This window comes from Candidatus Phytoplasma meliae (assembly GCF_016876135.2).
Genome location: NZ_JACAOD020000002.1, coordinates 1 through 57,671, shown reverse-complemented (window position 1 = coordinate 57,671; position 57,671 = coordinate 1). Strand labels below are relative to the sequence as shown.

General features: G+C 26.2%; 59 protein-coding genes and 4 tRNA genes (1 of these 63 running past the window's edge). 57 read left to right on the top strand and 6 right to left on the bottom strand.

All coding sequences use genetic code 11. The features are described 5' to 3' along the window. Nucleotides 1–2,019: the 3' portion of an AAA family ATPase gene (locus CHTY_RS01065; RefSeq protein WP_478219345.1), read on the top strand. Its footprint begins 726 nt before the window's first position; the window shows 2,019 of its 2,745 coding nt (coding positions 727–2,745); the start codon falls outside the window, past its left edge; it ends in the stop codon at nt 2,017–2,019. Between the two features lie 282 nt (nt 2,020–2,301). Here CHTY_RS01065 and CHTY_RS01060 read toward each other — a convergent pair whose 3' ends face one another. Continuing rightward, on the bottom strand, nt 2,302–3,018 hold the full coding sequence (locus CHTY_RS01060) for a hypothetical protein (RefSeq protein ID WP_203552081.1): 717 nt from the start codon (nt 3,016–3,018) through the stop codon (nt 2,302–2,304). Nucleotides 3,019–3,505: 487 nt separating this feature from the next. Here CHTY_RS01060 and CHTY_RS01055 point away from each other — a divergent pair, with 487 nt between their 5' ends. From CHTY_RS01055 to CHTY_RS00995, 13 genes are all read left to right on the top strand, one after another. After that, nucleotides 3,506–4,687 carry a glycosyltransferase gene (locus CHTY_RS01055; RefSeq protein WP_203552080.1) on the top strand — a complete coding sequence of 394 codons (1,182 nt, stop codon included), beginning with the start codon at nt 3,506–3,508 and terminating at the stop codon, nt 4,685–4,687. 222 nt (nt 4,688–4,909) lie between these two features. Beyond that, entirely contained in the window at nt 4,910–6,094 is a 1,185-nt protein-coding gene (locus CHTY_RS01050) for a glycosyltransferase (protein ID WP_203552079.1), read from the top strand. A gap of 445 nt (nt 6,095–6,539) precedes the next feature. Continuing rightward, complete coding sequence (gene infC, locus CHTY_RS01045) at nt 6,540–7,082, top strand: translation initiation factor IF-3 (RefSeq protein ID WP_203552085.1); 543 nt, start codon at nt 6,540–6,542, stop codon at nt 7,080–7,082. Nucleotides 7,083–7,143: 61 nt separating this feature from the next. After that, complete coding sequence (rpmI, locus tag CHTY_RS01040; RefSeq protein ID WP_203552078.1) at nt 7,144–7,341, top strand: 50S ribosomal protein L35; 198 nt, start codon at nt 7,144–7,146, stop codon at nt 7,339–7,341. Between the two features lie 14 nt (nt 7,342–7,355). Next, the gene (rplT, locus tag CHTY_RS01035) at nt 7,356–8,144 is read left to right on the top strand and encodes a 50S ribosomal protein L20 (RefSeq protein WP_203552077.1); all 789 of its coding nucleotides are present in this window, start codon (nt 7,356–7,358) and stop codon (nt 8,142–8,144) included. Between the two features lie 110 nt (nt 8,145–8,254). After that, nucleotides 8,255–8,884 carry a hypothetical protein gene (locus CHTY_RS01030; RefSeq protein WP_203552076.1) on the top strand — a complete coding sequence of 210 codons (630 nt, stop codon included), beginning with the start codon at nt 8,255–8,257 and terminating at the stop codon, nt 8,882–8,884. 3 nt (nt 8,885–8,887) lie between these two features. Continuing rightward, entirely contained in the window at nt 8,888–9,946 is a 1,059-nt protein-coding gene (locus tag CHTY_RS01025) for a M42 family metallopeptidase (RefSeq protein WP_203552075.1), read from the top strand. Nucleotides 9,947–10,131: 185 nt separating this feature from the next. Continuing rightward, the gene (gene acpP / locus CHTY_RS01020) at nt 10,132–10,362 is read left to right on the top strand and encodes an acyl carrier protein (protein WP_203552074.1); all 231 of its coding nucleotides are present in this window, start codon (nt 10,132–10,134) and stop codon (nt 10,360–10,362) included. Between the two features lie 128 nt (nt 10,363–10,490). Further along, nucleotides 10,491–12,953, top strand: a complete 2,463-nt coding sequence (gene leuS / locus CHTY_RS01015; RefSeq protein WP_203552073.1) for a leucine--tRNA ligase — start codon at nt 10,491–10,493, stop codon at nt 12,951–12,953. Nucleotides 12,954–13,153: 200 nt separating this feature from the next. Continuing rightward, complete coding sequence (gmk, locus tag CHTY_RS01010) at nt 13,154–13,792, top strand: guanylate kinase (protein ID WP_203552072.1); 639 nt, start codon at nt 13,154–13,156, stop codon at nt 13,790–13,792. Continuing rightward, nucleotides 13,779–14,003, top strand: a complete 225-nt coding sequence (rpoZ, locus tag CHTY_RS01005; RefSeq protein ID WP_203552071.1) for a DNA-directed RNA polymerase subunit omega — start codon at nt 13,779–13,781, stop codon at nt 14,001–14,003. The genes gmk and rpoZ overlap by 14 nt, the downstream gene beginning before the upstream one ends. Nucleotides 14,004–14,187: 184 nt before the next feature. Beyond that, a complete protein-coding gene (gene rsmH / locus CHTY_RS01000) occupies nt 14,188–15,108 on the top strand; it encodes a 16S rRNA (cytosine(1402)-N(4))-methyltransferase RsmH (RefSeq protein ID WP_203552070.1) in 921 nt (306 codons plus the stop codon). Nucleotides 15,109–15,530: 422 nt separating this feature from the next. Further along, on the top strand, nt 15,531–16,766 hold the full coding sequence (locus CHTY_RS00995; RefSeq protein WP_308705365.1) for an MATE family efflux transporter: 1,236 nt from the start codon (nt 15,531–15,533) through the stop codon (nt 16,764–16,766). A 148-nt stretch (nt 16,767–16,914) separates the two neighbouring features. On the opposite strand, the gene CHTY_RS00990 is transcribed toward CHTY_RS00995, so the two are convergent. After that, complete coding sequence (locus tag CHTY_RS00990) at nt 16,915–17,418, bottom strand: hypothetical protein (protein ID WP_203552069.1); 504 nt, start codon at nt 17,416–17,418, stop codon at nt 16,915–16,917. Between the two features lie 41 nt (nt 17,419–17,459). Then, nucleotides 17,460–17,630 (bottom strand): hypothetical protein, encoded by a 171-nt coding sequence (locus CHTY_RS00985; RefSeq protein ID WP_203552068.1) that lies wholly within the window; start codon nt 17,628–17,630, stop codon nt 17,460–17,462. A gap of 362 nt (nt 17,631–17,992) precedes the next feature. Here CHTY_RS00985 and CHTY_RS00980 point away from each other — a divergent pair, with 362 nt between their 5' ends. The 13 genes from CHTY_RS00980 to CHTY_RS00920 all read left to right on the top strand — a co-directional run bounded on the left by CHTY_RS00980 (nt 17,993) and on the right by CHTY_RS00920 (nt 27,555). Further along, nucleotides 17,993–18,670 (top strand): hypothetical protein, encoded by a 678-nt coding sequence (locus CHTY_RS00980; protein ID WP_246454056.1) that lies wholly within the window; start codon nt 17,993–17,995, stop codon nt 18,668–18,670. A gap of 131 nt (nt 18,671–18,801) precedes the next feature. After that, a complete protein-coding gene (locus CHTY_RS00975) occupies nt 18,802–19,224 on the top strand; it encodes an HIT family protein (protein WP_203552067.1) in 423 nt (140 codons plus the stop codon). 677 nt (nt 19,225–19,901) lie between these two features. Then, nucleotides 19,902–19,977 (top strand) — tRNA-His (locus tag CHTY_RS00970). Between the two features lie 20 nt (nt 19,978–19,997). Then, nucleotides 19,998–20,072: transfer RNA gene (locus CHTY_RS00965), tRNA-Gln, on the top strand. A gap of 36 nt (nt 20,073–20,108) precedes the next feature. Then, nucleotides 20,109–20,191 (top strand) — tRNA-Leu (locus tag CHTY_RS00960). 18 nt (nt 20,192–20,209) lie between these two features. Then, a tRNA-Trp gene (locus CHTY_RS00955) sits at nt 20,210–20,284 on the top strand. Between the two features lie 400 nt (nt 20,285–20,684). Then, a complete protein-coding gene (locus CHTY_RS00950; protein ID WP_246454054.1) occupies nt 20,685–21,365 on the top strand; it encodes a hypothetical protein in 681 nt (226 codons plus the stop codon). A gap of 320 nt (nt 21,366–21,685) precedes the next feature. Then, a complete protein-coding gene (gene thiI / locus CHTY_RS00945; protein WP_203552066.1) occupies nt 21,686–22,972 on the top strand; it encodes a tRNA uracil 4-sulfurtransferase ThiI in 1,287 nt (428 codons plus the stop codon). Nucleotides 22,973–23,075: 103 nt separating this feature from the next. Further along, nucleotides 23,076–23,807: a TrmH family RNA methyltransferase gene (locus tag CHTY_RS00940; RefSeq protein ID WP_203552065.1), complete on the top strand. Its 732-nt coding sequence runs from the start codon at nt 23,076–23,078 to the stop codon at nt 23,805–23,807. A gap of 98 nt (nt 23,808–23,905) precedes the next feature. Continuing rightward, nucleotides 23,906–24,451: an inorganic diphosphatase gene (locus tag CHTY_RS00935; protein ID WP_203552064.1), complete on the top strand. Its 546-nt coding sequence runs from the start codon at nt 23,906–23,908 to the stop codon at nt 24,449–24,451. Nucleotides 24,452–24,590: 139 nt separating this feature from the next. Beyond that, nucleotides 24,591–25,043: an SsrA-binding protein SmpB gene (gene smpB / locus CHTY_RS00930; RefSeq protein ID WP_203552063.1), complete on the top strand. Its 453-nt coding sequence runs from the start codon at nt 24,591–24,593 to the stop codon at nt 25,041–25,043. A 155-nt stretch (nt 25,044–25,198) separates the two neighbouring features. After that, nucleotides 25,199–27,043: a DUF2779 domain-containing protein gene (locus CHTY_RS00925; RefSeq protein ID WP_203552062.1), complete on the top strand. Its 1,845-nt coding sequence runs from the start codon at nt 25,199–25,201 to the stop codon at nt 27,041–27,043. Nucleotides 27,044–27,351: 308 nt separating this feature from the next. Beyond that, nucleotides 27,352–27,555: a hypothetical protein gene (locus CHTY_RS00920; protein ID WP_203552061.1), complete on the top strand. Its 204-nt coding sequence runs from the start codon at nt 27,352–27,354 to the stop codon at nt 27,553–27,555. 191 nt (nt 27,556–27,746) lie between these two features. Here CHTY_RS00920 and CHTY_RS00915 read toward each other — a convergent pair whose 3' ends face one another. Both CHTY_RS00915 and CHTY_RS00910 read right to left on the bottom strand, forming a co-directional pair. Beyond that, complete coding sequence (locus CHTY_RS00915; protein WP_203552060.1) at nt 27,747–28,193, bottom strand: hypothetical protein; 447 nt, start codon at nt 28,191–28,193, stop codon at nt 27,747–27,749. Continuing rightward, nucleotides 28,186–28,788: a hypothetical protein gene (locus CHTY_RS00910; RefSeq protein ID WP_203552059.1), complete on the bottom strand. Its 603-nt coding sequence runs from the start codon at nt 28,786–28,788 to the stop codon at nt 28,186–28,188. Before CHTY_RS00910 ends, CHTY_RS00915 begins: the two co-directional genes overlap by 8 nt. A gap of 559 nt (nt 28,789–29,347) precedes the next feature. Between CHTY_RS00910 and CHTY_RS00905 the strand changes: the two genes are divergently transcribed. The 24 genes from CHTY_RS00905 to CHTY_RS00790 all read left to right on the top strand — a co-directional run bounded on the left by CHTY_RS00905 (nt 29,348) and on the right by CHTY_RS00790 (nt 50,454). Beyond that, the gene (locus tag CHTY_RS00905) at nt 29,348–30,079 is read left to right on the top strand and encodes an amino acid ABC transporter ATP-binding protein (RefSeq protein ID WP_203552058.1); all 732 of its coding nucleotides are present in this window, start codon (nt 29,348–29,350) and stop codon (nt 30,077–30,079) included. A 1,192-nt stretch (nt 30,080–31,271) separates the two neighbouring features. Further along, nucleotides 31,272–31,442: a hypothetical protein gene (locus CHTY_RS00900; RefSeq protein ID WP_203552057.1), complete on the top strand. Its 171-nt coding sequence runs from the start codon at nt 31,272–31,274 to the stop codon at nt 31,440–31,442. A gap of 445 nt (nt 31,443–31,887) precedes the next feature. Further along, complete coding sequence (locus CHTY_RS00895; RefSeq protein ID WP_203552056.1) at nt 31,888–33,903, top strand: rolling circle replication-associated protein; 2,016 nt, start codon at nt 31,888–31,890, stop codon at nt 33,901–33,903. A gap of 346 nt (nt 33,904–34,249) precedes the next feature. Further along, the gene (locus CHTY_RS00890) at nt 34,250–34,477 is read left to right on the top strand and encodes a hypothetical protein (protein WP_203552055.1); all 228 of its coding nucleotides are present in this window, start codon (nt 34,250–34,252) and stop codon (nt 34,475–34,477) included. A 196-nt stretch (nt 34,478–34,673) separates the two neighbouring features. Continuing rightward, nucleotides 34,674–35,108 carry a hypothetical protein gene (locus CHTY_RS00885; RefSeq protein ID WP_203552054.1) on the top strand — a complete coding sequence of 145 codons (435 nt, stop codon included), beginning with the start codon at nt 34,674–34,676 and terminating at the stop codon, nt 35,106–35,108. A gap of 39 nt (nt 35,109–35,147) precedes the next feature. Beyond that, nucleotides 35,148–35,975, top strand: coding sequence for a hypothetical protein (locus tag CHTY_RS00880; protein WP_203552053.1), 828 nt, complete (start codon nt 35,148–35,150; stop codon nt 35,973–35,975). Between the two features lie 82 nt (nt 35,976–36,057). After that, nucleotides 36,058–36,348 (top strand): hypothetical protein, encoded by a 291-nt coding sequence (locus CHTY_RS00875; protein WP_203552052.1) that lies wholly within the window; start codon nt 36,058–36,060, stop codon nt 36,346–36,348. Between the two features lie 38 nt (nt 36,349–36,386). Then, complete coding sequence (locus tag CHTY_RS00870; protein WP_203552051.1) at nt 36,387–37,001, top strand: hypothetical protein; 615 nt, start codon at nt 36,387–36,389, stop codon at nt 36,999–37,001. Between the two features lie 74 nt (nt 37,002–37,075). Continuing rightward, entirely contained in the window at nt 37,076–37,615 is a 540-nt protein-coding gene (locus tag CHTY_RS00865) for a DUF2963 domain-containing protein (RefSeq protein WP_203552050.1), read from the top strand. A 38-nt stretch (nt 37,616–37,653) separates the two neighbouring features. Then, a complete protein-coding gene (locus CHTY_RS00860; RefSeq protein ID WP_203552049.1) occupies nt 37,654–38,454 on the top strand; it encodes a hypothetical protein in 801 nt (266 codons plus the stop codon). Nucleotides 38,455–38,540: 86 nt separating this feature from the next. Beyond that, entirely contained in the window at nt 38,541–38,999 is a 459-nt protein-coding gene (locus CHTY_RS00855; protein WP_203552048.1) for a DUF2963 domain-containing protein, read from the top strand. A gap of 13 nt (nt 39,000–39,012) precedes the next feature. Next, a complete protein-coding gene (locus tag CHTY_RS00850; protein ID WP_203552047.1) occupies nt 39,013–39,357 on the top strand; it encodes a hypothetical protein in 345 nt (114 codons plus the stop codon). A gap of 170 nt (nt 39,358–39,527) precedes the next feature. Next, nucleotides 39,528–39,890, top strand: a complete 363-nt coding sequence (locus CHTY_RS00845; protein ID WP_203552046.1) for a hypothetical protein — start codon at nt 39,528–39,530, stop codon at nt 39,888–39,890. A 438-nt stretch (nt 39,891–40,328) separates the two neighbouring features. Next, nucleotides 40,329–40,826 (top strand): hypothetical protein, encoded by a 498-nt coding sequence (locus tag CHTY_RS00840; RefSeq protein ID WP_203552045.1) that lies wholly within the window; start codon nt 40,329–40,331, stop codon nt 40,824–40,826. A gap of 47 nt (nt 40,827–40,873) precedes the next feature. Then, complete coding sequence (locus CHTY_RS00835) at nt 40,874–41,374, top strand: hypothetical protein (RefSeq protein WP_203552044.1); 501 nt, start codon at nt 40,874–40,876, stop codon at nt 41,372–41,374. 6 nt (nt 41,375–41,380) lie between these two features. Then, entirely contained in the window at nt 41,381–42,835 is a 1,455-nt protein-coding gene (locus CHTY_RS00830) for a hypothetical protein (RefSeq protein WP_203552043.1), read from the top strand. A gap of 15 nt (nt 42,836–42,850) precedes the next feature. Beyond that, nucleotides 42,851–43,006, top strand: a complete 156-nt coding sequence (locus CHTY_RS00825) for a hypothetical protein (protein WP_203552042.1) — start codon at nt 42,851–42,853, stop codon at nt 43,004–43,006. Nucleotides 43,007–43,219: 213 nt separating this feature from the next. Beyond that, complete coding sequence (locus CHTY_RS00820; RefSeq protein ID WP_203552041.1) at nt 43,220–43,420, top strand: hypothetical protein; 201 nt, start codon at nt 43,220–43,222, stop codon at nt 43,418–43,420. A gap of 412 nt (nt 43,421–43,832) precedes the next feature. Further along, on the top strand, nt 43,833–45,206 hold the full coding sequence (locus CHTY_RS00815; RefSeq protein WP_203552040.1) for a hypothetical protein: 1,374 nt from the start codon (nt 43,833–43,835) through the stop codon (nt 45,204–45,206). After that, entirely contained in the window at nt 45,200–45,697 is a 498-nt protein-coding gene (locus CHTY_RS00810; protein WP_210634601.1) for a hypothetical protein, read from the top strand. The genes CHTY_RS00815 and CHTY_RS00810 overlap by 7 nt, the downstream gene beginning before the upstream one ends. A 6-nt stretch (nt 45,698–45,703) precedes the next feature. Then, nucleotides 45,704–46,108, top strand: coding sequence for a hypothetical protein (locus CHTY_RS00805; protein ID WP_203552038.1), 405 nt, complete (start codon nt 45,704–45,706; stop codon nt 46,106–46,108). Nucleotides 46,109–46,114: 6 nt separating this feature from the next. Continuing rightward, the gene (locus CHTY_RS00800) at nt 46,115–47,398 is read left to right on the top strand and encodes a hypothetical protein (protein ID WP_203552037.1); all 1,284 of its coding nucleotides are present in this window, start codon (nt 46,115–46,117) and stop codon (nt 47,396–47,398) included. A 217-nt stretch (nt 47,399–47,615) separates the two neighbouring features. Further along, nucleotides 47,616–49,184 carry a coiled-coil domain-containing protein gene (locus CHTY_RS00795; protein WP_203552036.1) on the top strand — a complete coding sequence of 523 codons (1,569 nt, stop codon included), beginning with the start codon at nt 47,616–47,618 and terminating at the stop codon, nt 49,182–49,184. Nucleotides 49,185–49,284: 100 nt separating this feature from the next. Beyond that, entirely contained in the window at nt 49,285–50,454 is a 1,170-nt protein-coding gene (locus tag CHTY_RS00790; RefSeq protein WP_203552035.1) for an IS3 family transposase, read from the top strand. A 716-nt stretch (nt 50,455–51,170) separates the two neighbouring features. Here the strand turns inward: CHTY_RS00790 and CHTY_RS00785 are convergent. Further along, nucleotides 51,171–51,461: a hypothetical protein gene (locus tag CHTY_RS00785; protein ID WP_203552034.1), complete on the bottom strand. Its 291-nt coding sequence runs from the start codon at nt 51,459–51,461 to the stop codon at nt 51,171–51,173. A 609-nt stretch (nt 51,462–52,070) separates the two neighbouring features. Here CHTY_RS00785 and CHTY_RS00780 point away from each other — a divergent pair. From CHTY_RS00780 to CHTY_RS00755, 6 genes are all read left to right on the top strand, one after another. Further along, on the top strand, nt 52,071–53,273 hold the full coding sequence (locus tag CHTY_RS00780) for a glycosyltransferase (RefSeq protein ID WP_203552033.1): 1,203 nt from the start codon (nt 52,071–52,073) through the stop codon (nt 53,271–53,273). 130 nt (nt 53,274–53,403) lie between these two features. Beyond that, nucleotides 53,404–53,685 (top strand): 30S ribosomal protein S6, encoded by a 282-nt coding sequence (gene rpsF, locus CHTY_RS00775; RefSeq protein ID WP_203552032.1) that lies wholly within the window; start codon nt 53,404–53,406, stop codon nt 53,683–53,685. An 80-nt stretch (nt 53,686–53,765) separates the two neighbouring features. Further along, nucleotides 53,766–54,173: a single-stranded DNA-binding protein gene (locus CHTY_RS00770; protein WP_203552031.1), complete on the top strand. Its 408-nt coding sequence runs from the start codon at nt 53,766–53,768 to the stop codon at nt 54,171–54,173. A gap of 28 nt (nt 54,174–54,201) precedes the next feature. Continuing rightward, complete coding sequence (gene rpsR, locus CHTY_RS00765) at nt 54,202–54,438, top strand: 30S ribosomal protein S18 (protein ID WP_203552030.1); 237 nt, start codon at nt 54,202–54,204, stop codon at nt 54,436–54,438. A 770-nt stretch (nt 54,439–55,208) separates the two neighbouring features. Then, nucleotides 55,209–55,745 carry a hypothetical protein gene (locus CHTY_RS00760; protein ID WP_203552029.1) on the top strand — a complete coding sequence of 179 codons (537 nt, stop codon included), beginning with the start codon at nt 55,209–55,211 and terminating at the stop codon, nt 55,743–55,745. A gap of 11 nt (nt 55,746–55,756) precedes the next feature. Continuing rightward, nucleotides 55,757–57,671, top strand: a 1,915-nt coding sequence (locus tag CHTY_RS00755; RefSeq protein ID WP_203552028.1) for a type I restriction endonuclease subunit R, incomplete at its 3' end; no start/stop codon positions are given.

Genomic DNA, 57,671 nt, shown 5'->3' with positions numbered 1-57,671 from the left:
ATAAATGAAATTTTTAAACAAGCTCGCCAAGAATCTCCTAGTATCATTTTTATTGATGAATGTGAAAGTGTATTTCGAAGTCGTATTAGCAATAAAGCAGCGAATTCAGATCATGATAACATCATATCGGCTTTTTTATCTCAAACAGAAGGTTTTGAAGCTGATCCAAAACATCCAGTTTTTTTAATTGGGGCTACCAACTATAAAGATGAAATTGATACAGCTATTTTAAGTCGTTTTAACAGACAAATCAAAGTCAATTTATTGACTGCAGAAGATAGAAAAGTTTTTGCAAAAAAATTAGCTAAAAAATATAAAATAGATATTAGGGGTTATCAATATTTGGATAAAATGAATGATATTATAGAAGAACAGCCTGATATTGCTTTAAAATCACAAAGAAAATTAACAGATATCTTAGATCAAGCAGCTATTAAGGCCGCTAGTGCCCATAATCATTTAAGTATTTTGCCTGTTGATTTACAACTTACTTTAAATAGGCAAATGAATATTGATTTTAATTGGGAGAAACACGAACATAACCCTTACTCTTTGTCGGATTTAGAAAATTTAAAGGAATATAAAGGAGTTAAGATCAAACATCTTTATAAAGATCATAACAACTTTCATACACCGCAAGAAGCACAATATTTTAACACTATTTTTAATTATCCCAAAGAAGACAATCAAAAAGTATTTAATATTAATGATCGTGAAATCAAAAAAATAATTTTTTCTAAAGAACCAAATAAAATTCAAAATTTTTATGGTACACTAGCTTTTTTACCTCAAGAATTACTAGGATTTTATTTCCAGGATATGCCAAATAATGATCGCATTAGTATTCCTAACGTTAATACTTTAGAAGAGTTTTTAGATATAAGAAGTAAAAAATCCCAAAATATTTACTTTATATGGAATATTAATAAAATACAAAGAAATATTGGTTTTTTATATGATTTTAAGAATACTTACAATGTTGAATATCCATTTTTAATTTTTCAAGATATTTGGAAAAAACTGAATATTTTAATTTATCAAAAAGATATCAATCAAGAAATTATGCAACATGAAATAATAAAATATATCGTTGATACCAAAAAACAATTTATAGAAGAAATATTAAAAGAAAATATTATCAAAAATCATTGGTTCTCAGAACAAGAAATAATGAAACATATATTGTCAACAGTAGAAAAAGAATTCCAACCAAAAAAACCATATTCATCATTACTTGAAATGAAAAACTTTATTTTACAAGAAACTCAAAAACAAATTTATAATGATAAAAAATCATATATTAATAACTATATTCAAACACAAATAAATAATCTTCAAATTAAACATCCTATTTTTAACTCAAATGACATCATAAATACAAAAAGGAAAATTAAAAATAAAATTAATTATTTATATTCGTCTTCAAATCAAATAGAAAAAATTACTAAAGAACAATTTGAAAATTCAATAACAAAAATTAAAAATCAACAAATTACTGAAATGATTCAAAATCAATTAAATAATATAATTGATAATTTCCATTTTAATTATTCTGTAATTACTAAAAATAAAATTCAAAATATGATCGTTTCCCAAATAAAAAATGACTTATGTCAACCCGATCTTTCTTTTGAAAAATTCCATCAAAAAGCAACAAATATGATTAGCGAACAAGAAGGAAAACTTTTAAATGATTTAACAGAAGAAACAATAGGAAATATTATAAATAAGGCAGTATCTAAAAATAATTTAATTGAACCAATAAGCGCTCAAGAAATAGAAGCTATAAAAACAAAAACTATATTTTTCATTAAACAAGAAGCTAAAAAACCTGATATAAATCAAGAACAAATGCAAAAAAGTATTGAAAATTTTGTTAATAATTATGAATTTATAAAACCAAATGATGCATTTTCTTATTTCAAAAAACATATAACAACTATTTTATCATTTACAATACCCATATTATTTTTCACTATTTTATTATCAAATACAAAAAACAAAAATATGAAAAAATAATAAACATTTCTTGACCTGTTCCGAAATTTTAGACACTTTTTATTTTTTAAAAATTCTTTAAGGCTAACTATTAAGTTAGTCTTTTTTAATAAATTAAATTATTTATATTTGTATAAAAAATGATTTTAAAAAAGAGAGTGATTGCTGCTGCTTTTTTACACAAAAATAAATACTTAAATTATTTCAGAAATGTTGAAATAATATTTAAACTAAAGGTGAATGATATTTTAAATATAACCCTTTTTTAATTAAATATTTGATAAAATTTAAAAACTTTAAATATTAATTTCTAAAGGAAAAATATAGCTGCAATAGCGAGCATAAAAATATCATTAAAAAAATGGCTTGATAAAATTTGTTTTTATATTTTTGAATATACACAATATCGTATTTTTGTTGAATGATTTTTCTTTTTGCATTAACCATACAAAAAGATAAAAATAAAAATATTATTAAAACAATAAAAAAAATCACAGTTAACTCAAACACCTTTAGGGTGTCACTTTGAAATAAGTCTGGCATTTTTTCAAGATAAGGATATAAATATGGATTATAACAACCTATTAACAGGGAAATCAAAAAATATATTAAAGGATAAATTATGCCAATATAAAATTTTTTAATATTGATTACACTATCGTCAATAAAAAAATAATAAAACAAAAAAAACGAAGTTAAAATTTTGTGTTCCGCGAAATAAATATATTTTTGTTCAGGAATCAATAAACAAAAAAACATGACAACAAAACAATTCATTAAACATATAAAATTTAAATAAGGATAAATTTTTAATTTTTTAAATTGATGACACAAAGATAACAACAAAAAAACATTAATTAATAATGTATTTTGTTTGGTGAATAACCCTAAAGAGCAATATTTTCTACCATTATTAACGGCTTCATGCATACTAAAAAAAGCAATACAACATGAAATTAAAATACCCAAAGGAAAATTAATTACTTTTTTTGGATAATGTTTTAAATTATTTATTTTCATACAATCACAAAAACCTTTTTATTGTTTTTTTAATCCATATTGTTAAAAATTTAAAATATTTTATATGATTTTTTTAAAATCAAAATTTTTGAACTTGTTGCTTATTTATGTTTATGTATCTATAAAAATGAATTATATATTACTATTTTATCTTAAAAATGTCTTTTTATGAAAACTTTTGATTAAAAAAACTTTAATATGTTAAACTATTAATAGTAAATTCCAAGGTGTTATTTATGTTTTTTAATTTATTATTTGTTTTTTTATTTTTTTCGCTCTCTTTCTATTTTCTTTTTATAAATTTTTACAAATACAAAAATTAATATAATAACGCAAAATAATGCAAATGTTTTTTATATTTAAAATACATACAACAATCAAAAATTCTGATCCTCAAAACAACCAACGATTTGAAATCGTTTTTCGGTTTTTTGATAAAAATTTTATATAAACACCATTTAGTTGCCAAATAAGGAGTAAAAAAATAATGAAAATAGGTTTTTTTATTGATGGTTATGAACCTTTAGTTGGAGGCGTCATAGTTTCTGCTAAAGCTTTAAGAGAAGGTTTGGAAGAATTAGGTCATGAATTGTTTATTATCACTTTAGAAGCCTCTCCAAAGCAAGAAGAAAAAGATCCTTATATCATTAGATTTAAAGGAATTCCTATACCTTTTAATCCATCTTTTAAAGGTTATCGTTATATTTTTAGATATAAAAAACATTTACCAAAAATAAAATCACTAAATTTAGATATAATTCATATTCATACTGAAGTAGCTATGGGTAAATTAGGACTTTATGCTAAAAAAGAATTAAAAATACCTGCTGTTTATACAATGCATTCTTTTTATGAATTATCTATGCACAATATTTCGCCTTTTTTGGCTAAATATTTTAAAAATTTCTTACTACAAAAAATTATTAAACTTTATTATAAATTCATTTCACAAACAGATACCACTATTATCCCTTCAAAAAAAAATCTTGAATATGTTCAAAAAAAGTATCAAATAAAAGGTGATTACCATATTGTCCCCACACAACTTAATTTAGCTTCTTTTTATCCAGAAAATAATTCTAAAACCCAAATTGAAAATTTAAAAATTAGGTTAGGTTTAAAAAATTACTTCGTGTGTCTTTATGTTGGACGCCTTTCTCCCGAAAAAGAAATTAATTATTTAATTGATGCTTTTGCTGTATTTAATCAAAAAAATCCTCAGAGTAAATTTCTTTTAATAGGAGATGGTCCTATGATAGGCAACTTGCGTAAACAATCTCAAGTTCTAGGAATTTCCAATAATGTAATTTTTAATGGTTTTGTGGCTTATCAAAATTTAGGGTTATATTATCAATTAGGGGATGTTTTTATCAATGCTTCTTTATATGAAACTCAAGGATTAACTTATATTGAGGCTTTGGCTGCTGCTTTACCTTCAATTGTTAGATATGATATAGTTTTGGAAAAAGTAATTCAAAATAAGAAAAATGGGTTCTTTTTTCAAACTAAAGAAGAATTGATTCAAATATTGGATCAATTGTATCGCAATCCTCAAGAATGCCAAAAAATATCTCTTCAAGCTCAAAAATCTATTTTACATTATGACAGAAAACATTTTGCACAAAAAGTAGCCAATATATATCAACAAATAGTTGATAAATATAAATAATTTTTTGAAATCGATATCTATTGAGTTGTTGTTTCAAACTAAAGAACATATTGCGAGGTTTCATCAAAAGATTGATCAAAACAATTTCAAATACTGATTAAAATTTTTTATATAAAGTGTTTAATTTCGTGGTGCAGTTAGATAATGTATATAATTATTACTTGATTTTATTTATACAATTGAAATAAAAAAATTGATGAATCAAGAAAGGAAAATAAAATAATGTTAAAAATAGGGATTTTTACTGATTGTTATGATCCTGGAATTGGTGGCATCCAAACTTCTATTAAAATGTTAAAAAGTAGTTTAGAAAATTTAGGACATCAAGTATATATATTTACTTCAGAAACAACTAATACGCAAGTACCAAAAGAAAGTTTTGTAACTAGAATTCAAGGAATTAAATTATTTTATAATTTGGTACCAGATTATAAAATTATTTTTAATTTTTCCAAATATTTGTCACAAATAAAACTTTTAAAATTAGATATTATTCATATTCATACAGAATTTTCCATGAGTCAATTAGGTCTTTATGTGCATAAAAAATTACAAATACCTGCTGTTTATACAATGCATACAATGCATAAATGTTTTTTGCAAAAAAGTCATTTGCCAGTGTGGATTCAAAAACTATTGTTTATCTATATTAAAAAAAGAATTACAAAACTTGTTACAAAAACAAATATAACAATTGTCCCTACTAAAAAAATTCTTATTTTGATGCAAGAAAATTACCAAATTCCTGGAAATTACAAAATTATTCCTACAGGATTGAATTTAACTAATTTTTATCAAGAAAATTTAAATCCAAATCACATTAACACTTTAAAAAATAAATTAAATTTGCAAGATTTCTTTGTTTGCCTTTATGTTGGTAGACTTTCCCCTGAGAAAGAAATTAATTATTTAATTGATGCTTTTGCAACCCTTAATCGCGCCAATTCTCAAACTAAATTCCTTATTATTGGCGATGGTCCTGAAAAGAAAAATTTAAGCAAGCAAGCGAAAAAATTAGGCATTAGCGATAAAGTTATTTTTTTAGGTTTCATCCCTTATGAGCAATTAGGAGTATATTATCAATTAGGAGATGTTTTTATCAACGCTTCTTTATTTGAAACTCAAGGATTAACTTATATTGAGGCTTTGGCTGCTTCTTTGCCTTTGATAGTGCGTTATGATCAGGTTTTATCAGACATTGTTAAAGATGGTCAAAATGGTTTTTTTTATTACCAAAAGGATGAATTAGTGCAACATTTAATAAAGCTATCTCATTCCAAAGAACTATGTGTGAATTTATCTAATCAAGCAAGACAAGCAGTTATATTTTATTCCCAAGAAAACTTTGGAGCTAATATTTTAAAACTTTATCTTGATGTTGTAACAAAATATCAACAAAATAATTAAATATTAATAAAAGTAATAAAAATTCACAATATTCAGTTTTTTTGTATGATTTATAATTTTTTTTTGTATAATTGTAAATGGTATTGTTTTGTTTCCATCATTAAAAGTAAACAAAAGCAAACTTATAAATATCTTTTATGTTATTTTTGTATTTTAGTTATATATGAAATATGTGAAAAGAAGAGTTTTTTTCTCTCGCCTGATTAATCTTGTAATTGATTTTTGGGCAAATAGCACGCAAATATTTAATTTTTTTGAAATTAAATACATTTTTATTTTTAGTGCTATTATTTTTATTTTTAAGAGAAATGCTTTTTGAATAGGCATTTCTTTTTTTGTTTATTTCGCGATAATTTTTTGCAAAAAATGATTTCGATTAAAGCTTGCAATTTGTTAAGTTTTAGCAAAACACACACTTTATAAAAACAAAAAGGAGGATTTAAATATTAAATTTCCTAAACCAAAATTAAAAAAAAGACCTAATAACACAGATTTATATAATGAGAAAATTCCACAAGGAAAATATTTAATCATTGATGAAAAAGGAGAAAAATTAGGCATTTTGAACCAAAACGAAGCTTTAAAATTATCAGAACAAAAAGAAATTGATATTGTAGTAGTTAATGCTGATGCCGTTCCAATGGTGGCTCGTTTAATGAATTACCAAAAACATCGTTATAATCAACAGAAAAAAAATCGTGCAGCTAAAAAAAAGACTTCTATTAGTGTTTTAAAAGAAATTCGTTTAAACCCCACTATTGATACTCATGATTTAAATACTAAAGTAAAACAAATTCAAAAATTTTTAAAACAAGGTGATAAAGTGAAAATTAGCATGCGTTTTCGTGGTCGTATGATTAAAAATTACCAATTAGGAGAAACGATTTTACAAAAAATTATTAAAGATTTAACAAGTTTGAGTCAAATAGAAAGTCCTTTAAAATTACAAGGGAATCAATTTATAGTTACCTTGTCTCCTTTGAAATAAAAATTATTGAAATTGGATTAAATTATTACAACTTAATTAAGAAAGGTCAAGCGATTACCAAATGATTAAAAAAAAATCCCATAGTGGTTTAAAAAAACGTATTAAAATCACTAAAAAGAAAAAAATATTAAGAGGTCATGCTTATAAAAATCACCTTGCATCATCAAAAACTACTAAACAAAATAGACAATTAAGAGGCGTGGTATGTGTATCTGCTTCAGATTATAAAAGAATCAAGCCTCTTATTAGAGGTTTATAGAAAGGATTTAGATTATGGCTAAAATTAGTTTTACACCAGCAAGGCATCAACGTCGCAAAAAAGTTTTAAAAATGGCAAAAGGCTATTTTGGTTCTAAAAGCAATCTTTACAAAACAGCTCATGAACAAGTAATGCGTTCTTTACAGTATGCTTATAGAGATCGCAAACAAAGAAAAAGAGATTTTCGTAAATTATGGATTTCTCGTATTAATGCAGGTTCTATGTTGTTGGGAATGAAATACTCTCGTTTTATGCACGGTCTTGCTTTAGCTAAAGTAGATGTTAATCGTAAAATGTTAGCAGATTTAGCTTATCAACAACCAGATGTTTTTGCCCAATATGTTAAATTAGCGCAAGCATCTTTAGAACAATTAAAGCAAGAAACAAACATTACTAAAAATACTCCAACAGTAGAAAGCAATCCTAAACAAGAGCAAATATCACAATCAAAGAGTCAAATAGAAAAACCAGCTATTAAAACAGATGTTTTAAAAACTCAACAATCTACATCTCCTGTGCAAAATAAAGAATCTCAAAAGAGTGTAGTGTTGCCAAACCAAAATTCTGATGCAACCGTTAAATCGGATTCTAAAAAAGAAGCATCTACAGCAAAATCTAATCCATCTCACCCGATTTCTGCTAAGAAAAATAAACCTCTTGCTGCTAAATTGCCTTATGATAAATTATCTCAAATGATACTTCCTGATTTAAGACAATTGGCCAAGCAACATCAAGTTGCTCAAGTTTATAAACTTAAAAAAAATGAAATTATTGATATTTTAACAAAAAAACTTATTAAATAAAATTATTATACCCTTTCGTGTTATAAAAATAAATATTTTTGGGTTTTTTAAGGCAAATAATATTTATTTGTATTTTATTATTTTTTAAAAAAAAGTAAGGAGTAGATGACATGAATCAAACAAAAAAAAGAACAAAGTTTAATTTAGGCTCTATTTTATTAGCTATTTTATTTCTTGCAGTGGCATGTTTTTGTTATTTTGACAGTAATAATTTTAAGGTTCCAGGAACAACTAAGTCAATACGTTTAGGAGATGTTTTTTTAGGAATTTTTTTACTTTTATTTACTTATTTAATGGTTTTTCAAAAATATAAAAAAACTCTTGGAAGAACGCGTTTTATTTTTGCTTTTGAAACCTTGTTATTTGTGTTAATTATTTTAACAGGTTTTTTGCTTCCAGGATTATCTATTTTAAACGTTGATCAACTTCACCGCGATTATCGTTTAATGCGTTTTTTTACTGATTTCAATAAATGTTTGGCTATCCTTTTTTTATTACATGGTTTGATTAACTTATATGTTGAATATTTCAAAAAAGATAATATTTATTTGTTTACTTTATATCTTTTAATGTTTAGCCTTGGTTGTTATGGTCTAAATACTCCTATATTTCAAAACGCTAGAGCCATTATTTTAAAAACATTAGCTTTGTTATCTTTTATAAAATTTCTTTATTTAATTTTTATAGAAATCAAAAAAATGAAAAATCATGTTTCTTATGATAAACACAAGGGGTTTTAAAAAATGAGTGATTTAGTTACTTTGTTAAAAGATTTATCCATGTTAAACGGTATTCCTGGTCAAGAAAAAGAAGTTTCTAAATATGTTGTTAATCAAATTAAAAATAAAGTAGATGCTATTGAATATGATAATTTGGGTTCTGTAATTGCTAGCAAAGGAGCTTCAGGCCCTCGAATTATGTTTGCAGGTCATTTAGATGAAATTGGTTTAGTAGTGACTCAAATTACTCCTGAAGGATTTTTAAAATTCCAAACTCTTGGAGGTTGGTTTTCGCAAGTAATGTTAGCTCAAGTTTGGAACGTTCATGCTTCACAAGGGACTTTAAAAGCAGTTACTGGTTGCAAACCACCACATATTATGACTTTTCATGAAAGAAATCGTATGGTAGAAATTTCTTCAATGTATTTAGATATTGGCGTTGCAACTAAAGAAGAAGCTTTAAAATTAGGCGTTCGCATTGGAGATATGGTAACCCCTTATGTTGAATTTAACTCTTTAGCTAATTCAGATTATTTATTAGGAAAAGCTTTGGATAATCGTGTGGGAGTGGCAATTATTATGCAAATTTTGGCAAACATTAAACCGGTTAATAATCAGTTTTTTGGTGCTTTCACCGTTCAAGAAGAAGTGGGTTTACGTGGAGCAAAAACTAGCGCTCATAAAATCCATCCTCAAATTGCTATTGCTGTTGATACCGGTATTGCCAATGATGTTCCAGGTGGCGATAAAGAAGGCCACACCCTAGGTAAAGGACCGCAAGTTTTAGTTTATGATGGTGGGTTAATAGCGCACCGAGGGTTGCGTAAATTAGTTTTAGAAGTTGCTGAAAAAAATCAAATTCCTATCCAAGAAGTTGGCGGTAGTGGTGGAAGCACTGATGCTGCAACAATGCATTTAGTGCACGAAGGGGCAGCGGCTTTATCATTGTGTGTTCCTGTTCGCTATATTCATTCTCATGCTTCCATAGTACATAAGCAAGATATCCAAAATACTATTAAACTTTTAACTTTATTGGTTAATCAATTAGATGAAACAAAAATACAAGAAATTTTATTTCAATAAATCATTACCACCAAAATTAAATTAATTTTAATTAACAAACTAAATTATTGTCATTAATAATTTAGTTTGTTTCTTTTAAATATAAGATAATTTTATTTTAATTATAAATGTATTACCTAAAACATGTTTTTTAGAGTATAATATTATTAAGTGATTATTTCTTTTTGAAGGAGAAATGTAAAATAATGATTTTAGAAAAAATTAAAACTTTAATTGCTACTCAATTATCTTTGGAACCTAATATAATTACTTTAAAAACACGTTTTAAAGAAGATTTAGGACTTGATTCACTTGATGCTTTAGAATTAGCAATGGAAGTAGAAAAAATATTCAACATTAGCATTAGTGATGTTGTTTTACAAAATTTCAAAACAGTGGAAGATATAGTAGTCTATATCACTAACAATACTTCTTAATTTTGATAGCATTATTTCCATAAATATTTGATTTTTTCAGATTGAATTTTTGTGGCTATAATGAAATTTTTAACTTTTGCAATATTAATGATAAAATTAACAAAATAACAATTAGAAGGTTTTTAATAGTGACTAAGTTAAATTATGATTTTAAAAAAATAGAACATAAATGGCAACTCTATTGGCAACAAAATAAAGTTTTTAAAACTCAAAACGATTATAATAAAAAAAAATTTTATTGTTTAGATATGTTTCCTTATCCTTCTTCAGAAGGGTTGCATATTGGACATATCGAAGGTTACACCGCCACTGATATTATGAGTCGTTTTAAAAGGATGCAACAATATAATGTTTTTCATCCTTTTGGATGGGATTCTTTTGGTTTGCCAGCAGAACAATATGCTTTAAATACTGGTAAAAATCCTAGAACTTTTACTTATGACAATATCAGTAATTTCAAAAAACAAATTCAAAGTATGGGAAAAGCTGTTGATTGGGATAAAGAATTAGCAACTTCTGACTCTTATTTTTATAAGTGGACTCAATGGATTTTTAAAAAACTTTATGAAAATAAATTGGCTGTTTTAGAAAATATAGAAGTAAATTTTTGTCCTAAATTAGGTACTGTTTTGGCCAACGAAGAAGTGATTTCCAATGAACAAGGTCTTTTTTCAGAACGAGGGAATCACCCTATTATCAAAAAAAAGATGCAACAATGGGTTTTAAAAATTACTAATTATGCAGAAAGACTTTTAAATGATTTAGAATTAGTGGATTGGCCTGATAATCTTAAGGAAATGCAAATTAATTGGATTGGTAAAACTTCAGGAGTGCTTGTTTCTTTTACTTCTTCTCAACAAAATATTTGTTTAAAAGCTTTTACTACGCGCCCTGATACTCTTTTTGGTGTTACTTTTTTAGTTATTTCTCCTGAACATCCATTAGTGCCCCAACTTACTACTAAACAACAACAGCAACAAGTTAATGATTATTTAACATATGTGAAACAAAAAAAAGATTTAGAAAGAAGTGTCAATAAAGAAAAAACTGGTGTTTTTACTGGAAGTTACACTATCAACCCTTGCAATAATCAAAAAATCCCTATTTGGATTGCTGATTATGTTTTACCTCATTTTGGTACAGGGATTTTAATGGCAGTCCCTTGCCATGATCAAAGAGATTTTGAATTTGCTCAAAAATATAATTTAAAAATGATTCCAGTCATTCAAGCTCCTGCTACTTATTATCTTTCTTCTGAAGAAAATAACTCAAATAATCAAATGATTAAAGCTTTTGAAGGAGATGGCATACACATTAATAGTGTTTTTTTAAATGGTCTCGACAACAAACAAGCACAAACTAAAATGATTCAATTTCTTCAAAAACACCATCTTGGCGATCTACATCATACTTATAAATTACATGATTGGGTTTTTTCGCGTCAAAGATATTGGGGCGAACCGTTCCCTATTTTTTATGATAGCGCTAACAACATTCATACTATTGACGACTCCCTTTTGCCTTTAGAATTGCCTATTTTAGATAAAATCACTCCTTCAGGAACAGGAGAATCTCCTTTATCGAAAGCATATTTTTGGTTATATTTTGAAAAAAATGGTCAAAAATATCGTAGAGATTCTAACACTATGCCTCAATTAGCAGGTAGTTCTTGGTATTATATTGGTTATATTTTAAAAAACTATTTAGGAATGATTCCTTTAAATACCGTTAAAGCTAAAAAATTACTAGATTATTTTTTGCCAGTTGATTTATATGTTGGCGGCGCAGAACATGCTGTAGGTCATTTATTGTATGCTCGTTTTTGGCATAAATTTTTATATGATTTAGGATTAGTTTCTTTGAAAGAGCCGTTTCAAAAATTAGTCAATCAAGGTATTATTTTAGGACATGATCATACTAAAATGTCTAAATCTAAAGGCAATGGCGTTAGCGCTTCTGGTATGCTTGATAAATGTGGTGCTGATGTTTTAAGACTTTATGTGATGTTTATGGGACCTTTAGAAGAGATTAAAAGTTGGCATGAAAAAGGTTTAAAAGGCATCCAGCGTTTTTTAAACAGAGTTTATCATATGTTTTCTTTTGAAATAACTAATCAAAATCAAGCAAGTTTAGAACCTTTCTTACATCAAACAATTAAACAAGTGACTCAAGATTATGAGAAATTAAAGTTTAATAAAGTTATTAGTCAATTAATGATTTTCGTTAATCAGGTTTATCAAAGGCATCAAATAGGAAAAAAGCAAATTCAAATTTTTTTACAATTATTAAACCCCATTGCCCCTCATATTACTGAAGAAATGAATCAAGTTCTTTTAAAAAACGATCAACAATTAGTAAATATGGAATGGCCTTCATATGATCTTCGATATTTACAAACAAAAGAATGCAAAGTAGTAATTCAAGTAAATGGCAAAATAAGAACGGTTTTAGAAATATCTTGTAACACCCCTTTAGAACAAATTAAAGCTTTAGCTTTGAAAGAACCAAAAGTACATCAATTCATTTATCAAAAAAATATTGTTAAAATGATTTACATTTCTAATAAAGTGTTAAATATAATAGTTGCTTAATGAAAATTATTTGATAATTTTCTTTGTTAATTGCAATTTTAGCAATAATTTTATTTTTTTCTTAAATTTTTTTTGTAGTTCTTCAAAATAATTTATTTAATGGTTTGATTTTTTTATTTCTGAAATATCCTAAAAATCTAAAAAATAAAAAATATCAAAAGTTACATCAAAATTTTGAAGAAAGAAAAAGGTAATTTAACATGAAATTAAATAAAAAAGGACTTTTAATAGTACTTTCAGGACCTTCAGGAGTGGGGAAAGCCACTGTTAGAAAAGCTTTATTTGAAATGACTAATCATAACTTTGTTTATTCTATTTCAGCCACTACAAGGTCGCCTCGTTTAGGCGAACAAGAAGGCAAAGACTATTATTTTCTAACTAAAGAAGAATTTGAATTAGGCATCAAAAAGAATCAATTTTTAGAATGGGCCAAATTTATTGATTATTATTATGGCACTCCACGTCAACAAATTCAAGATTATTTAAAAGCAGGTAAAGAAGTTTTTTTAGAAATAGAAGTAGAAGGGGCCACTCAATTAAGAAAAAAAAGAATTCCTAATGCTGTTTTTATTTTTTTAGTGCCGCCAGAAAAAAAAGCTCTTTATGAACGTTTAAAAAAGAGAGGGACTGAAGCTCCAGAAAACATTAATAAAAGAATTATGAAGGCTAATAAAGAATTTCCATTGGCTTATAAATATGATTATATCGTGGTTAACGATGATGTTGCAAACGCTGCTGATCGCATTATTGCCATTATTAGGGCTGAACACGCCAAAACAAAACGTAGTATTCGCAATTATTTAAAAATTTTGGAGGATAACGGTTATGCCGAACAATAAAAAAATCAATAAGGATGGGTTAAGTTACCCTTCTATTGACAAATTATTAGATAAAATTAATTCTAAATATAAATTAGTACATGTTTCAAGTCAAATAGCACATATACTCGAAACTCAAAAAAAAACATTACCAGATTGTTTATGTCATAAAGAAGTTGGTAAAGCTTTAGAAGAAATCATTCACGACAAAGTAGAATTTGTCTTTAAATAAAAAAATATCATTAATTTACCAAATTAAATACATATTGTTTTTTTAAAAAATAGTTAAATTACAATGCTGATTTGTAATTTAACTATTATTATTTTATACCCTAATAAAATCAATCAATAACTAATTCTAAAAATTATTGATATATCAAAAAAATATTTTTATCATCTTTTCAAAGGAGCAAATAGTGATTTTTAAACATATTTCAGTTCTTAAAAAAGAAGCTATCGCTTTTTTAAACATCAATCCTAATGGTCTTTATGTAGATGCCACTTTAGGGCAAGGTGGTCATTCATTAGAAATTATTAAATATCTAAAAAATGGTTTTTTATATTCTTTTGATCAAGATTTAACAGCCTGCAAACAGGCTTATAAAAATATATCACCTCATTTTCCAATTAACATTATTCATAGTAATTTCTCTTATTTAAAAGATAAACTAGCTGAAAAAAATGTTTTTCAAATAGATGGTATTTTATTAGATTTAGGACTGTCTTCTTGTCAAATTGATAATCCCCAAAGAGGTTTTAGTTACTTATATGATGTCCCTTTGGATATGAGAATGAACCAACAACAAAAACTAACAGCCAAAGATATTGTTAACAATTATTCTTTTCAAAAATTAAAAAATATTTTTTGGTTTTATGGCGAAGAACCCAAAGCATCTTATATTGCTAAAGAAATCATTAAAAGAAGGCCTTTACATACATCTTATGATGTAGTAGCTATTACTGATCTTTTTTATCGTTATCACAAAGGACATAGTGCTAAAAAAATTTTTCAAGCTTTACGCATTGAAGTTAATCAAGAATTAGAATCATTAAAAAAAGTTTTAACACAAAGCCTTGATTTACTTAAAAAACATGGTCGCATAGTGGTCATTAGTTTTCATTCTCTAGAAGATCGCATTGTAAAACGTTTTTTTAAAAAAAATAGTATTGTCGACTTGCCACAAAAACTTCCTATTGTTAATTTTCCTTGTTCTCCCTTGAAACTTATCACTAAAAAAGTTTTTGTGCCCAGTCAAAATGAAATGCAACAAAATCCACGCAGTATATCGGCTAAATTAAGAGTAGCTGAAAAAACATTTAATATTTTAGAAGATTAAATATTAAATCATCTTTAGAGGTGTATTTAGTTATGATACAATAATATTGTAGGTTATTATAATAACTTTTTTGTTTTTTTAAACAATTTTTATTTTTTTGATAATAGATAGTATCATTCCTTTCCTTTTGTCTTGTCATACAAATTAATTAAAAAAGTTTGTTAACCAATCAAGAATCATTAGATGGAGGTTTTAAATGGTTAAAACAGAAGGAATGACTAAATTTTTAATAACTGAAAAAAGAAATAGAAAATTTGTACTAGAAGGGAATCTATGGCAAGTTATTTTTTATTTCACTTTCCCTATTATTATTTATTGGGTTTTTCAAAATATATCTGATGTTATTGATATTTTGATTTTAAAAAGAAAATCTTTTCTCGATGCAACTATAACTTTTATTAGTCGGGTGCATTTATTCAAAGGTGTATTTTATCCCTTTTGGCATTTCAATAGCCACAGGAGGAGTTATTTTAGTAGGTCGCGCTTATGGAGAAAATAATATTACCAAGATGCGTCTTTATTTAGCTAAAACTTTTCTTTTATCTATTTTAACAGCATTATTAGTTTCTTTTTTATGTATTTTTGTTTTTCAAAACCCTATTTTAAAATTTATTTTAAAAATTAGTGCCATCCCACAAGAATATGCACAACAAAAACAATATTATAATTTGATTATTCTTTCTTTTGTTTGCATCATCATTAATACTGTATTTTTAAGTTTGGAACGCGCTAAGGGAAACAACAAAATTCCTCTTTTTTTAAATTTATTAAATGCTTTTAGTAAAATTATTTTATCTTTTGTGTTATTTAAATATTCCCCTTTTATCTCCTCTTTAGCTTGGGCAACTTTTATTTCTAATTTTATCATTACTTTATTCGCTCTTTGGTTTTTGTTTTTTGATCATCACAATCCTTTTAAAATTATTTTTAAAAACTTACGCTTTGATAAAGAGTTTATGAAAAAAATCTCTAAACTAGCTATTCCTGTTTGTGCTAGCATTAGTATTTATGGTTTAGGAAAATTGATTGTAAGTATTGTAGTTAGAGAGTTATATAACGGTGGGCCCGAAAGCCTTACTAGTAGTCAAATTGGGGCTAATTTAGCCTTAGCTGTTGCAATCAATAATATATTTTATAATTTATTAAATTCTTTTTCTGATTCCCAAAACGCTATTATTTCTCAAAATTTAGGTCATAATAATCTTAATCGGGTTTTTGAAGCTTTTAAAAAAATTATTTTATGTATGTGTTTTTTTGCTTTAATAGGAACTTTGGTTAACTATTTTGGCTATAAATTCTTTTTACCATTTTTTTATAATAAAGTTTGGGAGCAAATTCCTAATTTAGAAAGAGAAGCTTTCCGTAAATTGTTATTTTTTGAAACTACTAGTTTATGGTTATCTTGTGGCTCTATTATTTTATTTAATTTTTTAGTATCTTTTAAAAAAATCGCCCCTTCTTTTTATTTGAATTTTTTAAGATCTTTCTTTCGTATATGTTTTATCATCCTTTTTTCTTCTATTTGTTTAAATTGGGGTGTTACAGGTGTAGGATTAAGTATTTTACTTAGTAATTTACTATGTTTTATCATCACTTTTACTATTTTTATTTCTTTTTATCTAAAATTAAAACGTGAAAAATCATTTGAACGAGATTGATTTATTGATAAAATGTTAAAAAAGAGACTTTTGCAAGTCTCTTTTTATTTTTATTGTTTTTTAGTGTTGATCAAAGTAATTTAATTAAACTAATTTTTATAATCGTTAATAAAATGATTCATTTACAATAAAATCTTTTTTATTTCGTTTATTTTATTTCGCTTTCTTCTTGCCAATAGGTTAAACGAATCATTTTTAATCTAGGTTCCAACATTATCGTGCTAAAAAATAAGAAAAAATTTACAGTAACTGTAGGAATAAAATTTAAAACACCAATAATTAAAAACCACTTTATATTGCTTAAATCATTAAAACTATAGTCTCGTTTGCATAAGAGTTTCTCAATCCCTGGTCGAAAAATTATAAAACCATTTAAGGTTTGGGTTAAAGTTTGGATTAAAATAATAATTAATATAATCATTAATAAATGTAAATGGTTTTTGTTGCGTTTAAATGAATGATATTTGTTAGGATATAAAAAACCTGATAAAGAATAAGACAAAGAAGGGATTACAATCCCCAAAAAACAATGTATTAAAAGAAACATAAATGGTTCAAAATTATTTTGAGGATATATTGATTTGTAATGCTCAAAAGTACTAAAATGAAACCCTGTTATACATAATTCTATTAAAACATATATCAGTAACATAATGAAACTGAAACGGTATCCAAATAAAATCCCTATTAAAATCAAAGGTAAATAAGAAATTTAATAAAAGGTTTAAAAACTATAGGCATTGAAATTTTATTTAAATTAATAGTTTTTGCAATTTGTTCTAAAATAAAAGCTAAAGCAAGTAAATAAGAGGATAAAATAATTTTTCTTAAAATAATATTTTTTTGTTGTATATGTGTTTTCATAAACTAATTACCTTTATTTTTTTGAATGATTGAGTATTTAAACTAATTTAAATGATTAATTATAAAAATGTCATTACCAAAATAACTACTTATTTTGTTTATAAGTTATTTAGAAACCTATACTCTAGTATTATAACATTTTTTATAAAACTTGTTTTTATAATTGTTATTTTCTTGCCTTAAGCTTAACTATAATAGTTAATTGTAAATGTAATATTTAACTTAAATAGATGGAAATTTGATTTAAATAGTGTATTTATTACATTTTTTTATATTTTAATCTCCTAATATGTTTATTTATATTCACATTATGACTTGAAAATGTTATAATATGATCGAGTTGAGGTCATAATTATTAAAAAATGAAAAAAATATTTAAAAAAATTATTATTATTATTTGTTTGTTGTTGATGATATGTGGTTTTTTGCTTTATGCACAACAAAAACATTTTGTTTCAAAAACGCAAGAATTGCCAATTATTAAACAACCAATCTCAAAATTAGAATCAAGTCGAAAACCTAACAATTTTTTCATTTATAACGAAGAACCAAGTTCAAAATTAAGTAAAAAAAATTGGATGCTTGTTCAAAAATTAGCATATTTAGGATTAAAAAAATTCCAAAAAGGATTATTTGAAAAGAAAAAAGATTATCAAAATATTTTTGAAGGAGATCCCCAATTATTTCAAGAAAATGTTTTAAATGGGGGTTTATTAACAGCAAGCACTCCCTTGATTCAAGGAACTATAGACTTTTTATCTGAAAGGTTAAATCAAAAAATATGTTTAATAATTAATGATATTCCTTTATTATGTTCTACAACCCAACTTATTAATCCGCAAGAAAAATATATTGATTTAAATTTAAAAAATAATGGGAATCATTTTTTCATTAACACTCCTAGTGATACGGCATCAGATGGATATTGTTTTTTTCATGCAATAACATTTTTATTAAATCAAAAAAAGATTAAATGGGAACATATAATCCATCAAAATTGGGATGATGGTAACTTGATTTCACCAAACAAAAATAAATAATATATATATTATTTATGCCATTTATAATTTCTCTTTTTCAATTTTTACAAATAAGATAAAAAAAACCTGTTTCAATTATCGCCATTATATCAAGTTATTTATATAAAAATCATTAATAAAAAGAGGTTTTTATGTCAACTATTTTTACAAAAATTATTCAAAAACAAATACCTAGTTATGTGATTTATGAAGATGATTTAGTAATAGCTTTTTTAGATGTTACTCAATTTACCAAAGGTCATACTTTAGTTATAACTAAAAAAGAATATCAAAATATTGCAGATGTTCCTGAGGCTATTTTTACACATTTATTTAAAATTGTTCATAAAATTAGTAAAGTGTTGATTAATTCTTTTCACGCTCAAGGAATTAATTTATTAAATAACAATGGTGAAATTGCAGGACAAACTGTTTTTCATTATCATGTTCATTTAATTCCTCGTTTTGATAAAAATGAAGTTAAAATTAAAACATCTAATAATATGAATAGCTTAACAGCAAGTGATTATGAAAACATTCAAAATACTATTCTTAAAAATTGGCATAAGAGATAAACAAATAACTTAACAAAAACACCAATAAAAATAAAAAAACTTTCAAAATTTTTTTTCGCTTTTTATATAGCGACGTAGAAAAATTTCAACAATGTTTTTTCTTTTCTTGTTTAGCATCGCAACAAAATCTCCGACGAAAATTTTTAAACAGACTAACAAAACAACGAAAATCGTCCGCAAATCAAACAAAATTTCTTCAAATTTTAAACTTTTAACTAAAAAAACAACCATTTTTCCATAAAAATCATCAATTTTAAAATTTTCCTTTCAAACAATACAATAATAAAAAAACATTTTTTGTAATAGCTCAAAAACTCAAAATTTTGCCCCATTTTGACGTTTTACAATAAAACTTAGCTAAATTTATATCAAACAGCTTTTCTATTTTTTAATTAACAAATTAAAAATTTACTAAATAAAACCGTTTTCCGTCATTTCCAAAAAAATCAAAAAACAAATTTTTATACACCTTTTTTTTAGAAAAAACGCTAATACATGTATATGAAGAACGAAAAAACAAAACTTCCTTATTTCTTCGTTCCAATTTCTATCATTTTTAAAAATCCAGCCTTTTGGTCTAACTGAGATTTTTTTGTATAAAATTCTTTTTTTAGACTTTACAAAAGGACAAATTCAAGGTATAATATTTTATGTTGTTGAAATATTAAAAAAAGTTGGCGGTTGTGGCGAAGTGGTTAACGCGGCGGCTTGTGGCGCCGATATGCGTGGGTTCGATTCCCATCAGCCGCCCCAAAACACAAAATATTATATTAAGGCCCATAGCCAAGTGGTAAGGCAACGGACTTTGACTCCGTGATTCGTTGGTTCAAATCCAGCTGGGTCTGCCATTTTTTTAATTTTATAATTAATAAAATCAAATTTAAGCGGGTGTGGCGGAATGGTAGACGCACTAGATTTAGGATCTAGCGCTTGTAGCGTGCAGGTTCAAATCCTGTCACCCGTACCACAAACCTCACTTGTTCAAAGGGATATGATGTCAACGGTAGCATAACGGTCTCCAAAACCGCTCGTTCGGGTTCGAATCCTGATATCCCTGCCACTAAAAGATATTATAATTTTATTTTTTTAATTATAAAATATTTATCAAACAATCATTATTAATTAAAATAAAAAGGTTTTTTATACGGGAAATCCTTTTTATTTTGGTTAACTATATTAAAATAAAACTTATTTAACTCCAACAAAAACTTATTGTTGGAGTTTTTTTAATTTCCAAATAACGCCAAAAGGGGGTAAAATAGACAAAAAAGAGGTAAAAGTTAAAAATATTGCATCAACTAATTGACAATTTTGTTTTTTTTTGATTAAATAAAGTTGTAAGTTTAAGAATTTATTTGGTTATTGAAACAAAATAATTAATTTTAATTGTATGTTATTGTGTTATTGTTTTATGGTAAAATTGCAAAGTATAACAAATACTTTTGAATAGGGGTAATTTTTTGCTACTTTTAATATCTGAAATTATTGATAAAATTCAAAATTATAATAAACATGAATTAGCGATTATGATTGGTTTGATTGTTGTTTTTTTTCCGGTTGTGATATTCCTTTTAGGGAAATTAGTTATTAAGATAATTACGCTTATTTATCGCATTAATTTTTCCCTTGCGGCAGCCTTTAGTCATTCTAAAAAAAACAAAGAATCACAAAGTAAAAGTGGTGGGGATAATTCAAGTCATTTACCAAATATTTTAATCAATAACAAAGATTTTGATCCCAATTGCTTAATTAATTTAAAATTATTAGAAATGATGGATAATAAAAAAAACGATACATCAAAAACTGATTTTTTAGAAATGAAACAAAAAATGATGGAAACGTATTTTAATCAAAAATTGTTTGAATTAGAAATGAAACAAAAAATGATGGAATTGGAAGAAAATCAAAAAAGACTTCATGCTAATTCGCCTAAAAATTTTTTGGATGAAATACCTCAAACTTTAAGACGAATTTTAGAAAAATTAACTAATGTCGAAGAAATGCAATTTGAAATTTTAAAAGACGATACAAAAAAAACTTATTATAGCTCAGATGATCGTATATTATATGTCAATCCAGAAGATTTTTTATACATTAACAAAGCCTTAGTACGGCAAAAGCATCAACAACTTAACAAATAAATATTTTTTAAATATTTATTAATATCGCCCATCACTTTTTTTGATAAAGTGGTGGTTTTTTGATTTTTATAATTGCAAAAATGTGCAGAAATATAATTCAAAAATAAGAAAAAAGTTATCTTGAAAAATATTATAATGTTATAATAAGAACGTGAAAAATTAATTTTTTATCTTTTATTTTTTAAAATATCTTATTAAAAAAGTTGATGTCATTTTAATGTCGTTTATTATTTTAAACTTAATTTTTAATTTTAAAAACACAAATATATTGTAAAAATGTTAATTTATTAACATAGCATACTAATGGTGAGGCTATTTGCGTGAATAACAAAAGAATTTTAATACGCTTTGGAGAATTGTTTTTAAAAGGTAAAAATAAAATATATTTTATTCAAAAATTAAAAAAAATTTTACAAAACAAAACAAAAGACTTAAATAATATCGATTTGCAAATTAAACATGATTATGCTTATATAGATTATCCTTTAAATTTAGAAAAACAAATTTTAACAAGATTATCTTATGTATCAGGTATTTCTTCATTTGTAATAGCTACTCAAGCTCAAAAAAATCTTGATGACATCGTAAAACAAGCTTGTTCTTTGCTAAAAGAAAAAATTAATAAACAGGTTTTGTTTAAAATTGAAGTTACTCGAAAAGATAAAAGCTTTTTTTTAACTAGCATGGAATTAACTCAAAAAATCGCTCCTTTGATTTTAGAACCTTTTACAAAATTATTGCATGTTGATGTTAAACAACCACAAGTGATTTTAAATATTGAAATTAGAAAAGAAACAGTTTATCTTTATTGCAATGATGACCAAAAAGAAGCTTTAGGAGGATTTCCTAACTCTTCTATTGGAAAAGGTTTAGTGCTTTTAAGCGGCGGAATTGATTCTCCAGTAGCGGCTTATTTAGCAATGAAAAAAGGAATTGTAGTAGAATTATTTCATTTTGAATCAACCCCTTTAACTCCTTTAGAATCGGTTCAAAAAGTTATTGATTTAACAAAAATTTTAAGTCGCTATTCTATTAACAATCAAATAAAATTGCATTTGGTCCCTTTTAGATCTTTGCAAGAGGTTATCAGCAAAAAGGTTTCTGACTCTTATATTATTAATATTATGCGTCGAATGATGTACCGTTTAGCCGCTAATTTCGCACATTCAAACAAGCATTTATGTTTAATTAATGGGGAATCAGTAGGACAAGTAGCTAGTCAAACTTTAGAAAGTATGCAAACTATTGAACAAGTTACCAATATCAATATTTTAAGACCTTTGATTACTATGGACAAAGGTGAAATCATTAGAATTGCTAAGCATATTGATACTTTTAACATTTCTGTTCGCCCTTTTCAAGATTGTTGTACCCTTTATTTACCTAAATCCCCTGCAACTAAACCTAATATTTTAAAAGCCGAACGAGAAGAGTGTTTTTTTGACTATCAAGATCTATTGAAGATTATTTTAGAAAAAACAATTACTTTAAAAATTAAAGAAAACTCATCATTTAATATTTTAGATTTTGGTTTTTTTGATGTTCAAGAAGCGGTTGCTAATTTTTGTCAACAAAATCCAAATCAAAAAATAGTTTTAAAAAAATAAACAAGAATACTTTAATGAAAAGCACAAATTGAGTTAATATGAATTTATTAACGCTAAAATTATTAGTTTCATTGAAATAAGAATTATTTAAAAGGGAAATTAAATGATTACTTCTAAACAAAATCCTACTTTTAGAAAGTTAAAAAAGTTAAAATTAAAAAAATATCGCGATTTATACCAACAATTTTTAATATATGGCGATCATTTAATTGAACAAGCTGAACAAGAACAAAAAAATAATAAAAACAACTTTTTTATAGAAATTTACACATCTTCTCATACCAAAAAAGGGATTTTTATTGCTCCTGAATTAATGAAAGAATTGTCTCAAACAAAAACAGTTTTTGATCAAATAGCCCTTTGTCAATTCGCTTTATCATCTGAATTGGATTTGATTCATAATAAAATTTTAGTATTAGAAGATATTCAAGATCCTGCAAATCTTGGCGCTTTAATGCGTAGCGCAGTTGCTTTTGGTTTTAATCAAATTTTTCTTAGTTTTAATAGCGCTGATTTTTATCATGAAAAAACCATCAGAGCTAGTCAAGGGGCTTTATTTAACCTTGTTTTGCAAAGAGGCAACATTAAAAAGTTTTTAGAACAAGCTAAACAAAAAGGATATCCAGTTTTTATCACTTTACCACATCAAAAAGCTAATATTTCTTTGGAAAAGGCTAAATCTTATTTAAAAAAAATTTTAATTTTAGGAAACGAAGGATCAGGCATTTCTCTTACAGTAACATCACTTGCTGATTATTGTTTAAATATTCAAACTCAACAAGTAGAAAGTTTGAATGTAGCAGTTGCTGGTAGTATTTTGATGTATCTTTTATAAGATTAATTTTTACTACATAATTAAAATATTTAAAAACAACAAACCCGAAACAAAAAAAAAGAAGCAAAGAAAAAAGAAAGAATAAAAAGGTTGAAACAATGAACATATTACACGACATTAATCCTAAAAGAATTACAAAAGACAAATTTATTGCAGTTATTGAAATTCCTCAAGGAAGTAAAAAAAAATATGAAATCGATAAGGAAACAGGAATGTTAATGATAGATCGTTTTTTAACTACTTCCTTCAGATACCCCGCTAATTATGGCTTTATCCCCTTAACTCATTGTGAAGACAATGATCCTTTAGATGTTTTAGTTCTATCTCAAGAAAACCTTGCTCCTATGACTTTAGTAGAATGCCGTCCTTTGGGTGTTATTAAAATGATTGATAATCATGAATTAGATGAAAAAATTATTGCAGTTCCAATAGCTGATGCTTTTTGGAAACATTGCCATGAATTAACAGATGTTCCTAATTCTTTATTAGATGAAATAAAGCATTTTTTTCAACATTACAAAGAATTAGAACATAAAAACGTAACTATTGAAAATATCAAAGGGAAAGAAGCAGCTTTGCTGGCAATTGAAAAAAGTATTCTTTGTTATCAACAAGTTATTAAACCAAATTTAAAAAAAGCGTAATTTCATTTTTTAATTGCAACAATCACTTTTAGTTATTTTATGTACCTTTAATTAAGTTTGTAACCACATAAGCATTAGCATTAAATGCTTCCTCTCTTTTAATTTTTGTAAGATTTTATAAGAAAGTGTATTTTTGATTATGAAAACAATAATTACTAATAAAAAAGCATTTTATGATTTTTATTTAGAGAAAAAAAAATATCATGCAGGGATTCAATTATTAGGAAGTGAAGTTAAATCAATTCGTTTAGGAAAAATCAATCTCACTAATTCTTATATTTATATCAAAAATCAAGAGATTTTTATAGTTAATATGGTTATTTTAAACTACCCTTTCAGTTGTTGCTTGCAATGCGATGAAAATAGAACCAAAAAACTTTTATTACTCAAAAAAGAAATTATCCAAATTCAAAATAAAATTAAAACTCAAGGATTTTCAGTGATTCCTTTAAAAGTTTATTTTAACAAAAATTTAGTAAAAATAGAAATTGTGTTGGCTAAAGGTAAAAAAAAACATGATAAACGAAATGCTTTAAAAAATAAAGATGCTAATTTATTAATTCAAAAAACTTTAAAAAAAATTAACCAATAACAAAGTTTATTGAATTAACTATTATTTCTTTTTTGTTAGCTGCCCTGTTCCGAAATTTTATAAAAGATCAAAAAAACAATTTTGAAAACATTTATCACTTGACTTAAAAATTTAAAAGTTTATCCAATCTAATTAGAAATTAACGGAAGTTGATTATGAACATTTCAAAAACTCGTTTTATTAAATTTTTAAAAATGCTTAAATATTTAAAATACAAAACACTTTATCAAAATAAAAAACAATTTTTGCTAGATTTTTCTAATGAATTAAAAGTTTTAATGAATGAAGAAACTTTAGATAAAAAAATAAGTTTTTTATTACAAACATATAATGATGAAGATCAAGAAACGACGAATTTAAATGAAAAACATTTAGAAATTATGCAACCTTATTATCAACAATTAGAAATACTTTTAGGCAAATATCTTAAAAATAATTTTCAAGGAAATATCGTTTATTCTTTGGAAACGCACAAACAAAAAAAGTTTCAAATGCAAAAAAAAGAACATCAATTATATTGTTTTTTAGATGGCTATCAAGAAGATGAAACAACTATTCGTATTTTTGAAGCTAAAGCAACCACTAGTCAAAAATTTTTACAATTGCAATTTAAACACAATAATGGTCAAAAGTATCCTTTTTTTCAAAAAACAAACCCCAATCTTTTAACTCCTTATCTTTTCGAAGATAATATCGCTAACCCTTTATATCAAGATAAAATAAAAACATTAATAAATCCTGATTCAAAAGAAGGGCGATATATATATGATTTAACTTATCAAAGATTAGTTATTGAAAATAGCCTTAAATTAGCACAAAAAAAGAAAAAAAGAAAATATTATTTAGTTGTATTTAATGCAGATTATGTGTTAAAAAAAAATAATTGTAATTCTTTTGATGATCCTAATATAATGGCTTTTATTGATTTAACTTTGATAACCGAACAAGGACAACAAATATTAGAACAAGATAGCGATGTTTTAACTTTTCATTTATCTAACAAAAACCAATCAAATTTAACTAAAACACATTTTTTACCTGAAAAAATTGCAACTTTTTATGAAAAAATACCTCCTAAAAACAGCCTTTTTACCTTTTTATTTAATCACCATGGTTTCTGTGATGGTCAAAAAAAATATCATTTAGAAGATTTAATTGAACAAAAGTATTATCATACGCTAGATGTACCTATTAATTATCTTCATCGCTTGGATAACCGAATTCAACAAAAAGTGATAGCAACCAAACTTCCTTATTATTGTTTTGATAAAATTGAATTAGGTCTTAAAACTTTAAAATACCCTCTTTATTATTTAGATTTCGAATCTTTTCCATGTCCTTTTCCTAGATTGTTTGGAGAAAAACCTTATAGTCATTCTCTTTTTCAATTTTCTTTACACATTGAAGCAACTCCCAATTCATGTCATCAAGAATTAAATCATGTTTCTTTTTTAGCTCCTAATCATCAAGATCATCGCAAAATATTAATTACAAAGTTAATCAACGCCATTAAAGATGATGGTGGCTCTATTATTGTTTATCATCAGTCTTTTGAAAAAAACCGTTTAAAAGAATTATCTTTGTTATTTCCAGAATATCGTTTACAATTAGAAAAATTAATTACCAGAATTTTTGATCTTAAAGATCTTTTAAAAGGGAATGCTAATTTTTATCAAAAATTAGGTTTATCAAAAGAAAAAGCAACAGGAATTAATTTTTATCACCATTGTTTACAAGGGTCTTTTTCCATTAAAAAAGTGGCTCCTTTATTTTGCAACCTTTCTTATGCTGATCTTGTTGTTCAAAATGGTATCGAAGCTTTTTTAACTTATATTCAATTACCTTTGATGTCTGAAAAACAATTTCAATTGCAATATCAAGCTTTACAACGTTATTGTCAACAAGATACTTGGGTCATGGTAGAAATTTTAAAAAATTTACAAATCAAAAACAAAAATCGTAATTTCCCTCACCTTACTTTTAAAGATATTGTTGTTTAATTTAATTATTAAACTTAAAATCAATTTAATTACTTAAAAAACAACCCCTCATTTAATTTTTTTATTAAGCGCGCTTAGACCAAAAAGTTGGACTTTGAAAAAGTGTTTTTTTGATTTAAGTTTAGTGTCTTTGAAAAGGACAAATTAAAATGTCAAGTAATGATATATCAAGTAAGTAAAAAAGACAATATTTGACAATAAAAGATTTTTTAGCTGTTTTAATTTGTGGTTCTTTAATAGGTCATGGTTTATTGTGTGCGGTTGATTATTATTTAATTAAATAAAAAAAGGATTGGTAAAAAAATAAAATGATAGAATTAACTTTTATTCATAAAATGTTGTTATTGCATTTAGTAGTATTTTTAATGAATACAATTGGTGCTATAAAGTTTTATATTAAATATTATGATAAAAACAAATCAATTTTAAGTTTTTTAATTTCAATGCTTTTAGGGAATGTAGTTAGTCATGGTTCTATATTTATGGCCTTTTATTTAACAATTAATAAATAGGAGAAAAGAAATGGAAAGTAAACAACAACCAAAAAACTTACTAAAAAAGGACTTTTAGTAGAGAAAGGACTTTTATTAAAATATAAAGTTCAGTCATTAAGAGAAAAACAAGAACGTGCACTGTTTTCTTAGTATTTATTAATTTTTTGAGCATAAAAAAAGAACTAATCTTGAAAGATTGGTTCTTGGGATTATGGGGTTAAGCTGAAGCCTGGCGCAACTGAGATTTCGCATTCGCCTTGAACGAAATAGTCGTTTTCGTCTCGGATGAGAATAGTTATTTTTTTTGGTATGAGGGGTGACTCGGAGCTGTTTCGCCAGTTGAGCCATGACACGAAGTTAAATCGCGGGTTAAATCGCGGGTTAAAAGGTTGTTCTGGATTTTTGAAAGAGACGAAATGTCGATTATCAAGGTTAATAATGCCGTAGTTAAGCAAAAGTTGGCAAATTTCTTCTTTGGTTTTGCATTCAAGAAGTTTTGCTTTTAGTTCATCATTATCGAGTTCGTTGGAGAGATTTTTCTTTTCGGGTTTTAGAGGTTGCATTTTTTGATTAGAATTAGTTGATTCATTTAATTGGAACTCTATGGTTGTGGAAGCGATATTATTATGATATGGGAAACTAGGTTCATTATTCAACAAGTTCAATTGGTATGTTAATTTTAACTGTATTTTTCTTCCAATTGGTACGAAAAGTGTTTAAGTCAGCTTCTGAGAAACCTGATAATTCTTCCTCCTTTAAGGTTATTTTGATAATTACGTCTTTAGCTTCTCCGGGGTTCATTTTTGGTTGTTTTGAATTGTTATATTCTGTCTCTGTTCCGTTTTGGTTGTAGTAATATTTAATGTTTAACAATTTGTTTACTTGTTCTTTTAAGATTGCGTTATCGTTTTTTATTTCGATTTCGTGATTACCTATTTTTAGGTGTAATTGTTCTGTTGGGGATAAGTTAGTGATTGTTGCTTGGTGTTTTATTTCTTTGGTTTCCTTTGTGTTGTCAAAGAGGATGGCATCTTTAGGGACTAATAATTTTTTAGAGTTTGTTTCACCATTATCTATTTTGATGATGTCTTGACGGGGTGCTAAGTTTACCGTGGTTTCGGTTACTGTTTTGGTTTTGTGATATTGACTGATGGCGAATATTCCACCGAATAATGCTCCTGTAGATAGGGTAATAATTGAAATGAAGATAATTGGGTTTTTTAACGTGTTTTTAATTTTAATAAAATTCATATTTTTATTTCTCCTTTGTTTAGTTTTAATCACACATTTTCTATTATACTCTTTTTTTTTTTTTTTTGCAAAAAAAACACTTAGTATCATTAATTTAAGGTTTAAAAATGGATTTATAATTAAAAAATATCGACATATTAAATTAATTGACATATAAATTATTAGATATACTAAGTTTGAAATATATTTATATATCTTATCTACTTATTATCTGCTTATCTGCTTAAAACAAAGACTAAAATATCACCAAAACTCATCTTTGGCAATTATTTTATGGTTTTTGTTAAAAAAATATCAAAAATGTCTTGACCAATGAAATAAAATAATGTATAATTATAATTAATATACTTTTATTTTTTTATTAAAAACAATCCTCAAAATTGAAAAAGTATATAATTTATATTAAAGTTATTTTTAAATTGTATTGCAATCATGACAATCATGATCACGTTTTTGATAAACTAAAAAATAATTTAAAAATAAAACAAAAATAAACTGTACTTTCATAATATTAGTTTTATCTTTAACAAAAAAACGGAAAAACGAAAGGAAGTAAAAAATGGAATATTTAATCGAAATCCAAAATTTACGAAAAAAATTTAATGATCAAGAAATATTGAAAAATGTGAATTTGAAAATTAAAGATAAGGAAATTATTACTATTATTGGGCATTCTGGTTCAGGTAAAACTACTTTATTAAAGTGTTTAAATCTTTTAGAAACCCCTGATTCAGGAGCAATTATAATAGATAAACAAAATATTTTAGATCCAGGTGTTCAATTATCAGAATTAAGAACTAAAGTGGGAATGGTGTTTCAAAGTTTTAATTTATTTGAAGGAAAAACTGTTTTAGAAAACTGTTGTTTGGCTCCTATGAAAGTTTTAAAAGCATCACAAGAAGACGCCGAAGCAATTGCTGTTGAAAAGTTAACTGAAATGGGCTTAGAAGATTATGTTAATTATGATGTTAGCTTATTATCAGGAGGACAAAAACAACGTGTGGCAATAGCTCGAGCTTTATGTATGAAACCTCAAATTCTTTTACTAGATGAACCTACTTCAGCTCTTGACCCTGATTCTACTCATGAAGTTTTACGAGTATTACAAAAACTATCTAATAACAAAAAAATTACTTTAGTCATCATTACTCATGAAATGAATTTCGCTAAAAAAGTTTCTCATACTATTTGTTTTTTAGAAAAAGGTGAAATCGTTGAAAAAGGAACTTCTAAAGAAATTTTTGAAACTAATAAATATCCTAAATCAAAAGCTTTTTTTGAAGAAGTTTAAATCAATTATTATCATAAATAAAAATATTTTAACCTTGTTTTATCCAAAAAATTTTATCCTTTTTGCTCCTTTTAATCTCTTTAAAAAAGTTTAATCACATACTTTCATTCAAATAATGCTTAAATATCTTATTGAATATAAAAAATTATGCTCTTAAACATAATTAACTGTATTATTAATTGCCTTGATAATACAGTGATAACTGGAACAGGACTTTTTTTTGATATAAAAAAAAATACCTAAATTAGGTATTAAAAGCAATTTTATTATAACATTAAAAAAAAAAAAGTAAAACAGTTTTTGCTGTCTTACTTTTTTTTTAGAGAACAAAGGACTTGTCAAAAAATAGTGAGTTTTTGGAAAAGGAAACTTACTATAAAGAATCATCAAATAAGAAAAAATATACTAAGAACAATGGAAAATCGTTGCTAATATTGTTCTAAGCAGTTTTATTATAACATAAAAACTGCTTTTTTAACCTTTTTTTTTTGTCTTTTTTATTATTTTATTTATAAAGATATTATTTTAATAAAAATACTATCTAAGATTAAAATATTATCTAAGATTATATATTAGAAATAATATATTCTATAAGGCCCTTTAAACGCGTTTAAATGCCCTTTAAACGCGTTTAAAGGGGAAAGAGGATAAAATGAACATATGAGAAAAAAAAAAGTAAGACAGGTTGTACTGCCTTACTTTTATGGATTATTCAAAGTTTAAATGCTTTGTGGTGTGTGAACTCCAAAAAGCCGAGGTTTGGCTTTTTCAAAGCAATTTTATTATAACATTAAAATTAATATTAAAATATATGAAAGAAAAAAAACACGTTTAAATGCCCCTTTAAACGTGTTTAAGATAGATATAGAAAAAGATACAAAACGAAATATTATGCTATCAAAAATAAACTCTTCCCAAGTTTAAATTTTCGATAGCGATTTTATTATAACATTAAAATTGATGTTTTAAAACTTTTAATAAAAATACTATCTAAGATTATATATTAAAAGTAATATATTCTACAATACCCTTTAAACGCGTTTAAATGGCCTTTAAACGCGTTTAAATGGGAAAGAGGTTAAAATATATGAAAGAGGGAAAAAATAGATGGAAAAAAAACTGTTTATTAAAAATTAAGGATTGTGTATAATATAGGGAAAGAGGTTAAAATATATGAAAGAGGGAAAAATAGATGGAAAAAAAAGACAAACCGCAAACACTAGCAGAGAAAAAATATTATGACAAGTTGGTTAGAGAATGCAAAAAATATTGTCATGAATATTTGGTTTGGAAATGTCGTAAAAGTGGTTTAATTACGCTAAAAAAAACAGTAAATATAAAAAGAAAAAAAAATAATTATTAAGGCAAGTTGGTTTTCTTTTTCTTTTTCTTTTTCTTTTCTTATAATGCAATTCTTTTTTAGACCTGTGTTTGTTGATTCCGTTTGGCTAATCCTCACACAATAGAGAGTGTCTTTTTTAAGAGAGCTTGGTCGTTTCATCCGCTTGTCAATCCTCACAATATATCAAACATTAAGCTTGACAAAATCGAACGTAAAAAAAGATTTTTTTATGTGAGATTTTGGGCTTAATGTTATATTGTGAGTTAGGATTGACAAGACGGATAAATGAAACGGCCAAGCTATTTTATATTGAAAAATATTTGCTTTTGTGAGAAACTATAAAAAGATATGAAAATTAAAAATGCTGTTTAAGATTATATATTAAAGCTAATATATTATCTACAATACCCTTTAAACGCGTTTAAAGGGCCTTTAAACGCGTTTAACAAGAGAGAGGATAAAATATATGAACATATGTAAAAAAAAATCTGTTGATGAAATATTAATGTCTAATCAAAGATTAGTTAATAATTTTTATTATGATAAATACACGAAAAATAGACAAATTAAAATGTCTTATAATGCTTTTAAAAACTATGATACTATTTTTAATAGAATTGATGTAAAAGATTTTTATAGTTGTTTAGATTTAGAAACGTTAAGTGCGTATCAAAGCGGCTTAGAAATGGTGGTAAAAGAATATGAAAAAAGATTATTTTACGCTAAAAGTGTTGATTATGGTTTAGGCCAAAAAGTAGCTTTTATGGACTATTCCAAGTTTAATATGATTTTGGATTTGGTTCAAAAAAGGAAAGAGGGAATTAGAAAACATCAAGAATATATTATATATTTTGTAGAAAGAAACTTTGGTGAACCATGGGTTCGAGGAGCAAATGGAAAAGTCTTAGATTATAGAAAAATGACTTTTGAACAAAAATATAGACATTGTAAAAATAAATTAAATGCTGAGGAAAATAGAGATAAATTAGACTATATTTTAGAGTATAAAAAGTTAACAATGGTAGAGCAAGATAATTTATTACAAAATGTTAGACGTTTAAACTATGAATATCAGGAGGCAATTATTTATAATTCACCTAAACGTTTTGCGTTAATTCAACAACAAGGAAAAGATACAAAACGAAATATTATGCTTTCAAAAATAAACGCTTTTCATAAAGCCGTATATAATTTTCATACGGAAAAAGTAGTTAGTTTTGTAACTTTAACCTTAGCTCATCATAATTCAAACGGCTGTTTGTCAAAAGAGGTAAAAGACTTAAAGGAAACTAAAAGCTATTTTAGATCGTTTTTACGTTTAGTTAAAAAGAATTATGCTAAATATTTAAAAACAACAAGGAATTACAACAAAGACCAAATCAAAGAGGAAATTAAAAAAATAAAGTACTTTGTGGTTTGTGAACTCCAAAAAGCTGAGGTTTGGCATTTTCATATTATGATAAATGTTGATTTAACAGTTTTAGGAATTGATGATAAAATGATGGTTCAAAACAAAGGACTTGTCAAAAATAGTGAGTTTTTGGAAAAGGAAACTTACTATAAAAAATCATCAAATAAAAAAAAATATACTAAAAACAACGGTTGGGAAATCGTTGCTAATGTTGTTGTGCCTAAGGTTTTTAAGATGTGGGCTGATACTGTCAAAAAAAATAATCCTAAACTTAAAAGATTAAATCCGATTTCTCAAAACTTACAAGTTTACCACAAACTATCAAATAATAAGACATCATGTAAAGAGGTTAGAAAATGTAAGTTAATAAGAAAAGAAACAACTATAAATATGGTTACTATTATTTCAAAATATATTAGTAAATATTTGAATAAAATTGGTGATGATAGTTTAAAATTGTTAATTAAACAAAGGCACAATTTTATTAATGGTTATAGGTTATTTCAATTTTCGATAAATTGTAAAAAACCACCTGTTGAAAAATATTTAAAATATTTGCCACAAGATTTAGCTATTGATGGTTATAGTATAACTAGTTTTTATGCTAAAAACATTTTAGACTATAACAAAGAACATCCTTTAAGAAAAATGTTAGTAGAACAAATGTTAAACGCTAAACTTAATTCGAAAGAAAATGAATTAGTTTTAAAAGATAGTTATACTGGGTACACTCAAAAAGTAAAGAAAAAATATTATGGTGAAAAAGATTTAGAAACTGACAAAAAACCATTTATTGAAGAATATTTAAAAAATAATTCTTATGCATCAATGTTTTATTTTAGTATTAATTATGAAAAACAAGCAAGACCGTTAAACAAGAAAATACATGATAAATTATGTAAAAAACTAAATAAAGTTTTTAAACTTTCAAAAATGAAAAAAAAACAAGTTCCAAGAACTTATTTAGAACAGGAGAAAATGTTTTTAGATTTCAACAACTATGTTGATCCGGTCGACGCCTATTTTGATGTTCTACGAGATAAACCAATGTCATACTATTTGGATGTCTAAAAATACTAAAAATACTTAGAAAGGGGAAATAATATATTATCTATAAGGCCCTTTAAACGCTTTAAAATGACTTTTAAAGGCGTTTACGGGAAATAATAATAAAATAATAAATCATCTATAAAAAAAAACTCTTAATTTTATTAAATAAAATTAAGGGTGTTTTGTGTTGATTTTTTTATTTTTTGTGTTGTAATATGAAAAAGATATGTTGTGGTATAAAAAAATAAATGAGTGCGGACTGAGAAAAAGTGGAATCATACAAAAAAAGCTAAATGGCTTTTTGTTAGATTATCTCTAATAAATATATACTTGACCTTTTCAAAAATACAAGGCAAATGGCAAAACAATGAAAAACCTACAACCAAAATTACAACTATTACAAAAAACAATATCCCAAATTCAAACAATAGACAAATTCATAGTTTTTAAATTAGTCTCCCAATTTCGAAAGGAATTAAATTTAACCACCATTTTGGAAACTCTCCAAATTAAACAGAGCGCTTATTATTACTGGTTATTACTGGTTAAAAACAAAAAAAGAATTAAATTTCAAAAAACAAACCACACCAAATAAAGGATGCGATTTTATGTTGTTTCATTATTTTAAAAAAAATAAATTTTTGTTATTTTTAAGTTTGATAAGTTCTGAAACGAACGACAAAAAACATACATTTAATCTTAAATTTAAAAAATAAGCTAAACTGCTAAAAACAGTTTGGCTTTTTTCATTTTTAAAGTCGAATTAAAAAATAGAAATGAGGAATAAAAAAATGGAAACAACAAATAAAATGAGTAAGAAACAACTTTTATTAGAAATAGCAGTTTTAACTAACAAGTGTAAAAAGATAGTACAATTTAAACCAACTAACAAAACAACATTTAGCAAAATGACTAAAGATCAACTTTTATTAGAAAAAGAGATTTTAGCTAACAAATATGAAAAATTCCAACAAGAACAAAAATTTGACAAACAATTAACCAAACTGGAACCTTTAGTAAAAAAAATGGATATGTTAGAAAGCGAAACGGAGGGTAGATGGTCCCAAATGTTAACAAGTGGAAGGATTTTTTTAAAAATGATATCTAAGGAAAGTGATGAAAACATGAAAGCACACGCTGCTGACATCAAACATTATTTAAGATGTTATAAAAGCATTTTTAAAGATATTAAGATGATTTTAGAAATTGAAAAAACACTTTTATAAATTATTTGTTATTTCAAAAAAGAAACGAGGAATAAAAAAATGAAATTAATAAAAACTAATACAGATGTAAAAAGAAGTAAATTTAACACTATGAAAGAAGTAAAAAAAGGCAGTGTTAGTTTTGTATCACCTCGCCAAATCCCTTTAAGTTATTTTTACCAGGACATAAATAATTTTTTATGTCGAAAGAATAAAGTTTTACCCCAAACCCTCCAAGATAAAATTTATACATATTATGAAATAATATTTGGCGATAAATCCAACGATTTATTTTTTAAAGCATCAATGCGTTCACGAGCTAATTTTTTTGAAAAGAGTTTAGTTAAATTAAAAAATATTTTAAATTTATATGGCACCTTAAATCGTTACCTTGCTTTAAAAGATTTTTTTATAACTTATTTAAAAAAAGATGGTGTTATAGAATTTATGAGTATTTTACGCCAAGGCGTTAGCTCTTGTGGTGTTGATTGTTCGATAATTTTGGAACATTGTTTAGTTACTCCAATAATCAAAGCAATTGGAACAAAACCCACCGAACCATCAAACGAACTTAACCAAATATTAAAATATTTAAACTTAAACATGAAAGAATTAACAAACATTCAATTATCTGATTTAATCAAAATAACTAAAAAAGCTATGGTAGCCCGTCATCCCGACCGTTTAGGGAATAACTCCCGTGTAAAAGAATTTATGCAATTACATAATTTTTATCGCATGATTTCAGATGCTGATTTTAAATTAACTAATGATTCGATTCAATCATTTAGTGAGGCTGATTTTGCAAGTGATGATTACACCGATTATTTCTATAATTTTTCTACTGCCGAAGAGTCAAGCCAATTTAACCAACAACAAACACACTAACACATTTTAAATAGTTAAAGGGTTTTTATCCTTTAACTGTTAGTAAATAATAAAAACAAATAGGAGAACAAAAACAAAAAAAATGAAAACAACAAAACAAAAACTTACTGAAAAAGAGCTTTTATTCGAAATAAACACTTTATCTGAAATAGTAATTTTAATCAACCAACGAAAAAAACTAACACAAAAACAAGAAACATCAAAACAACAATTAAACAAAGTTGAATGTTTAATAGAACAAACAACCATCAAAGAAAAAATAAAAGCTACAAATATTGAAAAATTAAAAATCCAAAGTCGAATTATCAAGAAAATATTTAAATTAAAAAATCAAGATTTTATCCAAAAATACTTAAAAAAAATGGAACATTAAATACTTTATTAAATAAACAGTAATAAGTGAGGGGAAAAATGAATTTAGAAAAGGTGAAATCGTTTTTTAACCATATGGAACAAGAAGCTTTAAAAGTGAAAACTAAAAAAGACTCAGAGCAGTTTTATAAAGATTTTGAAACAGCGATTAAAGAAAAAAGGGTTTTTATAATGGTAGAAGATAATGAATTTACGAAAGAAGAGAAACGCAAACTTCACCCCTATTTTGAAACAGCAAGAAAAGAAAAAAGAGCTTCTATATGGAGGGAAATAGAATATGTTGCGAAAAGCGGTGAGAAACGTAAATTTCAACTCTATGAATATGGAGTAAGCCCAAACATTATGAAACACAAACCTTTTGGCTCCTATAATATAAATAAAAAATATATTCAAGCTTTTTGTTTGATTGAAACAAAGACGGGGCGTTTATATTCTTTTTTAGAATATATAGCTTATTATGATAAAAAAAACGAAATAGGGGAGGAACTTTTTAGAGCGTCGTTGGATGATAGTGTGGAAGGCGCTTTGACAGGTTTTTATATACTTAGACGAGATTTAGGAATGAAAAAGATATTAGACTGGCAAAGGTTAAAAGACGAAGACAAGGAAAACCCAAACCACTTTTTAATTTTGGATGAACTTTTAAAACCCTAAAAGCATATAAACATATAAAACCAACAACAAATCACAAACCAACAACAAATTCCAAATCCAAAGGAGAACTAAAAATGATAAACGAGCCAAAAAAAGAATACAACAAAAACAACCAATTAACCAAACTCACAAATTACAACAAAGGCGGCACGGTTCACTCTACCATCGAATACAACCAAAACGGAACCGAAACCAAAGAAACATACTACCACGAAGACGGTACGGTACACTCTATCATCGAATACGAATACGACCAAAATGACCAATTAACCAAAGAAACAATTTACAACCAAGGTGGCACAATCGACTACATCACCGAATACAACCAAAATGGCGTAATCCACTACATTGATGAATACAACCAAAACGAAAAACTTATTAAATCAACTAATTACTACAAATGTGGTGCAATTCATTTCATCGTCGAATACAACCAAAATGGAGCCAAAACCAAAAGAACATTTTACTACAAAAATGGTACAATCGGTTTCATTGAAGAAAACAATCCAAAAACCAACAAACCGACCAAATACACAAAATACAATCAAGATGGCATAATTGAAGAATCCAACGACAAAAAAACACCAACAATCAAAACCACCAACACCCTTTAAAACGCATTTAAAGTAATATGAATTGATTGGGTAAAATAATGATAAATAAAAAAGATCGAATAAAAGAATATTATAAAAAATATTATCTTAAAAACAAAGATCGCATAAAAGAATATAGGGCTAAAAACAAAGAGAGACTAAAAGAATATTACCTTAAAAACCGAGATATCATAAGAAAGCAAAAACAAGAACATTACCTTAAAAACAAAGAGAGACTAAAAGAATATTACCTTAAAAACAAAGATAGGCTGATAAAACAAGTAAAAGAATATAAAGCTAAAAACAAAGAGAGACTAAAAGAATATCAAAGAAAATATAACCTTAAAAACCGAGATATCATAAGAAAGCAAAAACAAGAATATTACCTTAAAAACCGAGATATCATAAGAAAGCGAAAACAAGAATATAGAGCTAAAAACAAAGATAGGCTGATAAAGCAAGCAAAAGAATATAGGGCTAAAAACAAAGATCGCATAAAAGAATATCAAAGAAAATATGACCTTAAAAACCGAGATATCATAAGAAAACAAAGACAAGAATATAGGGCTAAAAACAAAGATAGGCTGATAAAGCAAGCAAAAGAATATCAAAAAGAACATTTTGCAAAAGAAAAATTAATTATAAATGTTTGTGATTTAATCGAAAAAAATTGTTTGGTTAGTTCATATCGCAAAAAGAAAATAATTGCGGAATTAAGAGATGTAGAAATATCACCAAAATTAAATCCTTTTGCAAAAGAAATATTAATTATAAATGTTTGTGATTTAATCGAAAAAAATTGTTTTGTTAGTTCATATCGCAAAAAGAAAATAATTGCAGGATTAAGAGATTTATTATAAAAGATCAATAGGAGTTATTAAATATGAAAGAATATTATCTTAAAAACAAAGAACGAATAATATAGATTAATAGGAAGGCAAATAAGATGACAACAAATAAAAAAAAGTTTTATGGTAATAATGGTAGCATATTAGTTAGTGAATATGACCCTAAAACCAATAAGAAAATTAAAAATCATTATTATAAACAAAATGATGGCTCTCTTAGTTATACTACTGAATACGACCTTAAAACAGGTCGTGCAATTAAAACCACTTTTTATTATAATGATGGCACCATTGATTGTATTAAGGAATTTGACCTTAAAACACAAAAGAAAATTAAAAAAATTGGTTATAAAAAAAATAATCATAATATTAAATATATTACTAATTACAACCCTCAAACAGGTCGTGCAATTAAAACCACTTTTTATTATGATAATGGCAATATTGATCATGTTAACGAATTCAACCTCAAAACAAACAAAAGAAAAACCACTTATTATCAATTAGACGGCAAAACCATTAACCATATTAAGGAATATGATTTAGTAGAAAAATAAAGAGGGAATACAAATGAATAGAATTTTTAATTTAAGCCAAATCATCAAACAATTACAAATTGATAATTCTTTTAAAATAATAATTTTTAATAAAAAAAATAATAATCTTGAATCACCTACCAATTATAATCGCGGTTTAAAAATATTATATTTAAATCCTAAATTAATATCAAAATTAAAAAATATGTTAGAAGAAATCAAACAACCTCCCTTCACAATTAAAATCGCCCCTAAACTTGACAAAGATTATAACTTTGATGAAGAACAAAAAATATTATTTGTGAAAGAATCAAAAGAACTACAAAATGTAAACGGCCCACTTTGGTTGCAAGATATGAAGCAAAAATGGCAAAATTAATATTTTTGATATTCTTTTAATTTTTATTATATTAAATACGACCCAATTTGTTAAGTCGTTTTATAGCTTTGAAAGCAATTAATATTTTTATTGTTATTATTGCTATATTTGCTCCTTTCAAAGCCTTAAAGGTAAACTGGCAAGAAAAATTATAAAGGAGTGATGAAAATATGAATAATCAAGTGAGACGTTATTTAATGGGCTGGGTTGTATTCTTTGTTTGTTTATTTGCTTTAATTTATACTGTTGATGGCCTTTTGGATAAAGGATTGAATAAACACTTTTTTTGGCAAAACAAAACTGCCGCAAAAGAAGTAAGCGAAGCACAAGTTGTCCGTTCATATGAAGTTGACTATGTCAAAGAAGATGTATACGGCAAATATCTTGCCGAGCAAATCGCCAAAGAACAAAACCCAACAGAAAAAACCAAACTTGAAACAGCTAAAAAAGCATCTGATACGAAAAAAGCTGAAATCAAAGGTTATATCAAATCTGTTAAAGCTTCTGTTGAAGATTACCACAAATCTAAATAATTTGTGGTAAACTCAAAAAAATAATTGAGTAAAAAGAAATAAGAACGATTTTAGACAATTAAATAATTTCATGACTGACTTATTACCTTGAGGAATAAGGAAATAGTAGTCAAACCTCGTTAAAAAAATTACTAGTTATCAAAAATTAGTTGCAAATAACAACTACCCTTTGAATTGGATGCGGTAAAATTATTATTTGTTTAATCCTCGTTTCGCAAATAATAAAGGGTTAATCCCTCATCCATTCAATTCAAGGCCCTTTTAAGAATCAACTATGTAGTTTCTTTTTGAGAGGGTTTAATTTAATTAAATATGTTTATTATTTGGCATTTGAATTTGTTTGATATCTCATTTTTTAAACCCTCTCAAAAACAAATTAATATATCTAATTTGTTTTAAAGATTAAAAATTAAAATTACAAGATAAGGAGAAATAAACATGAGTGAGCTTAAAAATACAAGCGAGATTAAAAAAACAAATGAGTTAAAGAAAACAAATGAGATTAAAAAAACTAGCGAGATTAAAAAAATTGTTTTTAATGGCTCCGAACCTCGGGCTAAAAGCCTTGAAAAAGCTTCTCATTATGTTAATGCACTGTTTAGAGTTAATATTTGGTTTAATAGTGTTCCCTCCGTTAACTTTGCTGATGGAGAAGCTCCACGTTGGCCTATTAAAAATCCCCCAAAAGATTTATTAGGTGTTTATATTAAAGGTGGCGAACGTGAACCGATAGATTATTTTTACACTTTAAGTAAATTGAAAAAATACGCTCAAGAAAGAGAAAGTGGAGTAGAAAAAATGTATATTTTCAGTGTTAAGAAAAAAAATAAAAGCAGTAAAGTAAGCAAAACTCCAACTGTCAAAAAAGGTCGCCGTACTGTTAAAGCTAAACGCAAAAAAACCACTAAAAAAGGTTTATTCGCTAAGTTATTTTAAAGACGATATTATAAAAAAATAAAATAGAAAAAGGAGACAAACAAAAAATGCCAATCGAACAAATTATTAATCATCCCTATTTTTCTTTATCTTTGGCCGGTGGTGCTTTCGTTGTTATCTTGTTTATTATTGGATTTATCGCAAGAAAAAACAAAAAAAGCATCTACCGTTATCAAGATTTACAAAAAGAGGGATACAAACAAATTAAAATAATTAAAAACTCAATTCAAGCGGTTTTTAAAGTTAAAGATGAATGTGAAAATATTAAAAAAATAATTATTGAAACTACCGGACTTAAACCAGATGACAACAAAGAACAAGCCCTTATTAAAACTCTTCGTGATACATTAAACTTCAAAGAACCTAAAAAAGAAGTAATAACGCCACCCAAAACTAAAAAAACATCTAAACCAAAAAAGCATTTCAAAGAAACTTTACAAGAGGAAAACAAAGACCTTTTCCAAGATGTTTTACAAGATGAATTACCCCAAAAAGAACAAAAAGACCAACCACAAAAACACGATGAAGCTATTTTTAAAAAGGAATAATCATACATGGAAATTGTAAATATTAATTTAGGACATAAAGCTACCACGCAAGACGTGGAATATTTTATTTATAAGAAATTTAAAGTTAATGTTGAAGTTTCTTTGAAATGTTTTAATGTTGATAAAAAGCGAGATTGTAGTTGCTCTATTAAAGACGCCCCAGAAGAATTGTTAGCGGTGTATTTTGAAGGGGGACGAATTGCAAACAAGGACGGATTTTTTACCTTGGATGATTTACAAGACCGCGAGGGAGCTCATAAGCCACCTAAAACGATGTACTGTTTTTATGCTAATAAAGAAGCTAATATGTGGCTATTATGGAGTGTGTTAGGTGTTATTAGTTTATCAATGGTTATTGTTGGTGTTGTAGTGTATTTATGTTTTTTTAAAGGCCAACAAAACACAAAGGAACCTAAAATAGATTTAAACAAAGAAAACAAAACTGCTGAAGTAGTAAAGGAACCAGGCAATACTACTGAAAAAATTATTTATGTGGATCAAATAGTTGAAAAACCGGTAGAGGTTATAAAATATGTTGAAGTACCCAAAGAGGTTATCAAATACGTTGATAAACCAATTGAAATTATAAAAGAGGTTGAAAAACCGGTAGAGATTGTCAAAGAGGTTGAGAAAGTAGTTTATCAAGATAGAGAAATTATTAAAGAGGTACCAAAAGAAATTATTAAAGAGGTTGAGAAAATAGTTTATCGTGATAAATTAGGTAAAAAAATAGAACCACAAATAATTTATCAAGATAGAGAAATTATAAAAGAGGTTGAAAAACCGGTAGAGATTGTCAAAGAGGTTGAAAAAATAGTTTATGTTGATAAACCAATTGAAATTATAAAAGAGGTTGAAGTACCCAAAGAGGTTATCAAATACGTTGATAAACCTTATGAAGTGATAAAAGAGGTTGAAGTACCCAAAGAGGTTATCAAATACGTTGATAAACCAATTGAAATTATAAAAGAGGTTGAAGTACCCAAAGAGGTTATCAAATACGTTGATAAACCAATTGAAATTATAAAAGAGGTTGAAAAAATCGTTTATGTTGATAAACCTTATGAAGTAATAAAAGAAATTATCAAATACGTTGATAAACCTTATGAAGTAATAAAAGAGGTTGAAGTGCCCAAAGAGGTTATCAAATACGTTGATAAACCAATTGAAATTATAAAAGAGGTTGAAAAACCGGTAGAGATTGTCAAAGAGGTTGAGAAAGTAGTTTATCAAGATAGAGAAATTATTAAAGAGGTACCAAAAGAAATTATAAAAGAGGTTGAGAAAATAGTAGAGGTTATCAAATATCGAGAAATTGATTTAACCTTAGAACAAAAAAAAGAATTAGTCAAACAATTAAGAGACCGTATAAACAACATGAGTGGTTCATATTATAGTGTTTATTCCTATAAACGCCAACTGAGAGATGAAATACAAGATTTTTTAGATTCTCTTGAATAAGAAAGATAAAAGATTATGAATAAGGAACAAAGACAGTTAAAAGCTGAAACAAGGGAAAGAAAGAGAAAAAAGAAAAAGCAACATGTTAAACATTCTTTCCCACTTGCAAGGCATAATAAAAACACTTATTCAAAAGCAATCTTAAAGCAATTAAAGAAAAATAGAAAATAAGAGATATTCAACATGATTATTTTAACAACACTCCAAATAATAATTTTTTTATTAAATATATTAGTATTTATATATTTTTATAAAACTGCAGGAAATCCCGAGTTTAAAATAGATTTTATTATATTATTTATTTTTACATCAATTGCTATGCACGGTAGTCTTTATGTTATACATTATTTAAAAATTATTTAAAGAAATAGGAGGGGGGATAAAATGGCTTTTTCACAATTAATGCTTTTAGTAGTAAGTATCTTCGGAATTAGTTTTGGAGTAATTGCGGGAGCGCTTCAACATTGTTATATAAATAGGGAATATCAATGTTCTAAAAAAACTATCATTATTGGGTATGTTTTAGATGCAATTTGTATAATTGTAGGTTCTTGTGGTCTATATTCAATTTTTATTAAGAAGTAAATAAAATAGCTATTTCTCATTACCCGACCTAAGTTATATAAGTAATTGTTGAGAGGTTTTTTTAGCCTTTCAGCGTCTATTTTGTTCCTCTTAACAATTAGGGTCGTTAAACTGACTTATTGTTTTCTTGTTTTCTTTGTATTTGTAATAGGTTATGGTCGGGGTAGTAATCAAGCAACACCACTTGATTACTACCTTTTATAAAATAATTAATTTTTTAAGCATTTATGTAAAAGGTGAAAAGCTATTAAGTTTTTTAGCTTTTGCATAAATGAAAACTAATATAAACACACGATACCCTTTAAACGCGTTATTTTGCCCCTATATGGCGTTTGTGAGAAATAACAACAAAATAACATGTAAAAATAAAAAACATTTCCAAGTTTACAAGATTTTATGAGGAGGATTTATGATGTACCAATTTAATAAAAAAATAAGATTACAATTAGGATTATTTATTAGTATTTTGATTTTCTTTTTTAATAGTTTGACAGTGTGGGGGTTGCCACCAAGAGATTTAGAAAAAGAACAAGAATTAAGGAAGAAAGATAAAGAAGAGCGAGAAGAAGTAGAGAGTGGAAGACGCCGTTATTATGATTACACTCATTATTTACGAACATATTTAAGAGACACATATACAGCTGAAGAACTACTAGACATTGGATATACAGTTGAAGAATTATGGAATATAGGATTTACGCCTCAGGACCACTTAAAAAAAATAAGAAATAAAATTAAAGATGAAGGAGCTGTACTTGAAGCATTAAAAGCATTACAAAAACGTGCTAGTCTTTACGCTTTAAACGAAATGGGGTTTACAGCCAAAGACTTAAAAAATGTAGGATTTATAATGTCCGAGTCCGATGGAAGTTTATTTTCTCAGTCTAATTTTCACCCTAAAAAACTAAGAGAAGCAGGATATACAATAGAAGAATTCAAAGCTTGTGAGGATATAAGATTTTATCATTTCAAAGAAGCAGGATATACACTTAAAGAAATAAAAGACGTAGGATTGACAGCTGGTGCCTTTCCCATTCCATACCTCAAAAATGCAGGATTTACATTTAAAGAAATAAAAGAAGTTTTAAAGAATGATTTTGGGGATATAGTCAAAAAACTAAAAGACATAGGATTTACACTTAAAGACTTAAAAGATGATGGATTTACACTTAGAGAAATAAAACATGCATATACACTTAAAGAAATAAAAGACGTAGGATATACAGCTGAAGAACTACTAAACGAAGGTTATAAACCTCAAGACTTAAAAAATGTAGGATTTACAGCTGAAAACTTAAAAAATGCAGGATATACACTTAAAGACTTAAAAGATGCAGGATTTACACTTAAAGACTTAAAAGATGCAGGCTTTTCTTTTAAAGAAAAAGAACCAAAAAAACTACAAGACACTCACATAATAATAAATAAACATAATGAAATAATAAATAATCTAGATAATAACGCCAAAGATATTATCGGCAAGAAAACAACCACTATTGAAGACTTATTAAACAATAATAATAAGGTTGACGCAGTAGTTGTTAAAGAAACATGGCTAATACAGATGTTAAAATGGTTTAAGTCTTATTGGTGGTTATTGGTTTCTTTTATTGTGATCCATCTTGGAATTAAGGTTATATTTGTGATTATGAAATTAGTTATTGCTAAAAATAAAAGACGTAAGACAACAAGCGATAAGACCGAGGAGAAAGGCGAACAAGAACAAGAGCATAAAGGAAATAAAAAGGACAAAGGAAATAAAGAGAAAGGAGGCGATTGGTGGTGATTCAAAAATTAAAACCATATTTATTTCTCTTTTACACTATTGCAGTATCAGTTGTGATTTACTTAGTGTTGCGGTTTTACTTCAAGATTGATTTTGGATTTACCAAAATACAAAAATACGACCACAAAGAAATAGAAGAGTATAAGAAGTTGCAAGAAGAGCATAAAAAAATAGTTAAAAATAATGTTGAATTAAAAATAAATAATATGTTTTCAATTCCTCAAACATCAAATCAACCATCCCAACAACAATTAATACCCAAAACGGAATTAGACGTCAACATAGATAAACTTAGGGATGAAATAGCTACCTTAGTCAAACAAGATGTGAAAGACCCAAAACATGGCGTAGTCATTTATGAATTGCAAATTAAATTAGAAAAGTTAATGTTCCAAAAAAGAGAGGAGTTAATGAAACCTCTTAATAATTTTATTGACGAATGGATAAAACATTACCCGGATGATGATATGAACGAGAAAGAGGAGAAGTGATATAAAATGTGGATTGTAGATGATATCGTAAACGCACTTGTCCCTTATGTAATTTCATATTTTGTTGCTGAATCCTTAAACCTTATTTTTGCTTTAATATTGGCTAATGTTTTTTTAATAGAGTTTAATTTACTTAACTATTTAACTTCATTAGTTGAGAATGCTTTATTTTGGAGCGTCGATGATTGGGGTTGGATTGGTTTTATGTTAAGCAAAATGACAATGTTATTAATTCGGATGTTTGCTGTTAGTAGTGCTTTTTTGCTTTTATTTAAAAACGCTGCTACTGTTGGGAGATTCTTATTAGAAGTTGTCAAAATAATTATTAGCGGTGTGGCAACTATTATTAATCTACATCAAAAAGGTTTAAAGTTTATATTTAAACACATTAGTAACAAGGAAAGTGGGTGATGACTGATGATAAAAAAAATACATCAGCAACAAAGTTTGAAATCTAGACTATTTTATTTATTGGTAGTGCTTTCGTTGTTCTCAATACATTTACATTTATCGCCTAATAACCAAACAGTCTATGGTGGTTTTGGGGGTTGGTGGGAAGATGTTGTCGAAGGAACACGCAAAGGATTAGAAAACACTGGTGATTTTTTAAAAGAAACCACCGAAACATTAGCAACTGCCACGAAAGATGTTGTGATGTTTGTGCCTAATGTAGTTACAGGAGTGGCTAAAATTGAAATAGAAAAAATGCAAGATCATATGCTCCTTACAACGGCGGAATTAACTATTGAGGTATTGAAGCTACAAGAACAACAAACTATCGACTTACAAAATCAAAAAATACAAGAAATACAAGAGAGAACCCAAAGAATACAAAAAGAAATGAAAGAAAAAGTGCAGAAGAAAAAAAAGGAATTATTGCAATATATCGACGATAAAATAAACGAGATCAAAGGATATTCCCAAAATATTAAATCTCAAAAAGATATCATAGAAATACAACAAAAAGTATCTAACATTTTTGCAGATGTGATAAAAGCAACTAATAGCTTACAACAAGATTTAATAATAAATATTAAAGCATCATCTACAAAGGAAATACAAAGTATCGAAGCTATCAAAATCCAAATGCAAGATAAGTTTAATGAGATAGCCCAAACAAGAGCAAAAGCGCAGGATTTAATTGATGAAATAAAAGCAAGAGAAAATAAATATATTTCTTTAGAAAATATTAATTTGACATCTCCAATAAAAATGTTGGAAGGTATAACAATCAACACAATAGTGCAAGCAATTGAAGTTTTTAAAACTATGGTTAAAAAAATTGCTGATGTCATCAATAATGTCATTAATAAGGTAGGAGAAATAATAGTTGTTGTTTGTAATTGGATTAAAGAAGCAATTATGAAAATAGTTGCAGTAATCCAAAAGATAATTGAAACTGTTTTTAAAGTGATTGCTTGGGTATGGCAACAAATTAAACAAGGAGTAAAATGGATTAGTGATAAAATAGTTGCATTTGTAAAATGGATGTCAGATAATTTGGCACAAAGAACAACGATAAATCATAGGAGAAACATCCTTAAAGCTTTTTTTACTTTGAAAAATATTTTAAAATGGGTATCTTGTTATCTTTTGGTTTGGTCAATAATAATTTGGTTAAGGTCGGTTTGGGTCTTAACTTATCATTTTAGTTATCGCAAAAAGAAAGAAAGGGACGTTATAGTGCTAAATGAATATTAAAGAATATTGGGATATTGGAATTAAATATTTAAGTCTTGGGATACAGTATTTTATTTTATTTTTTTTATTTATCATCTTTATTAGATTAGCATATATTGTTTGTTTTAATACTGATGAGAGTGGTTAAACAGTTATCTAAGCATAAAACTTGTTTTTTTTTTTTTTGAGGGTATAATAGTAATTGTTACAAACTATAAGAAAGGTAAAAAAATGTATCATGAAATTACCTAATATAAGGCGTTTGAAAAAGAAGCTTCCAGGAGTTAATATAATACCTACAATTATTATTTTTAGTATATTAATTACTTTCATAGTTTTAATATTTTGGGGTGTTATTAGCCAACATCAAGAAACTATCCAACAAGCAGAAATTAAAAATATTGATGTTGAAGCAGAAGCAACAAAATTGGTTAATGAACGTTTCGAAAAAATTCGTGAAATAGATACTAAAAGAGAAAAAATAGAACGTGAATCGGTAGAAGAGCTGACAGATGTTTTTCATAAAACCGATGATGAATTAAAAGCACAAAGAAAATTGATAACCGATAAGATCTTGAAATTAGAAGAATTAGGACGAGAAAAAGATAGTTTAATAAATGGTTTAAATACAACAATAGACCAATTACAAAAAAGTAAGTCTAAGGAAGCACAAGATGATATAAACAACCTTAGAAAACAATTACAAGAGTTGGAAACAACAAAAAACAAAGTAATTGATGATCTTAAAACACAATTAAATACCTTAGAACAAAACATAACAACTAAACAAAATGAAATAAATAGTTTAAATACAACAATACCTAAACCTTATAAAGAATATAAATTATCATTAGAACCATATTATACCTACAAGGATAAAGAGGGCAACACAATTAGAGAATACCGTTTATTTGATAAAATGCACCCAACTCAAAAAGATATTAAGGGTAACCCTAATTTCTTAGAACGCAAAGACTTTGAATCAATAATGAGTAAATATGGTCTTCAAGTATACCCTATCAAATGGACTAATGGTAAAGAAAACTTATATAATTGCGAATATGATAGTGATATGACAGTTAAAGAACATTATGGTTGGAGAGTATCAAAAGCCAATTATCAATTAATTCAAACTAATCAACCTAACAATACAACTGAATTATTGACAAAAGATAAATATGGTGATAATGGTTTTTGGAATAAAAGTAATTGTTTTTTGAATGGAATTACTAATATACAAATAGATCAAGTATTAAATAGTAATATAAAAAATAAGACTCCATATATAAGATTGATGACTAAAAACCTAGAATTAGAGTTTGATTGGTTAAACTTTATTTGTACTCATTTTAAAAATAAATTACCTAAAACAGCGGATGCACAAGAACGCATAGCGGATGCACAAGAACACGCAAGGTGGGTACAAGAATGGACAATGAGGGCACAAGAATGGACAACGGATAAATATTACACAGAGATGGCACAAGAATGCACAACGATGGTACGAAGACAGATAACCAAAGCCAACCAATTAATCCAACAAGCCAAAGCAAATAATGAACCAACCTTTAATATAATATCTAAACAAGTAACAAAAAGAGTATATGATTATAACAACCCTCAAACATTCACCGAATATGATACATCATACAACACCCAAGAATGGAATAATTGGTTAAAAGGGTTAAACCTTCAACCAAACGACCCATTATACACCATAAGAGAGTTCATATTATATCACACAGATAATGACCCACAAACGACCCATGTAGGACAAGTAAATTATGATCTACCAACAGGACATTAATTAATATAAATTCCTTAAAAGACTGTGGAAAGTCTTTTAAGGGCATCAATAAACGCTTAAAACAAAAAACAAGAAAGGTAAAAAGAAAAAGAAAAAGACCGTGAGACCAAAACATAATCAAACATATAGTGAAAAAGTAAAATGGGAAGCAATCTTAGCATGGAAAAGGGGAAGCGATGCGGAAGAGATTGCCAAACAATTAAACATTACCAATCATCACAATATTTATTATTGGTTTAACCTTAGTAAAAAAAATGATTTTAAAGGATTTAATGATAAAAGAAAAGTCAAAGGGATTAAAAGAAAAGCAATTAATTTTAATGATCCCAAAATAAAACAAATTATCAAGGACTATCATAATAACAAAAATAAAGATGTATTATTTAATGCTATTAAAAAATTAAAAGCTAAAATCAACATTACTCAATTGATGCAACATTTACAACTTGCAAGAAGTACTTTTTATTATTGCAAGAAAGAAAAAGCAACCCCGGAACAAGACCACAATTTAATTACTAATATCAAATTAATTGCTGATAAGTTTAGTTATACCAATAAAAGAGGTGATAAAATTTATACTTTGGGTTGGCGTTCTATTTTTAGAGAATTGAAATTAATGAATATTAATAAAACCTCATATCAAATTCAAAAAATTATGAAAGATCATAATTTATTTTGTAAGACAAAACAAAACACATCCCACTTAACGAAAAAGAAACGACAAGAAAAGAGAGAGAACTTATTACGAGGAAACAAAAAAACAACCAAAGAGGGGCAAATATATTGTACTGATATAACTGCTATCCCATACGGACGATGGAACAATATATTTTATTTATCTACGATCATGGATTTACACACTAAAAAAATTATTAATTATAATTTAGGGAGCAAACAAGATCAAGATTTTGTTTTAAAGACTTTAAACGGGATAAAAAAGGTAGAGAATGATTGCTTTTTACATTCTGATAGAGGCACACAATATCAAGCTAACCAATACGGAGAGGCTTTAAAAGCTAAAAACATCAAACAAAGCTTTTCACGTCCACGAACTCCAAGGGATAATCCCTATATTGAAAACTTTTTTAGCCAATTTAAATTAAATACAATCCATTTAGAACACAAAGAGGATTTAACAAAGTTAGAAATAATTAAAATAACTGATAATTTTATTAAACAGTACAACGATAAGCGCAATAGAATTATCCAAAGTGGTTACACTTGTCCGTTTAGTAATAAAAAAAAGAAAAAATATTTTAAAAATATATAAAAAAGCATCTAAAAAAGCAGTTTTAAAAAAAATATAAGCAAGATATAAGCTATATATAAGCATAATATAAGCTATATATAAGCATAATATAAGCATAATATAAGCTATATATGGTTAAAAATGTGAAAAATTGTAAAAACAAAGTAAAAACATTTAAAAACTGTTAAAAAATCATAAAAACATAAAAAATAATTTAATATTTAATTCACCTTCTTTTAAAAAAGAGGGTATTTAGTGTTGGTTTTTATTATATATAATAAACTATTTAAAAAAAATACATTTTTTTATGTATATGTGTTGACAAACAAAATAATTTGTAGTACCCTATATTTATACGTTAGTATAATAATAGTTTTTATATACTATATAATAAATAAACTAATATATAATTAATTATTAATATAATATTATAATAAAATACTGTCTAAGACAGTCTAAGACAGTCTAAGACAGTTATATAATATATAATAATTTCTTTTTCTTTTTATTCTTTTTTTCTTTTTTTTGGTTCTTTTTTTTCTTTTTTTCTTGTTTTTCTTTTTCTTTTAAGAAAATTGTTCTTTTTCTTTTAAGAAAATTGTTTTATGTGTTGACATTTGTTGTTAACGTGTTATAATATAAGTAATTGATAGTTACAAAAAATAATTTTGTAATTAGCAATTAATTTTTGATAAATAAAACATAGCAAAAGTTTAGCTTATAAGTTAACTCGAAAATTAATTGTATGTAAAAATCTTCTTTTCAATGATGACAAGCAAAGGATTCTCGAAGTCTGAGCTATTTACAATTTTTATTCCTAAATTTAATATTTTTTCGTTTTTTTCGTTATTATACATTTTTTCTTTGTGAGGATTGTTATGAAGTATTTGAATGGTTGTATTTGTTGCGAAATAATATGATAATATATGAATAATTACAAAAATCATACATAATATTGCATATGGTAATATCTTTATTTTTTTAGTATTAGTTTTGGTTAACATTTTCTTGGGGATTATTTTTTTCATTTTTTTCTCTTTTCAACAAGTTTTCTTTGTTTAATTTCTTAGAATGAAAAAATATATAACTTAAAAATTATCAAGAAATTAAAATATCTTAAATTTAACTATTTTATTGTCTTAAATTTGTATTATTTTGTATTAAATATAATTCTATGCTTTTTAGTTTTCATATTTTAAATTATTATAATACTATTTAATATTATATCATTTTTTAACTTTTATTTTATTTTAGATACTTGAGAATTCATTTTTTAACTTTATTAATAAAAAGTGTTAAGAGTTATTGTGGTGATGCGATATTGTTTGATTGCAACAAGAGAAAACATGGATTTAAATAAGTATTAAGGGGGTTAAGCAGTTAATTATTTTATTAATTATAATTTATCTATTTTGTTATAATATCTTAGGATTAGATATTTTTTATCTTTGAGAAATATTTAGGATATCGTTATTATATGTGTGCTATTTTTGTGATTAATCTCATTGATTTTTTGATTTTTGATTAATTTTTATTTTTTGTTAATAATTACGTAATTGTGTGACAACTTTATGATCTTAATTCCTCTTATAATGTGGTTTGATTGGTTGTTATTAAAAATACGGAGGGTATTTTTTTTGAAAATAGGAATTTTTACAGATGCTTATGAACCTTTAATTAGTGGGGTAGTTGTTTCAATTAAAGCTTTAAGGAAATCTTTGGAAAGTTTGGGGCATCAAGTTTATATTGTGACTACTAATTCCCCTCATGTTAAAAAAGAGGTTGATCCTTATGTGATTAGGATTAAAGGGGTTCCTTTGCCATTTAAAATTTTTAAAAATTATCGTTGGATTTTGAGATATAAACATCATTTGCCTCAAATTAAAGCTTTAAATTTAGACGTTATTCATATTCATACAGAATTTGGATTAGGTTTGTTTGGGATTTATGCTAAGCAAAAGTTAAATTTACCTTTAGTTTATACTATGCATACGCTCTATGTTTCTTTTTTTGAAATTAATAATTCTTTTTTGATTAAAATGTTTCGTCAAGCAATGTTAAATTATGCTGATAAAATTGTAAGAAGATCTTTGGTAAATGCTAATGCTATTATTTTTCCTACTCAAAAAGTGTTAGATTTTACTGTTAAACGTTTTCCTGTGGATACTAATCATCATACTTCTATTTCTTCTGTTACTTCAATTATTCCTACAGGATTGAATTTAACTAATTTTTATCAAGAAAATTTAAACCCAAATCACATTAACACTTTAAAAAATAAATTAAATTTGCAAGATTTCTTTGTTTGCCTTTATGTTGGTAGACTTTCCCCTGAGAAAGAAATTAATTATTTAATTGATGCTTTTGCAACCCTTAATCGCGCCAATTCTCAAACTAAATTCCTTATTATTGGCGATGGTCCTGAAAAGAAAAATTTAATCAAGCAAGCGAAAAAATTAGGCATTAGCGATAAAGTTATTTTTTTAGGTTTCATCCCTTATGAGCAATTAGGAGTATATTATCAATTAGGAGATGTTTTTATCAACGCTTCTTTATTTGAAACTCAAGGATTAACTTATATTGAGGCTTTGGCTGCTTCTTTGCCTTTGATAGTGCGTTATGATCAGGTTTTATCAGACATTGTTAAAGATGGTCAAAATGGTTTTTTTTATTACCAAAAGGATGAATTAATTCATAAATTAACTCAATTATCTTACAATAAAGTGCAATGCCGAAGTTTATCTGCTAAAGCGTTAGAATCAGTAAAGCAATATAATCAAGAAGTTTTTGGTCAAAAGATGTTAAGTGTTTATCAACAAGTGCTTAATAGTGATCAATAAAAATAAATAAAAAATTACAAAAACTAAAAAATTTGTTATAATATTAATGTCTTATAAATAGGTACTAGGTAGATGCTGATCCCTTGTCTTTATTATATTAAAGACCGCACAGACCGCAAGGAGCAAAAAAATGAAAACATATAAAATTATGTATATTTTACGTCCTAATTTAGAGAATAAGGAAGTTCAAAGAATTAGCAATATTTTATTAAATGTTTTTGGCAAAGAACCTAATCAAGTTTTAGAACAAAAAGAAATAGTTTTAAAAGATTTAACTTATGCCATTCATAATCATAAAAAAGGTTATTATGGTTCGTTTACGGTCAAGGCAGATAATGAAGCTGTTTTAGAATTTAATCGTATTGTTAAAATTACCGAAGAAATTATTCGTTTTATTATTATCAAAGAATAGTTAGTTGTTTTTTTAGTTGTTTTGATGTCGTTGCTTTTTTTCATCTTTTTAAAAAAAACTAATCAAGGAGTGATTGTAATATGATTAATAAAGTTATTTTGGTAGGTAGAATTACTAAAATTCCTGAATTAAAATTTCATAATGGTGATATTGGTTATGTTAAATTTACTTTAGCAGTTAATAGAAACTTTGGTACTTCTGATGAAGAGAAAAAAACGGATTTTATTAATTGCATAGTTTGGCGTAAGCAAGCTGAAAATTTAAATAGATATGTTTCTAAAGGAGCTTTATTAGGAATTGAAGGCAGTATTAGAGTAGAAAAATGGGAAAAAGATGGTCGTACTAATTGGTCAACTGAAGTTAGTTGTAGCAATATTCATTTTTTAGAACCTAAGAAAAGATCTGAAAATGAATATGATTCGCATGAAACATCATATCGCGAACACACACAACAAAATCAACCAACAGATGACAGCGCTCCTTTTTAACATTTAAGAAAGGAATAAAAATTTAAATATGAAACACGTTAAAAACAATACTTTTAAAAAACGTCGTAAAGTTTGTTATTTTACGGAAAATAATTTTACTAAAATTGATTTTCAGGACATAGAACTTTTACAACGATTTCTAACTGACCGCGGTAGAATTATTTCTCGAAGAATTACTAATACTTCGGCGAAATGGCAACGCCATTTAGCAATTGCTATTAAAAGAGCGCGTCATATGGCTTTAATCCCTTTTGTTCAACAATAAAAACAGGTATGATCCTGTTTTTTTTTATTAATGTTGACTCTTTTTAACTTTTCACACACTAACACCTATATTTTCAAATATTAATTTTTGATAATAAAATACAGCAAGAGTTTAGCTTATAAGTCAAAAATTAATTTTATGCAAAATCCCTCCTTTCAAAATTTAAATTTCATGCCCTCAATTAAGGAGGGTATTTTTTGTTGTTTTTTTATTCTTTATGGTTAAAAAATAGTTTACATTAAAAACTAAAATGCCGCCAATAATAAATTATTTTGCCCCTAAATAACGTTTATAAAAATTTCCCTGTTCCGAAAGGAATTAATTTAACCACCATTTTAGAAACTCTCCAAATTAAACGGAGTACTTATTATTACTGGTTAAAAACAAAAAAGAGTTAAATTTAAAAAAAATACCCTCAATAGCTAATTTATTAATGAAAAAAACTATTACCAAAGAAGAAGTTGAAAAAATTAGTTAATTGTTAAAATAATATTACAAATAAAAAGAGACTTGTAAAAGCCTCTTTTTATTTTAATGAAATGTGATCCAAAATATAAAAAAACAAGGTCATTGCTTTAGGCATTGTAGATATCTGAGTATAAAACTTGTTTTTTTTTTTTTTCGTGTATAATTATATTTAAATGGCTGTCTTATATTTGTTTATAATTTTAGCTATTGAAACTAATAATTTAATATACACAAATTTTTTTGGATTTCTTTATTCTTTATTATGATTATAAATTTTGGAAATAAAAATTTAGGAGAATTATATGTTAAATATTGTATCTAATCAAAAACCTTTGAAAGATTTTATTGAGCGCATTATTATTAGGAATAAAGATCAATCTGCTCCTGTTTATAGTGTGACAAAATCTGGATTGGTGCCGCAACAAGAACGTTTCGGAAAACAAATATCTTCTTCTAATGTTAGTAAATATTTGTGTGTTCCTCCTAATCATTTTACTTATAATCCTATGACGACTAATGGCGTTGATATTGCTGTATGTTTTAATAATAGTAATCATACGGTTTGTGTTAGTTCGCAATGTATAGTTTTCAAATCTAAAGAGGAGAGTATAAACTTTTATTTAGAAGCTTTTTTTAGTTCTTCTTATTTTTTTCATCAAGCTAATCAAAATATTTGTCCTCGAGTCATTCTTAATTTATCATGGGAAGATTTTGAGACAATTATGTTGCCAACAAATAATTTAGAAAAAAAGAATAATTTATGTTTATTTTTGAGAAAAAAAGAAAAAATATTAAATACCAAAATCCAAAAAATTAAACAACTTTTAAAATTTTTTTAAAGGGGTTTTTAATGTCTGAAAGAGATTTACAAGAAAAAATTTTCAAGCAATTTATATCTATGGGCTATGAAGGTATTCAAATTTCCAATGAAAAGGATTTGCAGAACAATTTATATACTAAGATTAAAAGATTAAATGAAAAAGAATTGAAGTATAAATCTTTTACCGAAGAAGATTTTCGAATTTTTTTAAATACCGAATTATTGAATCGTAATGTTGTAGAAAGTGCAAAAAAATTGGAAGATGTTATTTATTTCGTTAATCAAAAAGGAAAACCCTTAAAGTTAATATTATTTGATAAAAATGATTTTTCGAATAATAAATTAGAAATTGCTAAAGAAGTTAATAATAAAAATAATAGATATGATTTAGTTGTATTTTTGAATGGTTTGCCTGTGGTACTTTTAGAATTAAAAGATGGTGATTATTTGCCAGCTTTTGACCAAGTTAAAGATAAATATGCGGATAATATGCGAAAAACTATTTTTTCTTATATTCGTATTTTTGTCATCGGCAATAAGATGCAAACAAGATATTTTTCTAATACGGATCAAAAACTGAGTAAGAAAAACCTTTTTTCTTGGAGCGATGAAAATAATAATAAATATTCTAAATTAGAAGATTTTGTAAAGTTTTTTTTAGAACCTCAAAATTTATTCGATGTTATCACAGAGTACATGGTGATTAATGATGAAAGAAAAGGTTTAATTGTGATGCGACCTCACCAAATTCATGCAGTTAAAGCTTTGTTTTCTCAAGCTATGCAAGGTAAAAATGGTCATGTTCATCATGCTACAGGTTCAGGCAAAACACTTACGTCTTTTAAATTAGGGCAAAGGTTAAAAAGGAAAGGACAAGTCTTTTTGTTGATAGATCGTAAAGATCTAGATTTTCAAACATATCAAGAATTTGAACACTTTGAACCAGAAGCAGTAGATAATACAGACAGTGTACAAGACTTAAAAGTTAAAATTAAACAAACTTCTGGTTTCCTTATTACAACTATTCAAAAAATGTCTGAATTAACCAAAGAAGAGGCTGCTGATTTACAACAAAAAAAACAAGTTTTTTTCATTATTGATGAATGCCATCGTTCACAAAAAGGCACTATGCATAGTCAAATTAAAGAGATTTTTCCTGATGCAAGGTTTTTTGGTTTTACAGGAACACCTCTTAAAGAAGAGAATACTCAAAAAGGACTTACTACAAAAGCTATTTTTGGAGAATGTTGCCATAGCTACACAATGAAAACTGCTTTTTCAGATGGAATGATTGTAAAGTGGGATTTCAAACATTATAAAGCAACCAAAAATAAAGAAAAAAAAATTACGCGATTTTTGGATAATTATACACATCAATCTCATCAAGGAACTTTTAATGCTTTATTTGCAACCGATGGTATTCCTGAATTGATGGAATATTATCGTTTAATGAAAAAAATTATTAAAAAGGATTACTCCAACGATTTTAAAATTGCAGCTATTTTTCATCCTCAATCTGAAAATACCGACAAAAGACAAGACTTACAAAAAGACTTTCATGAATTAATCCAAGATTACAACAATACCTTTAAAACTCAAATTGACCCAACTTCTACCAAAAATTATATCGAAAATGTTTCGCAGAGAATGAAACAAACTAAAAAACCATGCATTGATATTTTGTTAGTAGTGGATATGTTTTTAACTGGTTTTGATGCTCCTTGTCTCAACACCTTATGCATAGATAAAGAATTAAAGTATCATCAATTAATCCAAGCGTTTTCAAGAGTTAATCGGACAGCGATTGATAAAGATTACGGTTATGTTATGTCTTTTAAAATTTCTCAAAAAACAGTAGATCAGGCTATACAATTGTTTGAAGGCGCAAATCACAATATGCTAGCTCCCGATTATCAAGAGAAAAAAACAGCATACAAGGAATGTG

What these genes read in the sequence shown, in the direction of transcription:
- CHTY_RS01060 (WP_203552081.1), bottom strand. Translation starts at nt 3,018, where the DNA reads ATGAAAATAAATAATTTAAAACATTATCCAAAAAAAGTAATTAATTTT.
- CHTY_RS01055 (WP_203552080.1), top strand. Translation starts at nt 3,506, where the DNA reads ATGAAAATAGGTTTTTTTATTGATGGTTATGAACCTTTAGTTGGAGGC.
- CHTY_RS01050 (WP_203552079.1), top strand. Translation starts at nt 4,910, where the DNA reads ATGTTAAAAATAGGGATTTTTACTGATTGTTATGATCCTGGAATTGGT.
- rpmI (WP_203552078.1), top strand. Translation starts at nt 7,144, where the DNA reads ATGATTAAAAAAAAATCCCATAGTGGTTTAAAAAAACGTATTAAAATC.
- rplT (WP_203552077.1), top strand. Translation starts at nt 7,356, where the DNA reads ATGGCTAAAATTAGTTTTACACCAGCAAGGCATCAACGTCGCAAAAAA.
- CHTY_RS01030 (WP_203552076.1), top strand. Translation starts at nt 8,255, where the DNA reads ATGAATCAAACAAAAAAAAGAACAAAGTTTAATTTAGGCTCTATTTTA.
- CHTY_RS01025 (WP_203552075.1), top strand. Translation starts at nt 8,888, where the DNA reads ATGAGTGATTTAGTTACTTTGTTAAAAGATTTATCCATGTTAAACGGT.
- acpP (WP_203552074.1), top strand. Translation starts at nt 10,132, where the DNA reads ATGATTTTAGAAAAAATTAAAACTTTAATTGCTACTCAATTATCTTTG.
- gmk (WP_203552072.1), top strand. Translation starts at nt 13,154, where the DNA reads ATGAAATTAAATAAAAAAGGACTTTTAATAGTACTTTCAGGACCTTCA.
- rpoZ (WP_203552071.1), top strand. Translation starts at nt 13,779, where the DNA reads ATGCCGAACAATAAAAAAATCAATAAGGATGGGTTAAGTTACCCTTCT.
- CHTY_RS00990 (WP_203552069.1), bottom strand. Translation starts at nt 17,418, where the DNA reads ATGTTACTGATATATGTTTTAATAGAATTATGTATAACAGGGTTTCAT.
- CHTY_RS00985 (WP_203552068.1), bottom strand. Translation starts at nt 17,630, where the DNA reads ATGAAAACACATATACAACAAAAAAATATTATTTTAAGAAAAATTATT.
- CHTY_RS00980 (WP_246454056.1), top strand. Translation starts at nt 17,993, where the DNA reads ATGAAAAAAATATTTAAAAAAATTATTATTATTATTTGTTTGTTGTTG.
- CHTY_RS00975 (WP_203552067.1), top strand. Translation starts at nt 18,802, where the DNA reads ATGTCAACTATTTTTACAAAAATTATTCAAAAACAAATACCTAGTTAT.
- CHTY_RS00940 (WP_203552065.1), top strand. Translation starts at nt 23,076, where the DNA reads ATGATTACTTCTAAACAAAATCCTACTTTTAGAAAGTTAAAAAAGTTA.
- CHTY_RS00935 (WP_203552064.1), top strand. Translation starts at nt 23,906, where the DNA reads ATGAACATATTACACGACATTAATCCTAAAAGAATTACAAAAGACAAA.
- smpB (WP_203552063.1), top strand. Translation starts at nt 24,591, where the DNA reads ATGAAAACAATAATTACTAATAAAAAAGCATTTTATGATTTTTATTTA.
- CHTY_RS00925 (WP_203552062.1), top strand. Translation starts at nt 25,199, where the DNA reads ATGAACATTTCAAAAACTCGTTTTATTAAATTTTTAAAAATGCTTAAA.
- CHTY_RS00920 (WP_203552061.1), top strand. Translation starts at nt 27,352, where the DNA reads ATGATAGAATTAACTTTTATTCATAAAATGTTGTTATTGCATTTAGTA.
- CHTY_RS00910 (WP_203552059.1), bottom strand. Translation starts at nt 28,788, where the DNA reads ATGAATTTTATTAAAATTAAAAACACGTTAAAAAACCCAATTATCTTC.
- CHTY_RS00905 (WP_203552058.1), top strand. Translation starts at nt 29,348, where the DNA reads ATGGAATATTTAATCGAAATCCAAAATTTACGAAAAAAATTTAATGAT.
- CHTY_RS00900 (WP_203552057.1), top strand. Translation starts at nt 31,272, where the DNA reads ATGGAAAAAAAAGACAAACCGCAAACACTAGCAGAGAAAAAATATTAT.
- CHTY_RS00895 (WP_203552056.1), top strand. Translation starts at nt 31,888, where the DNA reads ATGAACATATGTAAAAAAAAATCTGTTGATGAAATATTAATGTCTAAT.
- CHTY_RS00890 (WP_203552055.1), top strand. Translation starts at nt 34,250, where the DNA reads ATGAAAAACCTACAACCAAAATTACAACTATTACAAAAAACAATATCC.
- CHTY_RS00885 (WP_203552054.1), top strand. Translation starts at nt 34,674, where the DNA reads ATGGAAACAACAAATAAAATGAGTAAGAAACAACTTTTATTAGAAATA.
- CHTY_RS00880 (WP_203552053.1), top strand. Translation starts at nt 35,148, where the DNA reads ATGAAATTAATAAAAACTAATACAGATGTAAAAAGAAGTAAATTTAAC.
- CHTY_RS00875 (WP_203552052.1), top strand. Translation starts at nt 36,058, where the DNA reads ATGAAAACAACAAAACAAAAACTTACTGAAAAAGAGCTTTTATTCGAA.
- CHTY_RS00870 (WP_203552051.1), top strand. Translation starts at nt 36,387, where the DNA reads ATGAATTTAGAAAAGGTGAAATCGTTTTTTAACCATATGGAACAAGAA.
- CHTY_RS00865 (WP_203552050.1), top strand. Translation starts at nt 37,076, where the DNA reads ATGATAAACGAGCCAAAAAAAGAATACAACAAAAACAACCAATTAACC.
- CHTY_RS00860 (WP_203552049.1), top strand. Translation starts at nt 37,654, where the DNA reads ATGATAAATAAAAAAGATCGAATAAAAGAATATTATAAAAAATATTAT.
- CHTY_RS00855 (WP_203552048.1), top strand. Translation starts at nt 38,541, where the DNA reads ATGACAACAAATAAAAAAAAGTTTTATGGTAATAATGGTAGCATATTA.
- CHTY_RS00850 (WP_203552047.1), top strand. Translation starts at nt 39,013, where the DNA reads ATGAATAGAATTTTTAATTTAAGCCAAATCATCAAACAATTACAAATT.
- CHTY_RS00845 (WP_203552046.1), top strand. Translation starts at nt 39,528, where the DNA reads ATGAATAATCAAGTGAGACGTTATTTAATGGGCTGGGTTGTATTCTTT.
- CHTY_RS00840 (WP_203552045.1), top strand. Translation starts at nt 40,329, where the DNA reads ATGAGTGAGCTTAAAAATACAAGCGAGATTAAAAAAACAAATGAGTTA.
- CHTY_RS00835 (WP_203552044.1), top strand. Translation starts at nt 40,874, where the DNA reads ATGCCAATCGAACAAATTATTAATCATCCCTATTTTTCTTTATCTTTG.
- CHTY_RS00830 (WP_203552043.1), top strand. Translation starts at nt 41,381, where the DNA reads ATGGAAATTGTAAATATTAATTTAGGACATAAAGCTACCACGCAAGAC.
- CHTY_RS00825 (WP_203552042.1), top strand. Translation starts at nt 42,851, where the DNA reads ATGAATAAGGAACAAAGACAGTTAAAAGCTGAAACAAGGGAAAGAAAG.
- CHTY_RS00820 (WP_203552041.1), top strand. Translation starts at nt 43,220, where the DNA reads ATGGCTTTTTCACAATTAATGCTTTTAGTAGTAAGTATCTTCGGAATT.
- CHTY_RS00815 (WP_203552040.1), top strand. Translation starts at nt 43,833, where the DNA reads ATGTACCAATTTAATAAAAAAATAAGATTACAATTAGGATTATTTATT.
- CHTY_RS00805 (WP_203552038.1), top strand. Translation starts at nt 45,704, where the DNA reads ATGTGGATTGTAGATGATATCGTAAACGCACTTGTCCCTTATGTAATT.
- CHTY_RS00800 (WP_203552037.1), top strand. Translation starts at nt 46,115, where the DNA reads ATGATAAAAAAAATACATCAGCAACAAAGTTTGAAATCTAGACTATTT.
- CHTY_RS00795 (WP_203552036.1), top strand. Translation starts at nt 47,616, where the DNA reads ATGAAATTACCTAATATAAGGCGTTTGAAAAAGAAGCTTCCAGGAGTT.
- CHTY_RS00785 (WP_203552034.1), bottom strand. Translation starts at nt 51,461, where the DNA reads ATGAAAAAAATAATCCCCAAGAAAATGTTAACCAAAACTAATACTAAA.
- rpsF (WP_203552032.1), top strand. Translation starts at nt 53,404, where the DNA reads ATGAAAACATATAAAATTATGTATATTTTACGTCCTAATTTAGAGAAT.
- CHTY_RS00770 (WP_203552031.1), top strand. Translation starts at nt 53,766, where the DNA reads ATGATTAATAAAGTTATTTTGGTAGGTAGAATTACTAAAATTCCTGAA.
- rpsR (WP_203552030.1), top strand. Translation starts at nt 54,202, where the DNA reads ATGAAACACGTTAAAAACAATACTTTTAAAAAACGTCGTAAAGTTTGT.
- CHTY_RS00760 (WP_203552029.1), top strand. Translation starts at nt 55,209, where the DNA reads ATGTTAAATATTGTATCTAATCAAAAACCTTTGAAAGATTTTATTGAG.